The 51,156-nt window shown below is 64.3% G+C and carries 38 protein-coding genes and 2 tRNA genes (1 of these 40 running past the window's edge); 11 read left to right on the top strand and 29 right to left on the bottom strand.

Annotated features, from left to right (window positions below; genetic code table 11):
* The 3 genes from NX782_RS20065 to NX782_RS20075 form a co-directional block, all read right to left on the bottom strand.
* A protein-coding gene (locus NX782_RS20065) for a DUF4254 domain-containing protein (RefSeq protein WP_258847255.1) crosses the window boundary here: on the bottom strand, positions 1 to 551 show its 5' portion. The gene continues 91 nt to the left of window position 1, outside the view; the window shows 551 of its 642 coding nt (coding positions 1-551); it begins with the start codon at positions 549 to 551; the stop codon falls past the left edge of the window.
* Between the two features lie 145 nt (positions 552 to 696).
* On the bottom strand, positions 697 to 1,878 hold the full coding sequence (locus tag NX782_RS20070) for an MFS transporter (RefSeq protein WP_258847256.1): 1,182 nt from the start codon (positions 1,876 to 1,878) through the stop codon (positions 697 to 699).
* A gap of 483 nt (positions 1,879 to 2,361) precedes the next feature.
* Positions 2,362 to 6,117, bottom strand: a complete 3,756-nt coding sequence (locus tag NX782_RS20075) for an ATP-binding protein (protein WP_258847257.1) — start codon at positions 6,115 to 6,117, stop codon at positions 2,362 to 2,364.
* 469 nt (positions 6,118 to 6,586) lie between these two features.
* Between NX782_RS20075 and NX782_RS20080 the strand changes: the two genes are divergently transcribed.
* A complete protein-coding gene (locus NX782_RS20080) occupies positions 6,587 to 7,519 on the top strand; it encodes a family 1 glycosylhydrolase (protein ID WP_258847294.1) in 933 nt (310 codons plus the stop codon).
* A gap of 41 nt (positions 7,520 to 7,560) precedes the next feature.
* Here the strand turns inward: NX782_RS20080 and NX782_RS20085 are convergent, their stop codons facing one another.
* Entirely contained in the window at positions 7,561 to 8,379 is an 819-nt protein-coding gene (locus NX782_RS20085; RefSeq protein WP_258847258.1) for an alpha/beta fold hydrolase, read from the bottom strand.
* Positions 8,380 to 8,533: 154 nt separating this feature from the next.
* Positions 8,534 to 9,046: a single-stranded DNA-binding protein gene (gene ssb, locus NX782_RS20090; protein WP_258847259.1), complete on the bottom strand. Its 513-nt coding sequence runs from the start codon at positions 9,044 to 9,046 to the stop codon at positions 8,534 to 8,536.
* Positions 9,047 to 9,510: 464 nt separating this feature from the next.
* Between ssb and uvrA the strand changes: the two genes are divergently transcribed.
* Complete coding sequence (gene uvrA / locus NX782_RS20095; protein ID WP_258847260.1) at positions 9,511 to 12,360, top strand: excinuclease ABC subunit UvrA; 2,850 nt, start codon at positions 9,511 to 9,513, stop codon at positions 12,358 to 12,360.
* A 139-nt stretch (positions 12,361 to 12,499) separates the two neighbouring features.
* On the opposite strand, the gene NX782_RS20100 is transcribed toward uvrA, so the two are convergent.
* From NX782_RS20100 to NX782_RS20110, 3 genes are read right to left on the bottom strand one after another with little or no spacing between them, the layout of a single operon-like run.
* Complete coding sequence (locus NX782_RS20100; RefSeq protein WP_258847261.1) at positions 12,500 to 13,726, bottom strand: cyanophycinase; 1,227 nt, start codon at positions 13,724 to 13,726, stop codon at positions 12,500 to 12,502.
* Between the two features lie 10 nt (positions 13,727 to 13,736).
* Positions 13,737 to 16,457, bottom strand: coding sequence for a TonB-dependent receptor (locus tag NX782_RS20105; RefSeq protein ID WP_258847262.1), 2,721 nt, complete (start codon positions 16,455 to 16,457; stop codon positions 13,737 to 13,739).
* Positions 16,454 to 17,389, bottom strand: coding sequence for a MurR/RpiR family transcriptional regulator (locus NX782_RS20110; protein ID WP_258847263.1), 936 nt, complete (start codon positions 17,387 to 17,389; stop codon positions 16,454 to 16,456). Before NX782_RS20110 ends, NX782_RS20105 begins: the two co-directional genes overlap by 4 nt.
* 156 nt (positions 17,390 to 17,545) lie before the next feature.
* Between NX782_RS20110 and NX782_RS20115 the strand changes: the two genes are divergently transcribed.
* Entirely contained in the window at positions 17,546 to 18,664 is a 1,119-nt protein-coding gene (locus NX782_RS20115) for a M14 family metallopeptidase (RefSeq protein ID WP_258847264.1), read from the top strand.
* Positions 18,665 to 18,683: 19 nt separating this feature from the next.
* The gene (locus NX782_RS20120; RefSeq protein WP_258847265.1) at positions 18,684 to 20,066 is read left to right on the top strand and encodes a YfcC family protein; all 1,383 of its coding nucleotides are present in this window, start codon (positions 18,684 to 18,686) and stop codon (positions 20,064 to 20,066) included.
* A gap of 12 nt (positions 20,067 to 20,078) precedes the next feature.
* Here the strand turns inward: NX782_RS20120 and NX782_RS20125 are convergent, their stop codons facing one another.
* The 5 genes from NX782_RS20125 to NX782_RS20145 all read right to left on the bottom strand — a co-directional run bounded on the left by NX782_RS20125 (position 20,079) and on the right by NX782_RS20145 (position 24,995).
* Positions 20,079 to 20,249 (bottom strand): hypothetical protein, encoded by a 171-nt coding sequence (locus NX782_RS20125; RefSeq protein WP_258847266.1) that lies wholly within the window; start codon positions 20,247 to 20,249, stop codon positions 20,079 to 20,081.
* 48 nt (positions 20,250 to 20,297) lie between these two features.
* Positions 20,298 to 20,585, bottom strand: a complete 288-nt coding sequence (locus NX782_RS20130; RefSeq protein WP_258847267.1) for a hypothetical protein — start codon at positions 20,583 to 20,585, stop codon at positions 20,298 to 20,300.
* Positions 20,586 to 20,611: 26 nt separating this feature from the next.
* Entirely contained in the window at positions 20,612 to 22,657 is a 2,046-nt protein-coding gene (locus NX782_RS20135; RefSeq protein ID WP_258847268.1) for a CHAT domain-containing protein, read from the bottom strand.
* A gap of 75 nt (positions 22,658 to 22,732) precedes the next feature.
* Positions 22,733 to 23,053: a CU044_2847 family protein gene (locus tag NX782_RS20140; RefSeq protein ID WP_258847269.1), complete on the bottom strand. Its 321-nt coding sequence runs from the start codon at positions 23,051 to 23,053 to the stop codon at positions 22,733 to 22,735.
* A gap of 91 nt (positions 23,054 to 23,144) precedes the next feature.
* Entirely contained in the window at positions 23,145 to 24,995 is a 1,851-nt protein-coding gene (locus tag NX782_RS20145) for a phosphoenolpyruvate carboxykinase (GTP) (protein ID WP_258847270.1), read from the bottom strand.
* Between the two features lie 418 nt (positions 24,996 to 25,413).
* Between NX782_RS20145 and NX782_RS20150 the strand changes: the two genes are divergently transcribed.
* Entirely contained in the window at positions 25,414 to 26,403 is a 990-nt protein-coding gene (locus NX782_RS20150; protein ID WP_258847271.1) for a D-2-hydroxyacid dehydrogenase family protein, read from the top strand.
* Between the two features lie 25 nt (positions 26,404 to 26,428).
* Here NX782_RS20150 and NX782_RS20155 read toward each other — a convergent pair whose 3' ends face one another.
* Complete coding sequence (locus tag NX782_RS20155; protein WP_258847272.1) at positions 26,429 to 27,187, bottom strand: L-asparaginase; 759 nt, start codon at positions 27,185 to 27,187, stop codon at positions 26,429 to 26,431.
* Between the two features lie 113 nt (positions 27,188 to 27,300).
* Between NX782_RS20155 and NX782_RS20160 the strand changes: the two genes are divergently transcribed.
* Entirely contained in the window at positions 27,301 to 27,792 is a 492-nt protein-coding gene (locus NX782_RS20160; RefSeq protein WP_258847273.1) for an asparaginase domain-containing protein, read from the top strand.
* Between the two features lie 89 nt (positions 27,793 to 27,881).
* The gene (locus tag NX782_RS20165; protein ID WP_258847274.1) at positions 27,882 to 29,504 is read left to right on the top strand and encodes a catalase; all 1,623 of its coding nucleotides are present in this window, start codon (positions 27,882 to 27,884) and stop codon (positions 29,502 to 29,504) included.
* 173 nt (positions 29,505 to 29,677) lie between these two features.
* Here NX782_RS20165 and NX782_RS20170 read toward each other — a convergent pair whose 3' ends face one another.
* The 5 genes from NX782_RS20170 to NX782_RS20190 form a co-directional block, all read right to left on the bottom strand.
* Complete coding sequence (locus NX782_RS20170; protein WP_258847275.1) at positions 29,678 to 30,574, bottom strand: recombination-associated protein RdgC; 897 nt, start codon at positions 30,572 to 30,574, stop codon at positions 29,678 to 29,680.
* An 87-nt stretch (positions 30,575 to 30,661) separates the two neighbouring features.
* Positions 30,662 to 31,738, bottom strand: a complete 1,077-nt coding sequence (dinB, locus tag NX782_RS20175) for a DNA polymerase IV (protein WP_258847276.1) — start codon at positions 31,736 to 31,738, stop codon at positions 30,662 to 30,664.
* A gap of 84 nt (positions 31,739 to 31,822) precedes the next feature.
* Positions 31,823 to 33,610 carry a S8 family serine peptidase gene (locus NX782_RS20180; protein ID WP_258847277.1) on the bottom strand — a complete coding sequence of 596 codons (1,788 nt, stop codon included), beginning with the start codon at positions 33,608 to 33,610 and terminating at the stop codon, positions 31,823 to 31,825.
* A gap of 154 nt (positions 33,611 to 33,764) precedes the next feature.
* A complete protein-coding gene (locus NX782_RS20185; RefSeq protein WP_258847278.1) occupies positions 33,765 to 35,606 on the bottom strand; it encodes a S8 family peptidase in 1,842 nt (613 codons plus the stop codon).
* Positions 35,607 to 36,049: 443 nt separating this feature from the next.
* On the bottom strand, positions 36,050 to 38,266 hold the full coding sequence (locus NX782_RS20190) for a TonB-dependent receptor (RefSeq protein WP_258847279.1): 2,217 nt from the start codon (positions 38,264 to 38,266) through the stop codon (positions 36,050 to 36,052).
* 284 nt (positions 38,267 to 38,550) lie between these two features.
* Here NX782_RS20190 and NX782_RS20195 point away from each other — a divergent pair.
* Positions 38,551 to 38,626, top strand: a tRNA-Val gene (locus tag NX782_RS20195).
* Between the two features lie 46 nt (positions 38,627 to 38,672).
* Positions 38,673 to 38,749, top strand: a tRNA-Asp gene (locus NX782_RS20200).
* A 52-nt stretch (positions 38,750 to 38,801) separates the two neighbouring features.
* On the opposite strand, the gene NX782_RS20205 is transcribed toward NX782_RS20200, so the two are convergent.
* Positions 38,802 to 39,929, bottom strand: coding sequence for a GGDEF domain-containing protein (locus tag NX782_RS20205; protein ID WP_258847280.1), 1,128 nt, complete (start codon positions 39,927 to 39,929; stop codon positions 38,802 to 38,804).
* A 223-nt stretch (positions 39,930 to 40,152) separates the two neighbouring features.
* Between NX782_RS20205 and NX782_RS20210 the strand changes: the two genes are divergently transcribed.
* Both NX782_RS20210 and NX782_RS20215 read left to right on the top strand, forming a co-directional pair.
* On the top strand, positions 40,153 to 40,635 hold the full coding sequence (locus NX782_RS20210; protein ID WP_258847281.1) for a cyclic nucleotide-binding domain-containing protein: 483 nt from the start codon (positions 40,153 to 40,155) through the stop codon (positions 40,633 to 40,635).
* Positions 40,632 to 41,771: an AI-2E family transporter gene (locus NX782_RS20215; protein WP_258847282.1), complete on the top strand. Its 1,140-nt coding sequence runs from the start codon at positions 40,632 to 40,634 to the stop codon at positions 41,769 to 41,771. The genes NX782_RS20210 and NX782_RS20215 overlap by 4 nt, the downstream gene beginning before the upstream one ends.
* A gap of 68 nt (positions 41,772 to 41,839) precedes the next feature.
* On the opposite strand, the gene NX782_RS20220 is transcribed toward NX782_RS20215, so the two are convergent.
* The 9 genes from NX782_RS20220 to NX782_RS20255 form a co-directional block, all read right to left on the bottom strand.
* A complete protein-coding gene (locus NX782_RS20220; RefSeq protein WP_258847283.1) occupies positions 41,840 to 44,152 on the bottom strand; it encodes a YgiQ family radical SAM protein in 2,313 nt (770 codons plus the stop codon).
* Between the two features lie 102 nt (positions 44,153 to 44,254).
* Positions 44,255 to 44,536 (bottom strand): DUF4404 family protein, encoded by a 282-nt coding sequence (locus tag NX782_RS20225; RefSeq protein WP_258847284.1) that lies wholly within the window; start codon positions 44,534 to 44,536, stop codon positions 44,255 to 44,257.
* 8 nt (positions 44,537 to 44,544) lie between these two features.
* Positions 44,545 to 44,757, bottom strand: coding sequence for a VF530 family protein (locus tag NX782_RS20230; RefSeq protein WP_258847285.1), 213 nt, complete (start codon positions 44,755 to 44,757; stop codon positions 44,545 to 44,547).
* Positions 44,758 to 44,817: 60 nt separating this feature from the next.
* Entirely contained in the window at positions 44,818 to 46,941 is a 2,124-nt protein-coding gene (locus tag NX782_RS20235; RefSeq protein ID WP_258847286.1) for a M3 family metallopeptidase, read from the bottom strand.
* Positions 46,942 to 46,967: 26 nt separating this feature from the next.
* Positions 46,968 to 49,130: a M3 family metallopeptidase gene (locus NX782_RS20240; protein ID WP_258847287.1), complete on the bottom strand. Its 2,163-nt coding sequence runs from the start codon at positions 49,128 to 49,130 to the stop codon at positions 46,968 to 46,970.
* Between the two features lie 78 nt (positions 49,131 to 49,208).
* Positions 49,209 to 49,811, bottom strand: coding sequence for a TMEM175 family protein (locus NX782_RS20245; RefSeq protein ID WP_258847288.1), 603 nt, complete (start codon positions 49,809 to 49,811; stop codon positions 49,209 to 49,211).
* A 30-nt stretch (positions 49,812 to 49,841) separates the two neighbouring features.
* Positions 49,842 to 50,111 (bottom strand): CPCC family cysteine-rich protein, encoded by a 270-nt coding sequence (locus tag NX782_RS26550; RefSeq protein ID WP_370661817.1) that lies wholly within the window; start codon positions 50,109 to 50,111, stop codon positions 49,842 to 49,844.
* 66 nt (positions 50,112 to 50,177) lie between these two features.
* Positions 50,178 to 50,513 (bottom strand): hypothetical protein, encoded by a 336-nt coding sequence (locus NX782_RS20250; protein ID WP_258847289.1) that lies wholly within the window; start codon positions 50,511 to 50,513, stop codon positions 50,178 to 50,180.
* An 88-nt stretch (positions 50,514 to 50,601) separates the two neighbouring features.
* The coding region (locus tag NX782_RS20255) for a hypothetical protein (RefSeq protein ID WP_258847290.1) at positions 50,602 to 51,156 on the bottom strand (555 nt) is incomplete at its 5' end.

The raw sequence follows: 51,156 nt of genomic DNA on the forward strand, positions 1-51,156 counted from the left end.
TACATCTTGAACTGGCGGTAGATCTTGAAGAAGGCGCGTCCCTCCCGCGCATCCTGCAGCAGGGCGTCAAGGCAGGACATCAGGTCCTGGCGCTGGGCCGTCAGGCGCTCCAGCTTGCAGGCGCAGGCATGCATGTGCTCGGCACCGGCCTCGTGGCGCTGGGCCTGCGCGCGCATGTGGTGGATCTTGAGCGCCAGGATCGACAGGCGGTCGATCATCGCGCCCGCGGTTTCGCTGGACAGGCGCGCGCCGGGCTGGCGGCTGACGCGGGCGAGTTCGCCCAGCAGGCGTTCGTCAAGGGCTTCGACGGCGTCGTTGCGCTTCTGGTTGTAGCGGTCGATCAGGCGCTTGCTGGCGGCGATTTCGCTGGGCGGCACGTCGAGCCGGCGCGCGCGGTCTTCCTCGCGCCACAGCAGGCCGTTGTAGCGGTGGTTGGCGGCGATCCAGGTCCAGGTGCCGGCGCGGGCTTCGTCGAAGACCGGCCAGTCCGGATTGCGCAGGGCCTGGTCGTGGAAGGCCGTGACCGCCCTCGCGTCGATTGTGCTGTGCATGAACACTCCCCCGCCGTATGGTGACAGCGTTTGGAGTGCTCGGCCGTGCCGGAGTTCGATCGCTTGCAGCCGGCCTTGGCGCGGCGCAAAAAAAAGGGCGGCGCCTCACGGCAACCGCCCCCGACAAAGGAAAACGTAATCCCGATTACTTCAGCATGCGGGCGCGGCTGGCCACGTAGGCGATCAGCGCAGCCAGGCCGCCGACGTAGGCGATGGCGATCTGCATGCCGTAGCCCTGGGCGATGGCGCCGATCACCGGCGGACCCATCAGGCTGCCGCTGTAGGCCATGCTGGCCACGCCGGCCAGTGCTGCCGGGCCCTGGCCGCCGGCGGCGCTGAACACGAACGGGAACACCAGAGACAGGCCGAGACCGGCGATGGCGAAGCCGAACAGCGCAAAGTAGGCATCCGGCGACAGCACCGCGAAGAACAGGCCGGCGGCGCCCAGCATCGAACCGCTGGTGACCAGGGGACGCGCGCCGTAGCGTGCCTTCAGCTTGTCGCCGACCAGGCGCGACAGCAGCATCATGACCGAGAAGCAGGACAGGGCCAGCGGCGCCAGGCCGTCCGACGCACCGAAGTGCTCTTTCAGGAACACGCCGCTCCAGTCGGCGATGCTGCCTTCGGCCATCGAACCCAGGAAGCCCAGCGAGCCCAGCACCAGCAGCTGGCCGCGCGGCAGGGTGAATTTCTTCTTCTCGACCACCGCGCCTTCGCCGGCCACATCGGCGTCCAGCATGGTGTAGGCGTAGTACAGGACGAAGGCCAGCGGACCGGCCAGCATCAGGAAGTGGGTGACCGGCACGATGTGCAGGCTGGCCATCAGGCTGCCCAGGGTCGCACCCGCCAGGCCGCCGGCGCAGCCGAGACCATGCAGCTTCGACAGTTCCGACTTGCCGGTCGCCTTTTCACGGGCGGTCGCGGCCGAGTTGATGGCGACGTCGAAGGTGCTGGCGGTGATGCCCAGGCTCAGCACGGCCATCATCAGCAGCGGCACGGTCGGGGCGGCGCCGATGGCGATCAGCACGCCCAGCAGGGCCATGCCCGAGAACAGCAGGGTCTTGCGCGCGCCCAGCGAGGCCATCATGCGCGAGGAGATCGGGTAGGACAGGACGGCGCCCAGGCCGCCCATCAGCAGCACCATCGACAGCTGCGAGTGCGACACGTGCACGCGCTCGGCCATGGCCGGGATGCGGCCGGCCCACGAACCCATGATCACGCCGAATACGGTGAACAGGACGGGCAATGCATATTGCTGGGCCTGCGCGAGCGACAGGGTGCGCGCAATGGCTCGGGCAGTGCTGGTGGTGCGGGAACGATTTTGCATTTGGTGTGTTGTGTTCTTGGGTTCAAAGCAAAACGCCAACCAGAAGTAGTTGGCGTCGGGAAACTGATGGAATCGAATTCTACGCGCATCGCATCGACTTTGCTTTGCCACCCGGAAAAAAATTTCTTTCAGTTTGTAAGCATCCATCGAAGCGTTGCGCGATATAGACACAATGATCCGATTGATAAGGGAATTTTTTCGGAAAAACGAAAAATAAGGACGATTTCAAAGCGGATAGGGCTAAAAAGAGGCGTGATACCAGCCATACGCAAATCTCATAACGCCCCAGAATGCTGTCGGAACAGCTGGATTTATGACTGGAAATCAAAAATCCGACGGCGCCTCGTATGCCGTGCAACGAAATTGAACAAGGCTATGCGGCAGCCTGCCGGGCAGCATGGCAGCCCGGCAGATTTTGTAACTGAATGCAACGCAGAAGGATGTGCCGGCGTCACGAATGTGTCGCCGGGAGCGGTAGAAGGATCAGCGGCGGGCCGCGGCCTGGCGCAGCAGCTTGTCGACGCTGTCGAAGTCGGCCGGCTTGGTGAGATGGGCGTCGAAGCCGGCGTCGGTCGAGCGCTGCCGGTCCTGCTCCGCGCCCCAGCCGGTCAGGGCGACCAGCATGGCGTCTTCGACCCCGGCAATCCTGCGCATCGCCAGCGCGACGTCAAAGCCGCTCAGGTCGGGCAGGCCGATGTCGAGGAACACGACATGCGGCAGGAAGCTGCCGGCCTGCGCCAGCGCACCGGCTCCGTCGTGCGCCTGCGCCACCTCGTGGCCGCACATCTCGAGCAGGGCGCCCAGCGTCTCGGCCGCATCGACGTTGTCGTCGACCACCAGCACCCGCAGCGCGTCCGATGCCGACGGCGCGGCGGCCGCCGCTTCGTCTTCCTGCACCGCGTCCGGCTCGGCGCCGGTCTCGGGCTGCCGTAGCGGCAGGCGCACCGTGAAGCGGCTGCCCTGCCCCGGACCGCGGCTTTCCGCCACCACGGCACCGCCATGCAGCTCGACCAGGCGCTTGACCAGGTTCAGGCCGACGCCGAGGCCGCCCTGCCCCAGACCCTCGTGGACCTGGGTGTACATGTCGAAGATCGTGGGCAGCTTGGCCGGATCGATGCCGATGCCGTTGTCGCTCACGGCCAGGACGGCATCCTGCTGCTCGAACCTGAGCTCGACGGCAATCTGTCCGCCGCGCGGCGTGTACTTGGCCGCGTTGTTCAGCAGGTTGCTCAGCACCTGGGCGATACGGTGGCGGTCGATGCACATCGCGACGTCGGCATCCGGCAGTTGCACCGCCAGGTGGTGCTCGCCGCTGCGGACCAGCGGCATGCTCATCTCGACCGCGTCGTGGACGACCTTGCTCAGCATCACCTGCGAGCGCTTCAGCGCGACCTTGCCTTCGGACAGGCGCGCCATGTCGAGCAGGTCGTCGACCAGGTGCACCATGTGGTCGACCTGGCGCTGCATCATGTCCTGCACTTCATCGGCATTCCGGGCGCCGGGGCGCACCCGCATCAGTTCGAGACCGGTGCGGATCGGGGCCAGCGGATTGCGCAGTTCATGCGCCAGCGTAAACAGGAACTCGCTCTGCATGCGGTTCTTTTCCGTCAAGGCCTGCTGCAGCATGGTGCGCTCGTGGACGTCGACCACGGTGCCGACGTAGCCGTTCGGCTGGCCGTGCTGGTCGACCCGCGGCGTGCCGGTGTCGATGACCCAGCGGTAGGCGCCGTCGTGGCGGCGCGCGCGGTAGTCGAGCACGAAGGGCTGGCCTTGCCGGGAGGCGGCCTGGAAGATGTCGCGGGCCCGCTCCAGGTCGTCCGGGTGGATGTTCTCCATCCAGCCATGGCCGAGGTCCTGCTCCGGCGTGCGGCCCGTGTAGTCGTACCACTGCTGGCTCAGATAGGTGCAGCTGCCGTTGCCATCGGTGGTCCACAGCATGACGGGCGCAAGGTCGACCAGCGAGTGGAAATAGGATTCGCGCATTTCCGCTTCCTGCTGGCGCCCCTGGCGCTCGCGCGCCTGCGCGACCTGGCGCTGTACCCGCGCCAGCAGTTCGTTGGCGGCGAAGGGCTTGACCAGGTAATCGTCGGCGCCCGCCTGCAGGCCTTCGATCTTGGCTTCCTCGCCGGCGCGGGCCGACAGCAGGATCACGGCAAGATGGCGCAGCGATTCGGTGGCGCGGATGCGGGCGATCAGGCCGAAGCCGTCCAGCTTCGGCATCATCACGTCGCTCAGCAGCAGGTCGGGCGGATCGCGCAGCAGCTGCTCGAAGGCGGCCTCGCCGTCGCTGCAGACGCTGACCTCGGCGCGCGGCTCGAGCAGCGATTTCAGATAGGCGCGCATGTCGTTGTTATCGTCAGCGATCAGGATGCGCGGCGGCTGCACAGCCGGCTGCAACTGGCCGCCCGCTACTGTCCGGCCCGGTGCGGGCACCGTATCCTCGTCCGGCAGCCAGCGCAGCGCCTCCTCGACGAAGGCCGCGCCCATGCGCTGGCCGTCGTCGTCCGGCACCACGGCATCCGGCGCCACGATCCGGTCCTCGGGCAGGTGGGCCTGGCCGAAGGGGATGTCGACGTCGAAACGGGTGCCCTCGCCCTGCACGCTGTGCACGGCAATCGTGCCGCCATGCAGGCGCACCAGTTCCTGGATCAGCGCCAGGCCGATGCCGGTGCCCTCGTAGGTGCGGCCGGGCGTGCCCTCGATGCGGTGGAAACGTTCGAACAGGCGCGGCAGTTCCTCTGCCGGGATGCCGCTGCCGGTGTCGATCACCGACAGGCGCGCCATGCCGCCATGCCGCGCCAGCCGGACCGTGACGCCGCCATGCAGCGTGAACTTGAAGGCGTTCGACAGCAGGTTGAAGACGATCTTTTCCCACATGTCGCGGTCGGCGTAGACCGGCTCGCCCAGGTCCTGCAGCTCGACCGTGTAGGCCAGGCCGCCCTTTTCCATGGCCGATTCGAACACGCTGGCCAGATCGGCAGTCAGGCGCGCCAGGTCGAGCGGCATGTAGCTGGCGCGCACGCGTCCGGCCTCGATGCGCGAAAAATCCAGCAGCGAATTCACCAGCTTCAGCAGGCGCAAGGCGTTGCGGTGGGTCAGGTCGACGCGCCGGCGCTGCGCCGGGCTCAGGGGCTCGGCCTGGTCGGCCAGGGCATCGTCGAGGGGGCCCAGGATCAGGGTCAGCGGCGTGCGGAATTCGTGCGAGACGTTCGAAAAGAAGGCGGTCTTGGCGCGGTCGATCTGGGCCAGCTCTTCGGCCCGGCGCTGCTCCTTTTCGTAGGCGACCACGTTGCCGACCGCGGTGTTGACGGCCGTGGCCAGGCGCTCGTAGAAATTCAGGTAGGCCGCATCGAGCGCGCGCGCGGCGCTCACGCCCGCCACCACGAAGCCGAACAGCTCCTGCTGGCCCGGCACGGTGATCGGCAGCACCAGCGCCGAATCCGGCGCGGCCTCGTACGGACCGCAGGGCGTGTTGCCGAAGCGCGCGCGCAGGCCGTCGACCTGCTGCGGCTCGCGCGCCTGCGCGGTGCGTGCGAAGGGCCACAAGCTGTCGTCGAGTTCAGCCACCGCCGGCGCCAGGTGCGTGTGCGCGTCCAGGCCGGCCCCGCCGCGCAGCAGCAGGCGGTTGGCGGCGGCGTCCAGCTGGTACACCTCCACGAACGGCAGGTCGAGTGCGAACTGCTGGTATTGGGCGGCGATGTCGTGCGCGATGTCGCCGATCGTGCGGGCGTCGCCGATGGCGGCGCTCAGGTCGCGCAGGATCTGCGTGCGGCGTGCGTTCAGCACCGCTTCGGTCGCTTCCGTGATCGGGTGGAAGATGCCGCCGATCTCGCCGGACTCGTCGCGGATCGGCGAGAACGAGAAGGTCATGAAGATTTCTTCGAGGTAGCCATGGCGCTCGACGAACATGCGCTGGTCGCGGATGTAGGCGCCCTCTCCCTTGTGGGCACGGTCGAAGGCGTCGCCGACCACCGGCAGCGCGGCGGCCCAGATTTCCTTGAATGGCGCCCCCATCGAGCGCGGATGCAGGTCGCCGCAGATCGGACGGTAGGCATCGTTGTAGATCTGGATGTCGTCCGGCCCCCAGGCGATCAGGATCGGAAAGGTCGAGGACAGGCACAGGCTGACCGAAGTGCGCAGGCTCTGCGGCCACTGCCGGGGCGGCCCGAGCGGCGTTGCCGACCAGTCCATGCTGCGGATCAGGGCGCCCATCTCGCCGCCGCCGGCCAGCCAGCTCAAATCATCGTTTTTGACGGAATCATCGTCTGCCGCGGACGATGCAGGGGAAGGTGGCATGGAGGCAGACTTGAAATGATGAATGTCATGATATTGTACTTTAGCAAAGCCCGGAGCATGTTGCAGGCATGTAGCAGCTTATCGTGCGGAGCGCCCGCGAGCCCTCCGGCTAAGATGCTGGCTGGCTCGGCAAAAAGGATGGGCATGCAGAAGTTCTTATTTGCGACAGGGATCGAAAGCAGCTACCCGGTGATCGCCGGGCCGGACGGCAAGCCCATGCGCATCGACGAAATGGAGAAAACCGGCCATTACGATCGCTGGAAGGACGATCTCGCCCTCGTGCGCACGCTCGGCATCGACGCCCTGCGCTACGGTCCCCCCCTGGTACCGCACCCACCTCGGCCCCGGCCGCTACGATTGGGCATTCACCGACCAGGTCTTCGCCGAGATCCGCCGGCTCGGCATCCTCCCCATCGTCGACCTCTGCCATTTCGGCCTGCCGGACTGGCTCGGCGATTTCCAGAATCCCGAATTCCCCCATCATTTTGCCGAGTACGCGCGGGCCTTCGCGGAGCGCTTTCCCTGGGTCACGCTGTACACGCCGGTCAACGAAATGTACGTCACCGCCAAGCTGTCGGCCATCAAGGGCATGTGGAACGAGCGCCTGGCCTCGGACCAGGCCTTCGTTACCGCCGTCAAGCACCTGGCGAAGGCGAACATCCTGGCCACCCAGGCGATCCTGCAGGTGCAGCCGCAAGCCCATTTCATCCAGAGCGAATCTTCGGAGTATTACCACCCGGCCGGACCGGACGCGATGGAATGGGCCCGGCACCTCAACGAACTGCGCTTCCTGGCCCTCGACTTCACTTATGGCTACGATGTTTGCGGCCGGACCTACGAGTTCCTGATGGACAACGGGATGACGCGCGAGGAGTACCACTTCTTCCTCGATAACAGTGTCCGTACCCACTGCATCATGGGCAACGATTATTACGCGGTGAACGAGCACACCGCCTATGCCGACGGCCGGGTCGACGTCTGCGAAATGTTCGGCTATTACGTGATCACCAAGCAGTACTACGAGCGCTACCGCCTGCCGGTGATGCACACCGAGACCAACAACCGCGACGAAGGCAGCCAGGAAAAGAACGCCCGCGTCTGGCTGGAAAAGCAATGGTCGAACCTGATGCGCCTGAAAGCCGACGGCGTGCCCATCCTCGGCTTCACCTGGTACAGCCTGATCGACCAGGTCGACTGGGACAGTTCGCTGACCAAGGAGCTCGGCAAGGTCAACCGCCTGGGCCTGTGCGACCTGGAGCGCCGCATCCAGCCGGTCGGCGAAGCCTACCGCGACCTGATCCGCACCTGGCGCGGCCAGGTCGACGGCGGCTTCCTCTGCCTGTAAGGTAAGGTAGGGTGGGCACCCCGTGCCCACGCCGGCCGGTTTTATGCGTTGAGAAAATCCAGCATCAGCGCATTAAGCTGCTGAGCATGCGTCGCAGCAAAGCCATGCGGCGCCCCCTTCACCACCTCAAGCCGGCTGCCCTGAATCATCTGATGCGAGCGCTGGCCGGAAACTTCCAGCGGCACGATCTGGTCAGCATCCCCGTGCGCGACCAGGGTCGGCACATCGAACTTTTCCAGGTCGGCGCGGAAGTCGGTCATGCCGAAAGCGACGATGCATTGCTGGGTCGCCAGCGGCGAAGCCGCCCAGGCCTGCCACTTGCTGAAACCGAGCAGATCCTGGCCCTGCCCTGGCTGCAGGTTGTAGAAGTTCGGGAAGAAACTTTCGAGGAAGGCGATGCGGTCCTTCCTCACGCCGTCCAGCATGCCGTCGAACACCGATTTGTCCACGCCCTCGGGATTGTCGTCCGTCTTCAGCAGGAAAGGCGGGACCGCGCCCAACAGCATGGCCTTCGAGATCCGCTCGGTGCCGTAGCGGCCGATGTAGCGCGCGACTTCGCCGCCGCCCATCGAAAAGCCGGCAATGGCGGCGTCACGCAGGTCGAGCTGGGTCATCAGATCGTTGAGGTCGGCGGCGAAGGTGTCGTAATCGTAGCCGCCGGTCGGACGACCCGATTGCCCGAAGCCGCGGCGGTCGTAGGCGATGACGCGGTAGCCGGCCTCGGCCAGGGCGGTGATCTGCGACTCCCACATACGGTGGCTGAGCGGCCAGCCGTGGATCAGTACCACGGGCTTGCCTTGCCCTTGTTCGTAGTAGTACAGCTCGGTCGGATTGGCACCGGACGTCTGGATGGTAGGCATGCGTACTCCTTTCGTTAACAGACCTGTTTGGACGGAGACGGCAGTGTAAGGTTTTCCATCTGGACGATACGCACGCTTGCCCGGCAGTTCGGTAAAGAAAAAGCCCGCAGGCTGTTGCAGCCTGCGGGCTTGGGATTGTCGACTTCCGGACAGCTTAGAACGGGATGTCGTCATCCATATCCGAGAAGTTCGGTGCCGGTTTCGGCTGCGGACGTGCGGCCGGTGCCGGCGGCGCCTGGCGCGGTGCCGGACGGCTCGGCGGGGCATCGTAACCGCCGCCGCCACCGTAGCTGTCGTCACCACCACCGTAGCTGTCGCCGCCGCCCATACCCTGGCGGCCGCCCAGCATCTGCATGTTCTCGGCGATGATGTCGGTCGCGTAGCGCTCGATGCCGTCCTTGTCGGTGTACTTGCGGGTCTGCAGGCGGCCTTCGACGTAAACCGACGAGCCTTTCTTGAGGTACTGGCCGACGATTTCGGCAAGACGGCCGAAGAAGGAGATGCGGTGCCATTCGGTCAGCTCTTTCTGCTCACCGGTGTTGCGGTCCTTCGATTTGTACGAGGTCGCCACGGCGATGTTGGCGATGGCGTCGCCGCTCGGCATGTAGCGGATTTCCGGATCGCGGCCGAGGTTGCCGACGATGATGACCTTGTTAACTGATGCCATGGTAAAGCTCCTTCAGATGTTGTGAGCCCTGACTCTGCGCGTTGACTAAGCGCCAGGGAACAATAGGTACTGCGACCAGTATTATGCCTCGTCGGCTAGCTTCGGAGGCAATTTTTTAGAGGCCGCAGAGCCTGCCCGGGTGCTGCATTCTCCAGCACCGGTTCAGACAGCGAAGATGGGGTCGAAGTGCCTGATTTGGAAGAGATTTCCATCAATATTTGTTGGCCAATCCTGGCGTAGCGCCCCTGCCCCGTTCAAAAATTTTTGCGCTCTCTGGTGAGTCTGCCATTGAATTCGCCGGACTCCCGACCACATACCCAAAACACGCCTGGTGCGTTCCCATGCCAGGTAGATAACGCAGCCACACCAAATTCACAGCGCGTATACCACTGTGAATAAAAACAGGTAAACTAGTGAGTTCTCCTCGTCCGGCCCACCACTCTTCGAAAGCCAGCAAAAACCTGATGGAAGAAATCCGAATCCGCGGCGCCCGCACGCACAACCTCAAGAACATCAATCTCGACCTGCCGCGCAACAAGCTGATCGTGATCACCGGCCTGTCGGGCTCCGGCAAGTCCTCGCTCGCCTTCGACACCCTGTATGCCGAGGGCCAGCGCCGCTACGTCGAATCGCTGTCGGCCTATGCGCGCCAGTTCCTGCAGCTGATGGAAAAGCCGGACGTCGACCTGATCGAGGGCCTGTCGCCGGCCATCTCGATCGAGCAGAAAGCGACCTCGCACAACCCGCGTTCGACCGTCGGCACCGTCACCGAGATCCACGACTACCTGCGCCTGCTGTACGCGCGCGTCGGCACGCCCTACTGCCCGGACCACTCGCACGAGCCGCTGACCGCGCAGACCGTCTCGCAGATGGTCGACGCCGTGCTGGCGATGCCGGAAGGGACCAAGCTGATGATCCTGGCGCCGGTCGTCGCCAACCGCAAGGGCGAGCACGGCGACCTGTTCGCCTCGATGCAGGCCCAGGGTTTCGTGCGCTTCCGCGTCCAGAGCGGCACCGGCGATGCGAAGATCTATGACGTCGACGACCTGCCGAAGCTGAAGAAGACGGAAAAGCACACGATCGACGTGGTGATCGACCGTATCAAGGTCACGCCCGAGATCAAGCAGCGCCTGGCCGAGTCCTTCGAAACCGCGCTGCGCCTGGCCGACGGCCGCGCCGTGGCCTACGAGATGGACACCGCGAAGGAACACATCTTCTCGAACAAGTTCGCCTGCAATGTCTGCGGCTATTCGCTGCAGGAGCTGGAGCCGCGCCTGTTCTCCTTCAATAACCCGATGGGCGCCTGCCAGGAATGCGATGGCCTGGGCCACATCGAGTTCTTCGATCCGAAGCGCATCGTCGCCTTCCCGAACCTGTCGCTGGCGTCCGGCGCCGTGAAGGGCTGGGACCGCCGCAACCAGTTCTACTTCCAGATGCTGAGCAGCCTGGCGGACCACTACGAATTCGACCTCGACAAGCCTTTCGAGCAGTTGCCGAAGACGGCCCAGGACGTGGTCCTGTTCGGCTCCGGCAAGAACACCGTGCCTTTCGCCTACGTGAACGAGCGTGGCCGCACCGTGATCCGCGAGCACACCTTCGAAGGCGTGGTCAACAACTTGCAGCGCCGCTACCGCGAGACCGACTCGATGGCGGTGAAGGAGGAGCTGGCCAAGTTCATCAACGAGAAGGAATGCCCGACCTGCGGCGGCGCGCGCCTGCGTACCGAAGCGCGCTACGTCAAGATCGGCAACGGCGAGCAGCAGCGCGCGATCTATGAAGTGGCGAAAACTCCGCTGCGCGAGTGCCTGAGCTATTTCGACAGCCTGCAACTGAGCGGCGCCAAGAAGGACATCGCCGAGCGCGTGATCAAGGAGATCGTGGCGCGCCTGAAATTCCTGAACGACGTCGGCCTCGATTACCTGTCGCTGGACCGCAGCGCCGATACGCTGTCGGGCGGCGAAGCCCAGCGTATCCGCCTGGCTTCGCAGATCGGTTCCGGCCTGACCGGCGTGATGTACGTGCTGGACGAGCCTTCGATCGGCCTGCACCAGCGCGACAACGACCGCCTGATCGCGACCCTGAAGCACCTGCGCGACATCGGCAATTCGGTGCTGGTGGTCGAGCACGACGAGGATGCGATCCGCACCGCCGACTACATCGTCGACATGGGTCCGGGCGCCGGCGTGCATGGCGGCGCCGTGATCGCCGAAGGCTCGATCAAGGACATCATGAAGAACAAGGAGTCCTTGACCGCGGCTTACCTGAGCGGCCGCAAGAAGATCGAAGTGCCGAAGAAGCGCACCCAGGCCGACCCGGAGCGCATGCTGCACATCAGCGGCGCGACCGGCAACAACCTGAAGAACGTGACCCTGGAACTGCCGGTCGGCCTGATGACCTGCGTGACCGGCGTGTCCGGCTCCGGTAAATCGACGCTGATCAACGACACCCTGTTCCCGGCCCTGTCGCGCCACCTGTACGGTTCGCAGACCGAGCCGGCGCCGCACGCCGCGATCCACGGCCTGGAACACTTCGACAAGGTGATCTCGGTCGACCAGGCGCCGATCGGCCGCACCCCGCGCTCGAACCCGGCCACGTATACCGGCGTGTTCACCCCGATCCGCGACCTGTTCGCGACGGTGCCGACCGCGAAGGAACGTGGTTACTCGGCCGGCCGCTTCTCGTTCAACGTCAAGGGCGGCCGCTGCGAAGCCTGCCAGGGCGACGGCGTGATCAAGGTCGAGATGCACTTCCTGCCGGACGTGTACGTGCCCTGCGACGTCTGCCACGGCAAGCGCTACAACCGCGAGACGCTGGAAGTCGAGTACAAGGGCAAGAACATCACCGAAGTGCTGGACATGACGGTCGAGGATGCGCACGAGTTCTTCAAGGCGGTGCCGGTCATCGCCCGCAAACTCCATACGCTGCTGGACGTGGGCCTCGGCTACATCAAGCTGGGCCAGAGCGCGACCACGCTTTCGGGCGGCGAGGCGCAACGCGTGAAGCTGTCGCTGGAGCTGTCCAAGCGCGACACCGGACGCACGCTGTACATCCTCGACGAGCCGACCACCGGTCTGCACTTCGCCGATATCGACCTGCTGCTGAAGGTGATCCACCGCCTGCGCGACCAGGGCAACACCCTGGCCATCATCGAGCACAACCTGGACGTGATCAAGACCGCGGACTGGATCGTCGACCTGGGTCCGGAAGGCGGCGCGGGCGGCGGCACCATCGTCGCGACGGGCACGCCGGAACAGGTGGCTGCCAACAAGGCCAGCGTGACCGGCAAGTATCTGAAGCCGCTGCTGAAGCAGTAAGCTTTACCCGTCGTCCCCGCGCAGGCGGGGACCCAAGTACTGCATGCGTTACCGAAACGCGTACAAACTTGGGTCCCCGCCTTCGCGGGGACGACGTTTATATGCGCGGGACGACGTTTATGTGTGCGCGGGGACGACGTCATTCCGGCGAATAGAACGGCTGGTTGATCTTCACCGGCCGCACATCCATCCGGATTCGATAAATCGAATACGCATCCTCGCGGTTGGTCGCGTACTCGCGCGTATCCGGCACTTTCGTAAAAGTGAACTCGAAGCCGCGTTCCGGCGTACGGCTACCCGGGCCTTCGAAGGCGAGGCCGACGGCGCGCTGCTGGTCGCTGTCCACCAGCTTCTCGAGCAGGTTCACCACCGAGGTGTTGCCGAGGATGTCGGTGGTGAAGATGGCCTCGCGGTGCTCGCGGTCGATGTTCTTCAGCGGTTCCTTGTCCGGCCCCGGCGAATAGGCGCGGTTGACCAGGTTGAAACGGTCGCCGCTGTCCAGGTAGCTGATGCGCGCATCCGACACATTGAAGGCCTGCTGCGCCTTGTTGGTGGTGGCGCCGGCCAGGTCGAGCACCAGCGCGCCGCGATAGCCGATGATGGTCACGTCGCGCGACGGGCCCACCACGGCGGCGGTGTTCTCGTCGATGCCCAGGCCCAGCGTATAGCCCTTGGCCAGCATCACCGGCAGCATGCGCGCGAAGCGGCCGCGGATCAGGAAGTGCTGGTCGATGAAGACGTCGTCGCCGACGAAGCCGAGGCCAGGCGCCACATCCTTGCCGTCATTGACGCCGTTCTTCAGCATCGGCAGCACCTCGGCCGGCGGATCGTAGAACATGGTTTTGCTCATGATCGCGGCGCCGGCGCTGGTACCGGCGATCACGCCGCCGCGCCGATACAGCGTCCACAGCGCGTCCAGTACCGCGGTGTTGCTGCCGTCCGCATGCCGGAGCGCGCCGGTGATGCGGGCCTGGTCGCCGCCGGTGAAGAAGGCGCCGCCGGCGCTGCGCACCTTGTCCGCCAGCGCGGCATCGTCGGCCGCCTTGCGCGCGTCGGTGCCGGCCAGGCGCGGCGCGATCGGCACCACGAAGGCTTGTGCGCCGTGGCGATTCAGGGCCGCCACCGTGAGCTGCCCTTCGCGCTCGGGCGTGCCGGCGGCGGTCGGGAACACGGCGATGCGCGCGCCCTTGCCGCCGGCCAGCGCGACGATCCTGTCGTAGACCTCGGCGTTGTTGGCACGCAGGCCGCCGCCGATGATGACCAGCGAACCCTTGGGACTATCCGGCGCGGCGGCCGGCGCCGCAGACGCCACAGCTGCGGCCGCAAGCCCCGCCAGCGCCAGCGCGAAGCACAGTCTCTTCAACATACGCACCCCATCACTTGAACGAGTAGTTCGCGCTCAGGAAGGCGCTGCGGCCGCGCGGATCGGTATAGCTCGGATCGTAGCCGGACAGGAAGAACCAGGACTGGTTCGAGAACGGCGGATCCTTGTCCAGCAGGTTCAGCACGCCGGCGCGCAATTTGAGGTTCTTGCCGATCGCCCAGCTGCCGGTCAGGTCCCACAGCGAATAATGCTTCACGTGGTTGGGCGGCAGCAGCGTGTCGCTGGCCGGGTCGTAGGTCGTGTTCTGGTCGGTGTAGCTGGACGAGTACTGGTTCGCCAGCGTCAGGCTGTAGGGGCCGCTGTCCCATTCGAAGTTGATGCGGTGGCGCCACTTCTGGATCACCTGGTCGTTCAGGAACACGCCGAGGTTGGTGCGGTAGGGTTCCTGCGGGCCGAACTGGCGGTCGTACTTCAGCACCAGGGTGCCGGACAGGTTGACGCCAACGCGGCCCCAGGCTCCGCGCTCGCTGTACCACTCGCCGCCCAGGTCCAGGCCCGAGGTCTTCAGGCGGCCCTGGTTTTCCTTCATCAGCAGGATGCTCGAGATGTAGCCGTCTTCGTCGCGCTGGATGTAGGTGCCGTTGTAGGTGGCGGGGTTGTTGATGATGACCTGTTCGCCCAGGGTGCTGATCACGTCCTTCTTCTCGATGTTCCAGTAGTCGATCGAGAAGTTGGTGCGCTTGCCCAGGTCGATCACGGTGCCCAGCGTGAACTGGCGCGATTTCTCGGGTTTCAGGTTCGGGTTCGAGCGGCGTTCGACGTCCCACTGGTCGGTACAGGCGTCGATGCTGCCGTCCTGGGCAACGCACTGCGGGTCGGTCAGGATGCCGGCGGTGGTGCCGAAGATGGTCGGGCGCTTCAGGTCCGACAGCGAAGGCGCGCGGAAGCCGGTGCCGGCCGAGGCGCGCAGCAGCACGGCGGGTGCCGGCTGCCAGCGGATGCCGACCTTCGGATTGGTGGTGTTGCCGACTTCGCTGTAGTGGTCGTAGCGCAGCGCGAACTGCATCTCGAGCTCTTTGGTGAACGGCGCCACCAGCTCGGTGAACACCGATGCGACCTTGCGGCTGTTGTCCGCAGCCTCGCTCTCGAGCAGCTCGCCGGCCGGGATCGTGCTGTCGCGGTCGCCGGCGATATTGTTCGACAGGAGCAGATCCGAGGGCGTGAACTTCTGGCGCTCGCGGCGCAGTTCGCCGCCCACGGCGATCGCCAGGTCGCCGCCCGCCAGCGCGGTCAGGGCGCGCGACATCTTGCCATCCAGCGAAGTGCTCACGCCCTTGGCCTTGCGCGCCTCGTCGTTGATCTTGATGCCGTTGATGAGATCGATCGCGGCCGGGGACGAAGGCGCGAACGGGTTGACGGTGCCGTTGCGCACGGCGGCGTCGAACTTGTCGAACAGGACGTAGCCGTTCACGTACTTGTCGACCGCGCGGTTCTCGGCGCGCGCCACGGCCACGTCGTAGTCCCAGCCGGCCAGGGTGCCGCTGGCGCCGAGCACCAGGCGCTGGCCGGTACTGGTCACTTCGTTGCTGCGGTTGCCGGCTTCAGCCATGCGGTAGCGGATCCCGCTGAAGGTGTCGGGCAGGCCGGCGCCGGTCAAGGCGTTGCGGTAGGCCGTCGGCAGGATGCTGACCGGCAGGTTGCGGATACGGACCGGATTCGGCGACAGCACATATTTGGTCTTCGCCTGGGTCTGCACCAGTTCCGCGAACAGCTGGTTTTCCGGGTTCAGCTGGAAGGTCGCGCGGCCGATGAAGCCGATCTTGCGCGAATCCGGATAGATCTCGGTGTCTTCCATGAAGTCGTAGCTGCAGCCGTACCTGCCGCCCGGGCCCAGCGGGGCGTACACGGTGGCGGGCGGGTTGCAGCCCGGCGCGCTCGGGTTGACCCGGCTGACGGTGCTGCCGGCCGGCAGCAGGCCGGCCGCGATCAGGGCGTTGCGCTGCGCGCCGGAGATGTCGATATTCGCCGGGAAGGTATTGCTCGACATCTGGGCCGGCAGCAGGGTCGCCAGCGGGTGGTTCTGGATGAAGTCGCGCTGGCCCGAACGCAGGGCGTCGAGCTGCTGCACGTCCAGCACGCCGAACACGTTGAAGCGGTCGGTATTCAGGTCGCCGGCGCCGGCGCTGATGCTGGCGGTCTTCTTGCCGGCGCCGCCGTGCTGGGTGCCGGCGAGCGAGCCGGCCAGGTCGATGCCGGTGTAATCCTTGCGCGTGATGAAGTTGATCACGCCGCCGATCGCGTCGGTGCCGTAGATCGCCGAGGCGCCGTCCTTCAGCACCTCGACGCGCTGGATCGCGCCGGCCGGAATGTTGTTCAGGTCGACGCCGGTGTTGTCGCCGGGCGAGGCGAAGTTGGCCAGGCGGCGGCCGTTCAGCAGCACCAGCGTGGACGAGGCGCCGATGCCGCGCATGTTGGCGGCGTTCAGGCCGCGCTGGCCCGAGGTGCCGTCGGTGATGCTGGGACCGTCCGTGATCGGCGCGGTGTTGGCGCTGATGTTCCTGACCAGTTCCGCGGCGGTGGTGGCGCCCATCTTCTCGATGTCTTCGCGGGTGATCATCTGCACCGGCAAGGCCGTCTCGCTGTCGATGCGCTTGATCGACGAGCCGGTGATCTCGACGCGGTGCACCTTCTGTCCGTCTTCCTGCGCCTGCGCCTGCTGCGCCATCAGACCCAATGCCGCGGCGATGCTCGACGCCAGAATATGTTTTCTCATGCTCTGCTCCTTTTGGGGTGGTGGTCGCCGTAGAGGTAGGCGGCAATCGCTTCGGTATGGCGGGCCGCCTTGGCCACATTGGCTTTATTGGAAGTCATCAGCGACACGGCCAGCGCTTCGATCAGCGCCAGCGCGGCGCTCGAACTGCTGGGCAGTACCGGATGCGCGCTGTGCGCGTACAGCACGTGGTGTCCCAGCTCGGCGAGCGGGGACGCGGGCGAATCGGTGATGGAGACGACGGTCGCGCCGCTGTCGCGCGCGAAGCGGGTCAGCGGCACGACGGCCAGCGTATAGCGCGGCAGCGAAATCACGACCAGCACGTCGCGGCTGCCGATGTTCGCCAGGTGGCTGGCCGCGACTTCGGTGCCGCCGCTCGCGGCCACTTCGACCACCTGACGGCAGAAGGGCTGCAGGTGCATGGCGAGCGCGCCGGCCAGGAACGAGGACAGGCCGAAGCCCATCACGTAGACGGTACGGGCCTTGGTGAACACCGCGCCGATGCGGTCGAGCTGGGCGCCATCGAGAGCCCGGCTGGTGGAGGTGATGGCGGCTTCGGCGTAATGCAGGCTTTCGAGCGCGGGCGTGCTGGCCGGCGAGCCGGCCGCCGCCTTGCGGGCGATGGTGCTGCGCAGCTTCTCGACCGGCTGCAGCACCGACTGCAGGGTCTCGGCCACCGCGCCGCGCATCGCCGCGTAGTTCTTGAAGCCGAGGTCGCGCGCAAAACGGCTGATGGTCGCCGTCGACACCTCGCAGGCCTCGGCCAGTTCTTCGATCCCGAGCGCGGTGACGCGCATCTGGTTGCGCAGCAGGTAGTCGGCGATGGTGCGGTTCGACGCCGAGCCTTCCGCCAGCACCCGCAACAGGTTCTGGCCGAGCGAAGACTCGGCGAAACCGATGTCGGGCGAAGCGCTGGACGGGGCGGCGGGCGTCATGGTGACCTGATGTCAACGAATAAACATTTCCAAATGTAATCCACTTGTGTTTTCAAACTCAACAAGTTTTTGAAAAAAATCTTTCACGGATTTACCTTGTGTAAAAATTCATACATAATCGGCCGGGCACGCCGGAACCGGCCAGGAGACCTGCCCATGCACGCCTACAAACACGCGATCGCGACCGAAGCCGGGGTCGCCGGCTATGAACTGCGCTCCTTCCATTACGGCAGCCCGGGCAGCGGCAGGAAGGCTTATATTCAGGCTGCATTGCATGCGGACGAGGTGCCGGCCATGCTGGTGGCGCACTGTCTCAGGCGCGAACTCGACCGGCTCCATCAGGAAGGCCGCATCCTCGGCGAAATCATCCTGGTCCCGGCCGCCAATCCGATCGGCCTGTCGCAGGTCATGCAGGGGATCCCCTTCGGGCGTTTCGATTTCGGCAGCGGCGTGAATTTCAACCGCGCCTTCCTGCACGTGGCCGATGCGCTCAAGGTTTCGCTCGCCGGCCGCCTGGGTGCGGATGCGGCGGCGAACGTCGCCGCGATCCGCGCCGCAGCGCGCGCCGTCATCGCCGGCTGGGAAGCGCCGGATCCGACCACCCTGCTGAAGAAGACCTTGCTGGGCATGGCGATCGACGCCGACATCGTGCTCGACCTGCACAGCGATAACGAAGCCATGCTGCACCTGTACGCCGGCACCGCGCTGGCGCAGAAAGCGGCGCCGCTGGCCGCGCTGCTCGGCGCGCACGCCCTGCTGCTGTCCGATGCCTCGGGCGGCGATCCCTTCGACGAAGCCTGCAGCCGCCTGTGGTGGGACCTGGGCGCGCACTTCGGCCCGCGCTTTCCGATCCCGCCAGCCTGCGCCGCCATCACCGTGGAGCTGCGCGGCGAGATGGACGTGCGCTACGATCTGGCCGAACAGGATGCGCGCGCGCTGCTGCAGTACCTGGCGCGCGAGGGCCTGCTCGACATCCCGCTGGATGCGCTGCCCACGCCGCTGTGCGAAGCGACACCGCTGAGCGGCGTCGAGCGCCTGGACGCGCCGCAGTCGGGCGTGCTGGTGTTCCGCAAGGCGCTCGGCGAACAGGTCGCGGCCGGCGAGGCGGTGGCCGACATCGTCAACCCGGTGAGCGGCAAGACCGCCACCGTGCACGCCAGCCGCGAGGGACAGCTGTTCGCCAGCACCGCGCACCGCTTCCTGCTGCGCGGCGCGCACATCTGCAAGATCGCGGGCGCGACGCCCTTCCGTTCCGGTTCCCTGCTGAGTCAATAACGATAAGGAAGCAAAGCGCATGCGCCTGCGAATGCCCAATACCTTCGTGCTGCTGTTCGCGATCCTCGCATTGATCGCGCTGGCGACCTGGTTCGTCCCCGGCGGGAAGTACGAAACCCACCTCGTCAACGGCAAGCAGCTGGTCGACCCGAACACCTTCCATTACGTGGCCAGCAGCCCGCAGGGACTGGTGGCCTTGATGAAGGCGCCGATCAAAGGTTTTGTAGAAGCGGCGCAGATCATCGGCTTCGTGCTGATCGTCGGCGGCGCCTTCGCGGTGGTGCAGAAGACCGAAGCGATCGACACCGCGATCCGCTCGATCGCCCGCGCGCACGCACATTCGAAGCTGGTGCGCGCCACCATCATCCCGGTCTTCGTGACCCTGTTCTCGCTGGGCGGCGCCACCTTCGGCATGAACGAGGAGGTGATTCCGTTCATCCTCATCTTCGTGCCGCTGGCGCTGGCGCTCGGCTACGACACCATCACCGGCGTGTCCATCCCCTTCCTCGGCTCGCAGGTCGGCTTCGGCGCGGCCTTCCTGAACCCCTTCAACGTCGGCATCGCCCAGGGCATCGCCGGCGTGCCGGTGTTCTCGGGGATGGGGTATCGCCTGATCGTGTGGGCCGCCGCGACCTTCGTGACGATCGCCTTCCTGATGTGGTACGCGGCGCGCGTAAAACGCAATCCGGCGCTGTCCCCGACCTATGTGCTGGACCAGTCCCGGCGCCAGGAACATCCGGTGGTGCTGGCCGACGAACGGATGACCGGCCGTCATGCGGCGGTGCTGGCGATCTTCGCGCTCACGCTGGGCGCGATGGTGATCGGGGTGGTCAAGTACGACTGGTTCATCGACGAGATCGCGGCGCTGTTCCTGGCGATGGCGATCGTGGTCGGCATGGTCGGCCGCCTGGGCCCGGACAGCTGGGTCGCCTCCTTCATGCAGGGCGTGAAGGACCTGGCGCCGACCGCGCTGGTGATCGCGATCGCGCGCGCCACGATGGTGATCGCGCGCGACGCCCACATCATCGACACCATGCTGCACGCGCTGATGCCGCTGGTAGCTTCGAGCCACCCGGTGTTCGCGGCGCAGAAGATGTACCTGATCCAGTCGGTGATCAACTTCTTCATCCACTCGGGCAGCGGCCAGGCCGCGCTGACGATGCCGATCATGGCGCCGCTGGCCGACCTGGTGGGCGTCACGCGCCAGACCGCGATCCTCGCCTTCCAGCTCGGCGAACTCTCCACGCCGATGATCCCGACCTCGGGCATCACGGTGGGCGTGCTGGCGCTGGCGCGCGTGCCCTGGCTGACCTGGGCCAAGTGGATGATTCCGCTGCAGCTGATCTACCTGGTGCTGGCCCTGCTGCTGCTGGTGCCGCCCTGCCTGATGGGGTGGAGCTGAGGAAGCGCCGGCTCATTCCCTGGCCGGCGTGTCGGCAGCCTGCTCCTTGCGGTGGACCTTGACCCAGACGCAGGTTGCCGTGCAGACGAAACCGGCACCGGCGATGTCGCTGGCGTTGTAGGACCAGCGGTCGAGGTTGCCCTGGTAGGTGATCTGGCACAGGCCCTGCGGCGGCAGTCGCACCGAGGACAGGAAGCAGGCATTCGCCTTGTCGGAATCCGGGATCTTCTTCTAGGCGCCGTTGGTCGCCTCTTTGAGGGACATGTGCTTGACGTTGGTGCTCTCGATGTCGAGATTGTCGATCTGCTGCAGCATCTCCTTCTTGTCGCTTTCCGACTGCCTCTTGTTGCGCGCCGCCTCGTTGGCGATGTGGCCTTCCACGCAGTTCAGTGCCGCCTGGACGTCGCCGATGATTTTGATTGCGGCTATTTTAGCGAGGCAGTCTTCCTGTGCCGCCGCGCCGGACGCCCATCCTGCCAATATGCAGGCCAGTACGCAGGTCTTCACAAGGGATTTCATGGACAACCTCCATTCTTATCGGTCGCTCACCGGAACAGGCAGCTGGCATCTCTCTGGCTGACGTCGGGATTCTTGCAATTGTCGGCACGCGCCGGCGCTTTGGCTTTCTGCTGGGGCTTGCGCGGCAGCGGGGCGGGCGGCCTGGAACTGGGCACTGGCCGCTCGATGTGTGTTGCCGGGGCTGCGCTGTCCGCGGTCTTGGTATCCGGTAGCGCCGGCGATGACTGGACCGGCGCTGCCTGCACCGCGGTCGGTGCCGGTGGGGCCGCTGCCGGCGCAGCTGGCGCCGGCAGCGCGGCGCTTGCCGTGTCTTTCCGCGCCGGCGGGGTTTTCTCGATGCCGATCACAAAGGCCAGGACTGCGGCCAGCAGCGCCCCGCCCACGGCATAGACCAGCAGCCACCTGGCGTAGGCCGTCCTGGCCTTTGCCGGCGCTGCGGGCTTGACCGCCGCCGGTGCCGGCGACGGGCGGCGTTGCGCTTGCGGCTCGGATGCCAGCTTGCCGACCGGGACCGTTTCGGCGGACTGGACCTTCGCGGCCAGTTCCGGCTCGTCCAGTTTCGGTTCGAGCCTGGGCTCGAGCTTCGGTTCGAGCTTCGGCTCCAGCTTCGGCGCTGGCGCCGGCTTACGTACCGGATGCTTCGCTGGCGGTGGCTGCTCAGCCAGCCGGGACTCGGGTTCGGCTTTGGGCGGCGATGGCGTCGGCATCAAGGGTGGGCTGGATGGTGCGGCCGGCTCCCGTGGCGGGACCGCCGGCATCGTGGCGTGCTGCAGGTTTTGTCCCGCTTCGACCGCTGGCTGGCTTTCGCGGGTCCGGGCGGTGCGCGGCTTTCTTTTTTCGGTCGGATTGGGTGCGGGCTGAACCGTCGGCGCGCTGGCTTTCGCCGGGCTCTCTTTCGACTTCTTCCGCTCGCCCAGGCTGGGTTCGATCCTGGGCGGCGACGCGTTCGCCAGGCTGGGCATCTCGAACGGCTTCTTCTCTTCGACCCGATGGGCTGCCGGCTGGAACAGCTGGCCGCTGAGCGCGCGCATGTACAGCACCGGCGTGCCCCATTCGATGGGATGGCCATTGCCCTGCATGCGCAGCCTTGCTTCGGTCAGGGCCGCATCGACTGCGCCGGTTTCGATCAGGTCGCGATAGAAATAGCGGGTGAAGATCAGCGCGGCATCGTCCGTGATCGAAGCCTGCATCGCCACCACGGCAGGCACGCCCTGCTTCAGGAATCCCTGCGCCAGGCCGGAGAAAGGCGCATCTTCGGAGATCGCGCCGGAGCAGGCGTTCAGGACGATCAGCCGCGGCAGCGCCCCGCTGGGAAAGGCGGCGCGCAAATGGGTCGCTTCCATTTCATGGCCCCTGCCCGATTCCTGCTCGAGCACCAGCGCGCCCGGCATGCCATGGCCGACGAAGTGAAATATGTGGGTGCTGAAATGGCGCAGCGAGTCGCGCAGGTTGTCGAAGGTGCAGTTGCCCGGCACCCGCCGCAGTTCCAGGCGGCCGGCCGTGATCGAGGGCTCGAGCGCCTGGCACAGGATCTCCCACTCGCGCGCGATATCGAGCCGCGGGTGATCCGTCGGCGAAGACAGGGCCACCAGTACCCGCAAGGGCCCTTCGACGCTGATCGGCGGAATCGGTTGCGCGACCGGCAGGTAGCGGATCAGGGGCGTGTTCTCCCTGACGGCGAGAAACTCGCCGCATTCGGTATCGAACAGGAACTCCCAGGGACGCGCGTGCAGTTCGCTGTCTTCCGGCAGCCGCAGGCGGATGCGCAATCCTTTGCCGGCGCGGGCCGCCGTGTCCAGCGAGGCGCGGAACAGGTGCTCGATGTCGCCGGAAAATACGGCGTCGAACAGCTTGCCGCCGAAGTCCTGGATCGTACCGCCTTTGCCCGCGCGGGCGCGGCGTTGCCGCAGTCCACCGTAGATGTCGTCGAGCAGCGCGCTTTCTTCTGCGGCATCGAAGGGCCAGTGCACGCTCATGAAGGGGCAATCGCCTTGCGGCGACTCCAGGACGCGCGCGCACAGCTGGCCGCCCTGCGGGCTGATGATTTCCAGATCGAAGTTCTGATAAATCATTGCAATCCCAGTGTGATCCGCAAATACACACTTAGACAGCGACCCGCAGCGAACGTGCGCTACCGCTGGCAATCCTTATGCCGGTTTCCAGGCGACCTTGACCCGCAGACTCCCTTCCGTGCTCGCCCGCGCAATCACCGCCCCGGCGCCAGCCTCGAATTTCAGGCTGAACTCGACTTCGACCTGGGCCGGCGCAGCGGCCAGCTCCCTGCATGCGGCAAGGGCCGCATCGGCAACCGGACGAATGACGGAGAGTGTGTCCTCCAGCGACTTGCCGGCTGTCTCGGCGACGCGAGCAAGGCTGGCGCCACGGACCGGGCTCCCCATCGGGGCGGCCTCCTCGGACTCAACGACAACTGTGCCGCCGGGTACATTGAACTCAATAAGCTTGTTCATGGAAATTCCTCTCTCCAAATGCAAAAGGGACAGGCATTTGCCTGTCCCTTCCTGCTCATATGCTGCTTATGTGCGCATGGGCCTGGTTTGTTTATGCCCCCAGGCGCTGCTCCAGCTGCTGCTTGGTCTCGACCAGTTCCTGCGGCAGGCGGTAAGCCAGCTTGTCGAACAGTTCGCTGTGCAGTTTCAGCTCTTCGCGCCAGGCGTCCTTGTCGATCGAGGTGATCTGCTGGAACTGCGCTTCGGTGAAGTCGATGCCGGTCCAGTTCAGGTCCTGGTAGGACGGCGAGGTGCCGAACATGTGCTCGACGCCGCCTTGCTGGCCTTCGGTGCGGTCGAGGATCCATTTCAGGACGCGCATGTTGTCGCCATAACCCGGCCACACGAAGTTGCCGGCGTCATCGGTACGGAACCAGTTGACGCAGAAGATCTTCGGCTGCGCACTGATTTTCTTGCCCAGGTCCAGCCAGTGCTGGAAGTAGTCGCTCATGTTGTAGCCGATGAAGGGCAGCATCGCGTACGGGTCGCGGCGCACCACGCCCATCTGGCCGGCGGCCGCGGCGGTGGTTTCCGAGCCCATGGTGGCGGCCATGTAGACGCCTTCGGTCCAGTTGCGCGCTTCGGTGACGAGCGGCACCGTGGTCGAGCGGCGGCCGCCGAAGATGAAGGCCGAGATCGGCACGCCGGCCGGATCGTCCCAGGCCGGATCGATGACCGGGTTCTGGGTCGCGGCGACGGTGAAGCGCGCGTTCGGGTGCGCGGCCTTGGTGCCCGAGGCCGGGGTCCAGTCCTTGCCTTGCCAGTCGATCAGGTGGCTTGGGGCTTCCTTGGTCATGCCTTCCCACCAGACGTCGCCGTCGTCGGTCAGCGCGACGTTGGTGAAGATGACGTTCTCGCGCAGCGAGGCCATGCAGTTGGGGTTGGTCTTGTCGTTGGTGCCAGGGGCCACGCCGAAGTAGCCGGCTTCCGGGTTGATTGCGACCAGCTTGCCGTCCGCGCCCGGCTTGATCCAGGCGATGTCGTCGCCGATGGTGGTGACCTTCCAGCCTTCGAAGCCGCCAGGCGGAATCAGCATCGCGAAATTGGTCTTGCCGCAGGCCGATGGGAAGGCGGCGGCCACGTATTTCTTGTCGCCCTGTGGCGATTCGACGCCCAGGATCAGCATGTGCTCGGCCAGCCAGCCGGTGCCGCCCAGTTGCGCTTCCTGGTAGCCCATGTTGGAAGCGATGCGCAGCGCGAAGCATTTCTTGCCCAGCAGCGCGTTGCCGCCGTAGCCGGAGCCGAAGGACCAGATCTCGCGGGTTTCCGGGTAATGGACGATGTACTTGGTGGCGTTGCACGGCCAGCGCACGTCCTGCTGCCCGGCGGCAAGCGGCATGCCGACGCTGTGCACGCAGGGCACGAAGGCACCGGCTTCGCCCAGCACGTCGTACACGGCGCGGCCCATGCGGGTCATGATGCGCATGTTGACGGCCACGTAAGGCGAGTCGGACAGCTCGACGCCGATGTGGGCGATCGGCGAACCCAGCGGGCCCATCGAGAACGGCACCACGTACATGGTGCGGCCGGCCATGCAGCCGTCGAACAGGCCGTTCAGGGTCTGGCGCATTTCGTTCGGATCGGTCCAATTGTTGGTCGGACCGGCCTGCTCCTTGGTGGCGGAGCAGATGAAGGTACGGTCTTCCACGCGCGCGACGTCGCTCGGGTCCGAGCAGGCCAGGTAGGAGTTCGGCCGCTTTTCCGGATTCAGGCGCTTCATCGTGCCGGCTTCGACCATCAAAGCGCACAGGCGGTCATACTCTTCCTGGGAGCCGTCGCACCAGTAGATGGCGTCGGGCTTGGTCAGGGCCGCGATCTCGGCCACCCAATTGATGAGTTTGTTGTGCTTGATGTAAGCTGGAACGTTCAAAGCGGCGACGCCGCCCATCACGGGCTGATTCATGAATACCTCCAATGCCAATTAAGAATTCGTGGGGCCTCGACAAGCCGGCTTCGCGTCGCAGGGCCGCGGCTGGCAACGGTTCATCGAGGGTCCGTCTTGGTCATTTCCGCCTGGCAGATCGTCATCGTCAGAAGTCCCGGAACCGGGCCCGCGCTCTGGAATCCATTTGGCAATGGTTCGGCGCCGGGTAACGTGATGCGGCGGTCGTGTCGGCTGGCCTCGACTCATGTCTCAAAAGATGCTATTCAGACATCGCGGGCCTTTATCTCTGGACGATTCTACACCCGCATAAATGCGTTTCAAATGCTTTCACAACAAAAATGTAGGAAATTTGGTTGAGTAATGTAGTAGGACATTTATGATCTTTTGATTACTCGTTATTTCATTACTTACCCGTACGAAATTTACAAAAAAGCTTATGAAAATAGCTATCCTCGACGATTACCAGGACGCGGTGCGTCAGCTGGAATGCTTCCGATTGTTGGACGGCCATGAGGTCAAAGTGTTCACCAGCTCGAGCCGTGGACTCGGCCAGCTGGCGATCCGCCTGGCGCCTTTCGACGCGCTGGTGCTGATCCGCGAGCGCACCGCCTTCCCGCGCGCCCTCTTGGCCAAACTGCCGAACCTGAAACTCATTTCGCAGACCGGCAAGGTATCGGGTCACGTCGACGTTGCAGCCGCCACCGAACGCGGGATCGCGATTGCGGAAGGCGTCGGCTCGCCAGTCGCGCCCGCCGAGCTGACCTGGGCGCTGATCATGGCGGCGAGCCGCAGGATCGTTCCCTACGCCAACAACCTCAAGCAGGGTCTGTGGCAGACCGCCTCGATCAATCCGGAATTGAATCTGCTGGGACGGACGCTCAAGGGGCGGACGCTGGCAATCTGGGGCTACGGCAAGATCGGCCGCATGGTGGCCGGCTACGGCAAGGCTTTCGGGATGCAGATCCTGGTGTGGGGCAGCGAGAACAGCCGCGCGGCAGCGGTGGCCGACGGCTTCCAGGCGGCGTCCTCGCGCGAGGCTTTCTTCGAAGCGGCCGACGTGCTGAGCCTGCACCTGCGGCTGAACGAGGCGACACGCGGCATCGTCACCGCGGATGACCTGGCGCGGATGCGGCGCGACGCGCTGTTCGTGAATACCAGCCGGGCCGAGCTGGTGGCGGAGAATGCGCTGGAAGAAGCCCTGCACCGCGGCCGGCCGGGCCAGGCGGCGCTGGATGTGTTCACCAGCGAGCCGCTGCCGCCCGATGCGCCGCTATTGAAGATCCCGACCGTGCTGGCGACGCCGCACCTAGGCTATGTGGAGAAGGACAGTTACGAGCTGTATTTCCGGACCGCGTTCGAGAACGTGGTCCATTTTGCGAACGGCAAGCCGAGCAATATCCTGAATCCCGATGCGTTGACATCGTAGGGTGGGCACCCCGTGCCCACGGCATTCAACGAAGCTCGGGCTCGCCCGTGAAATTCGGCTTACGCATCGGCATCTCATGCCGGCGCGTCCACAAGCCGGCCCAGCCCGGCGGCCAGTCGATGGCCGGGCCTGCATAGGCCGGCAGGCCGGCGCGCACCGGCACCACCGGCACTGGCGGCATCTCGACCAGGCCGCCGCCTTTCGGTTGCGGCGCCATGTCGAAGCTGTACATGTAGCCCGGCAGCAAAGCATCGCACACGCCGGCGAACCAGGCCGTGTGGTCTTCGTCGCGGCCGAGCGCGCGCGCCAGGCCTTCGGGGTCGAATTTGGCCAGCGCGTGGACCAGCTCGTCCGTGGTGGCGCCGGGCGCATCGCCCCAGCCCATCACCGGATTGCCGTTATAGTCGGCGCCCGAGCCATACCAGCCTTCGCGCCACGGCCGCTGCATCCAGTCGCGCTGGCCGGCGAACAGGTGCCAGCGCCAGTGCAGGCCGGACGGCTTGGGCCAGGAGTGCAGGTAGAGTTTTTCGTAGCCGGCCTTGTGCAGCTCGCGCACCATCGCCATCAGGCGCGCATGCGGCATGCGGTCCGGCGGCGAACGGCGGAACAGGATGGCCTCGCCATCGGCGTGCTGTACTTCGTCGGTGGAAAGGTTGAGGTCGAGCGTGCGCGATTCGTTGCCGAAGCGCGCGGAGATCCAGCCGGTCAGCAGATTGACGTGGACAATCACGCCATAGCCGCGATGGCGGTGGAAGATGACAGTGCCTGGAGCGACGGGTTTCATGTGATCAGTGTACTCATCCGATCCGGAAGATTCTAGCGCAGTCACACACGGATACACCACGGTTTGCGGCTATCATTACCCACCTTATTTTTCTGCGTTTCCAAACCATCATCATGACTTTGCGGATCATCGCCACCGGCGGCACCTTCGACAAACACTACAACGAACTCAACGGTGTTCTGGGCTTTGCGGACAGCCACTTGCCTGAGGTTATCAAGCGTTCGCGCATCACCATCCCGGCCGCGCTCGAGGTCGTTTCCCTGCTCGATTCGCTCGACATGCAGGATGCCGACCGCCAGAAAGTCCTGGCCGCCTGCCAGGCCGCCACCGAGAAGGCCATCGTGATCGTGCACGGCACCGATACCATGCGCGAAACCGCCGAGGTGCTGGGCGCGGCAGCGGGCACCAGCGACAAGACCATCGTCTTCACCGGCGCCATGATTCCTTACGAGATCGCCAACTCGGACGCGCTGTTCAATTTCGGCTTCGCCTGCGGCGTGGCCCAGACCCTGCCGCCGGGCGTGTACGTGGCCATGAACGGCACGATCTTTACCTGGGATAACGTGACCAAGAACCGCGCCGCCGGCGTGTTCCAGGCGCGCTGAGCCGGTAACGTTGCTGGCCGGCTAGCGCGCGCTGCTTATTTTCGTCAATTTTTACAATGCTCCTTCCATGAATGCAGGAGGAGCAAGCAATGAACGAGCAGCGCCCGACCTTGACCACCCGCCAGGGCCATCCCGTCCGCGACAACCAGTCCCTGCGCTCGGTTGGCGAGCGCGGTCCGGCCACACTGGAAAATTACCAGTTCATCGAGAAGATCACCCACTTCGACCGCGAGCGCATCCCCGAGCGCGTGGTGCACGCGCGCGGTACCGGTGCCCACGGCTACTTCGAAGCCTACGGCAAGATCGGTGACGAGCCGGCCAGCAAATACACCCGTGCCCGCGTGCTGAACGAAGTCGGCGTGCAGACGCCGGTGTTCGTGCGCTTCTCGACCGTGATCGGCGCCAAGGAATCCCCGGAAACGGCACGCGACCCGCGCGGCTTCGCCGTCAAGCTGAAGACCCTGGACGGCAACTGGGATCTGGTCGGCAACAATCTGAAAGTCTTCTTCATCCGCGACGCGATCAAGTTCCCGGACATGATCCACGCGTTCAAGCCGGACCCGGTCACCAACCAGCAGGAGCCGTGGCGCTTCTACGATTTCATCTGCAGCCATCCGGAAGCGCTGCACATGGTTACCTGGGTCAAGAGCCCATGGGGCATCCCGGCCAATTACCGCGAAATGGAAGGCTCGGGCGTCAACACCTATAAACTGGTGAACGACCAGGGCATTGCCCACCTGGTGAAATTCCATTGGCAGCCCAAGCAGGGCGTGCGCAACCTGACCAGCCAGCAGGCCGCCGAGATCCAGGGCCAGGACACCAGCCACGCCACCCGCGACCTGTACGAGGCGATCGAGCGCGGCGATTTCCCGGAGTGGGAATTCTGCGTGCAGATCATGGCCGACGGCGAGCATCCCGAACTCGATTTCGACCCGCTGGACGACACCAAGCGCTGGCCGGAAGACCAGTTCCCGCTGCTGCCGGTGGGCCGCATGGTGCTCAACAAGAACCCGGACAATGTGTTCGCCGAAACCGAGCAGTCGGCTTTCGGCACCGGCGTGCTGGTCGACGGCATCGATTTTTCGGACGACAAGATGCTGCAAGGACGCACCCTGTCCTACTCCGATACCCAGCGCTACCGCGTCGGCCCCAACTACCTGCAACTGCCGATCAACGCGCCGCAGGAAGGGGCACGCGCCCGCACCAACCAGCGCGACGGCCAGATGACCTTCTACGTCGACGACGGCGGCGAGGACAAGCACCTCAACTACGAGCCGAGCCTGATGGGCGGCCTGCAGGAAGCGCCGCAGCCGCAGAAGGACTACCACCAGTACGTGCAGGGCCACCTGGGCCGCTACCAGACCACCTCGACGGCCGCCGACTACAAGCAGGCCGGCGACCGTTACCGTACTTTCGAAGACTGGGAGCGCGACGACCTGGTGAACAACGTCGGTGGCGACCTCAAGAAATGCCCGGAAGTCATCCAGCTGCGCATGGTCTGGCACCTGTGGCACTGCGACGAAGACTACGGCCGCCGCGTGGCCGAAGTGGCCGGCATCGACCTTGAGAAGGCCAAGGCTTTGCAGCCGCTGCCGGGCAAGCCGGCACCGCATGCGAACCGCCAGGGTTCGACTTACACGAGCGGACAGGCCGAGCAAGGCGGCGCCGAGCAGAAGGAGCCGGCGACCACGGAGGAAGTGGCGGCAAAATAAGCTGTCGTGTAAATAAAACGGCCCGGACGCGATGTCCGGACCGTTTTGTTATCACGTCGTCCCCGCGAAGGCGGGGACCCAAGTTTGCATGCGCTATGTCAGCGCATATAACTTGGGTTCCCTCCTGCGCGGGAAGTCATTTCCGGCAATGCCGGGAATGACACAATGCGTGGTTACGCCTTGGCTTCCCCACCCAGCGCCTCAACCAGATCCGTCAGCATCTTCGCCAACTCGCCAGTCATCAGCATGATGTCGTTATCGAAACGCTCGTCGTCGCTGTAGGTGATGGTTTCGTTTTCCTTGATCACGTCCAGCGGCTTGATGCCCTTGACTGCCAGCGACTCGGTCAGCACGAAGGACACGCGGCTGTTCCAGGTCATGGCCAGGCGGGTGCACTGCTTGCCGGCGGCGATGTGGCGGCGGATGTCTTCCGGGTCCAGCGAGTGCTTCACGTAGCGCACCGCGGCCTTGCTTTCGCCGGTGGCGCGCAGCTCGGTGTCCTGGTCGATCGTGAAGTTGTACGGTGCCTCGTCCGATTCCAGCCAGCCGGTCATCACGGCCACCGGCGAGCTTTGCACGCGCAGCGATTCCAGCGGCATCTTGTCGACGGCCTTCAGCAGCAGCTTGATGACGTCGTCCGCCTTGGACGGGCTGGCGGCGTCGATCACCAGCCAGCCGTTGACCGGGTCGATCCAGGTCCAGACGTTGCTGCGGATCGAGAAGGCGCGCGGCAGCAGCTCGTCGGCCACGCGTTCCTTCAGTTCCTTCATGGCCTTCTTGCCCGGCGGGAAGCCCTGCTGCTCTTCCAGCTCGGCGGCACGGGCCTTGGCGACCTGGTTGATGACCGAGCCCGGCAGCAGTTTCTTTTCCGTGCCCAGCATCATCAGCATTTGCTTGTTCACTTCGTGGACCAGCTTGCCGTTGCCGCGCGGCGAATCCCAGCCCTGACGCAGCAGTTCATTGCTGCTGGCCGGCGTGAACGCCTGCGACTGCAGCGCCTCTTCCATTTGTTCGGCGGTAAAAGCCCATGGGGCGGGCAGACGGTAAATCTGAAGATTCTTGAACCACATAGTTACTTTCAGTTATCTCTTTCTTCCAGGGGAACGACATTCTACACGCTGCCAGGCAGCAATTTTCACCTGGCACAGTAGGCTTTTTTAATGTGTTGCGCGTTCGTCAAACAAGCTGAGCTGCTCAACCTGTTCGGTTTCGCCCAGGCGCACGCCCACGCCCAGCAGGCGTACCGGACGGCTGGCGCGCAGCCAGCCGGTTTCCATCAGATGGGTGTAAATGGCCAGGTTGGGCGCGTAGCCCACGCACTCGACCGTGGTCTGCTGGAAGTCGTTGAATTTCAGTTTGACGAACAATTTATTGATGAATTTTTCGGCATTGCTGCGCTTGATACGGCCCTGCAAGTGTTCCATCAGCTCCGGCAGCAGGGCCAGGCAGGCGGGCAGGTCCGGCACATCGGGCGTATAGGTTTCCTCGGTACTGATCGATTTTCGTTCGCGTACCGGGTTGACCTCGCGATAGTCGATGCCGCGGCACAGGTCGTACAAGCGGGCACCGAAGGAGCCGAAATGCTCCTGCAGCTTCGCCATGCTCCAGCTGCGCAGATCGGCGCAGGTATCGACGCCCAGGCCGTTCATCTTGGCCGCCGTGACCTTGCCGACGCCGTGCAGCTTTTTCACCGGCAGCGCCGCCACGAAGGCGTCGACCTCGTCCGGCCGCACCAGGAACAGCCCGTCCGGCTTGTTCCAGTCGCTGGCGATCTTGGCCACGAACTTGTTCGGCGCCACCCCGGCCGACGCCGTGATGCCGACGGTTTCAAAAATGCGGCGCCGGATCTCCTGCGCGATCAGGGTCGCGCTGCCCTTGCAATGCGGCGAATCGGTGACGTCCAGGTAGGCCTCGTCCAGCGACAGCGGCTCGACCAGCTCCGTGTAGTCGCGGTAGATGTCCATGATCTGGCGCGAGGCGGTGCGGTACTTCTCCATGTTGGTCGGGATCAGGATCAGCTCCGGGCACAGTTTCAGCGCCTGGGCGGTGGCCATCGCCGAATGGATGCCGAAGCGGCGCGCCTCGTAGTTGCAGGTCGCGACCACGCCGCGCTGGTCGGCCCGCCCTCCCACCGCCAGTGGCCGGCCGCGCAGGGACGGGTCATCCCGCATCTCGACGGAAGCGTAGAAACAGTCGCAGTCGCAGTGGATGATCTTGCGGAGGGGATTATTCATACTGTAATTGCATACAGTATAAAGGCTAACAAAAAGGGCGCGCAACCTGCGTTGCACGCCCTTCTCATATTCACTACAGCCCGCTTACCAGGTGAACTTCAGGGTGTACTTGCCGGCGCCGCCCGCATGGTAGCGCACGCGGATGTAACGCGGCTGGGTCGTGGTCGCGGTGTTGGCCGTCGACACCGCATCGCTCACGCCGGCGCCATTGGTGCTCAGCGCCAGTTGCGTACCGCCGGCGTTATAGGCGTACAGGTCGTAGTCGAGCGCGCTCGAACCCTGGGTCAGCGTTGCGGTCAGGGTCTTGCCGGCCGGGACCTGGACCACGAAATAATCGTTGTCGGTCGTGCTCGACAGGCTGCCGTTGACCACGGTGCCGGACACGCCGACCGCGTTGGCGCTCGAGATGTAGTTGTTCGACTCCACCTCGTTCTGGGTCGGCGCAGCCACCGTGACGGTGGCCGACACCGCGTTCACCGCTGCCGCCGCGTCGACGATACCGGCGCCGCAGCCCGAGCACGCGGCCGGGAAGGCGCGCGCGGTGGCTTTCAGCTTGGCTTCGACTTCGTCCGGCGTCAGGTTCGGGTTCTTGGCCAGCATCAGGGCCGCCACGCCGGCCACGTGCGGGGTCGCCATCGAGGTGCCCATCATGTAGCCGTAGTTGTCGCCGGCCGGGGTGCTGGTACCGGCATTCCAGGTCGACAGGATGCCGGCGCCGCTGTCGCCGCCCGGCGCCGCCACGTCGACGTTGGCGCCGTAGTTCGAATACGAAGCCTTGCCGCCGCTGCGGCCCACTGCCGCCACCGCGATCACGCCGGCGCAGTTGGCCGGGTTCGAATTGGCCGCGTTGATGTTCGAGTTGCCGGCCGCGACCACGACCACGGCGCCGCGCGAACGGGCGCTGTTGATCGCGTTCTGGGTCGTGGTGTCGCAGGTGCCGCTGCCGCCCAGCGACAGGTTCAGCACGCGCGCCTTGTTCGGGTTGGCCGGGGCGCCGGTGACGGTGCCGCCGGAAGCCCAGACCATGGCATCGGCGATGTCCGAGGTGTAGCCGCCGCACTTGCCCAGCACGCGCACCGGCACGATCTTCGCGCCGTAGGCAACGCCGGCCACGCCGACGCCGTTATTGGTTTTCGCGGCGATGGTGCCGGCGACGTGGGTGCCGTGCCAGCTCGAGGCTTCGTCCTGCGCCGGCATGCCGCCGCCGCACTGGCCGGCCGTGGTGTTGTCGCCGACGTCGCTGGCATCGCTGTCGCGGCCGTTGCCGTCGCCGGCGATGGCGGCGCTGGTGATGAAGTCATAGCCCGGCAGGATCTGGCCCGCCAGGTCGGCGTGAGGACGGTAGCCGGTGTCGATCACGGCCACGTTGATGCCGGCACCGGTCGACTTGTCCCAGGCCGCCGGCAGGTTCAGGCCGCCCTTGGCGTCGAAGTAGTGCCACTGCTGGCTGTACATCGGGTCGTTCGGGGTGAACAGCGGCACCATGATGCGGTCCGGCTCGGCGTATTCGACGTCGGGGTCGCGTGCCTTCAGCTCGGCGGCGAGGGCGCGGGCTTCATCCAGCGACATGCTGCGGCTCAGTTGCAGCACGTTGGCGCCGGTGGCGGTGGCGCGCAGCGCGCGCATGGTCGCGCCGAGCTGCTGGCCGGCGCGTGCCAGCAGGGCTTCGCGCGCGGCCGACATGGCGCGCGCGGGTACGGCGCCCTTGGAATTGTCGACCGCGTCCTTGTACTTGACGATCAGGCGGTCGGTTTGGGTAATGACCTTGGTTGGTGCCGCATCCGACGGGGCAGCGTGGGCAGCCAGCGAGCCGAAGGCAACGAGGGCTGCGGCGCAGATTTTCAACACGGGGAACATCTTGTGGTGCGTCATGCTTGCTTCCTCTTACGATTGAACCGAACAGAGGAGCCTAACGAAAAGCGACCCACTTGGGGCCGCTTTGGGGGTTTTCACCACAGAAGAATTTTTGATAAGTAATTGATTGATAAAGGAAATACGTGCTTTAAAGCATTTCCTTTGCGAACAATTACCAGCTCAGTTTCAGGGTGTACTTGCCGCTGGTCGAACCGGTGCCGCCGCTGTAGTACACCACGCGCACGTAACGGGCCGCGGTGCTGCTGCCGGTATTGGCCGAGCTTGCCGTATCCGCCGAACCTGCACCGTTCTCGCTCTTCGCCAGCTGGGTACCGGCGCTGTTGTAGATGTACAGGTCATAGTCGGACGACGAATTCGGCGTCATGGTCGCGCTCAGGGTCTTGCCGGCCGGGACCTGGACCACGAAGTAATCCGTGTCGGTGCTGCTGGACATGGTGCCGTTGACCGTGGTGCCGGTGGTCGAGACAGCGTTCGCGGTGCTGATCGTGTTGTTCGACTCGGTTTCCGAGATGGTCGGGCCGGTGCTGGTGCCGCCACCCGCCGCCGCATCGATGGCCGCCGAGGCGTCGACGATACCGGCGCCGCAGCCCGAGCACGAAGCCGGGAAGGCACGCGCGCTCGACTTCAGTGCGGCTTCGACCTGGTCCGGGGTCAGGTTCGGATTCTTCGACAGCATCAGCGCGACCACGCCGGCCACGTGCGGCGTGGCCATCGAGGTGCCCATGTAGCCGGCGTAGCTGTCGGCGCCCGGTCCCTTGGTGCCGGCGTTCAGGGTCGACATGATTGCCGCGCCGCTGTCGCCGCCCGGTGCCGCCACGTCCACCAGGGTGCCGTAGTTCGAGTACGAGGCACGGCCGCCCGACTTGTTGGTGGCTGCCACCGCGATCACGCCCGAGCAGTTGGCCGGGCTGCTGTTGCTGACGTTTTGCGACTCGTTACCGGCCGCGACCACGACCACGGTGCCGCGCGAGCGGGCGCCGTTGATGGCGGTCTGGGTGGTGGTGTCGCAGGCGCCGCCGCCGCCCAGCGACATGTTGATCACTTGTGCGCGGGCTGCGATGTTGGTCACGCCCGAGACGGTGCCGCCGGATGCCCAGACGATGCCGTCGGCGATGTCGGAGGTGTAGCCGCCGCACTGGCCCAGCACGCGCACCGGCACCACCTTGGCATTGTAGGCAACGCCGGCCACGCCAATGCCGTTGTTGGTCAGCGCGGCGATGGTGCCTGCCACGTGGGTGCCGTGCCAGCTCGAGTTGCTGGCCGCCGAGCCGGTACCGCACTGGCCGGCGGCGGTCCAGTCGCCCGGATCGCTGGCGTCGCTGTCGCGGCCGTTGCCGTCGTTCGAAATCGTGGTATCGGCGATGAAGTCATAGCCGGCCAGGATCTGGCCCTGCAGGTCGACGTGCGGACGGTAGCCGGTGTCGATCACGGCCACGCGGATGCCGGTACCGGTTGCCTTGTCCCAGGCCGCCGGCAGGCGCATGCCGCCGGTGACATCGGTGTAATCCCACTGCTGGCTGAAGTACGGGTCGTTCGGCGTGAACATCGGCTTCATGATGCGGTCCGGCTCGGCGTACTCGACCGTAGCGTCGCTTGCCATCAGGTCGGCAGCCACCTTGGCGGCATCGGCCACCGACACCTTGCGGTTCAGTTGCAGGACGCGGGCGCCGGTACCGATGGTGTGCAGTTCCTTCATCGTCAGGCCGAGCTTGCGGCCGACCTGGTCGACCGTGGCCTTGCGCGAGGCGGCCATCGGCGACGAGGCGGCGGCGCGGGTCAGGCCCCGCGCCGTGCTCTTGGCATCCGGTGCGGCTTCGTCCTTGTACTTGACGATCAGGCGGTCGGTCTGGTCGCTGATGCCCGCACCCTGCGCGGCGGATGCGTTTGCCACCCCGACCGGCGTACCGGCGTGGACGACACTGGCGCCGAGGCCGATGACGGCTGCTGCACACAATTTCAAGACTGCCGGGTACATCGATTTCTGAGACTTCATGTTTCTTCCTTCATAGAAAAAACCACTAAAGTTTGATTTTCCGCAAGCACATTAAGACGACTCAGTGCCTGAGATCTAGTTTTGTCGGCGCCGTTTCTGCACACCGATTTCCCGTCTGAAAGCGGGACACGGAAGAGTAGCGCGAAGGAAGAAGTTGCGTAGAAATTTCACAATTGAATTCGTCATATTTACAACGAAAAACCACACTCCTTAGTAAAAACCTACTTTATTTGGCGGAAAATCAGCTCAGCAAAATAAGATCTTGCTAAAAAGCGGCCAAAAATCACAAAAAAGCCATTCTCGGTCAACTACGATATTTAACACATCGTTTTGACTTATATCAGATATAAGCAATGAAATTTCATAGACGTGCATATCCGACTAAATGAAAAAAGGCCGCGATCGCTCGCGGCCTTTCATGTTCTACAGAACGAAGCTAAAGCTTAGAAATTGCCCTTGAACTGAACACCCCAGGTACGCGGCTCGTTGGTGAAGCCGGTCAGGTTGTTGAAGTCGATCGCACCGGTGATGCGGCGCTGGTCGAGGATGTTGCGGCCGAAGGCTGCCACCTCATACTTGCCGCCCGCCCAGTTGTAGCCCACGCGCAGGCCGCCTTCGGTCAGCGGCTTGCCGCTGAACTCGGCTGCTTCGTACAGGAAGAAGTTGATCTTCGTGCGGTAGGACCAGTCGGTGTAGACGAAGAATTCGCCGTCCGCCACCGGGATGCCGTAGCGCGCGGTGGCATTGAAGGTCCACTTCGGCGCCTGCGGCAGCGGGTTGCCGTTGATCGAGACGAAGCCGGCCGCGTTGATCGGGTCGGTGATGGTGCACTGGGCGCACTTGGCCACCGACAGGCTCGGGTCGCGGATCTCGGTGAAGTTGTAGCTGGCGCCGCCGGTCACGCGCAGCGACGGGCTGACGATGCCTTCGAAGTCGAGCTCGGCGCCCTGGGCCTTGGTCTTGGCGGCGTTGATCAGCTTGGTAATGTTGGAATTACCGCCGACCACGGTCAGCTGCTGGTTCTTGACTTCGAAGTCGTACAGCGAGAAGTTCAGGCGCGCGCGGCGCTCGAACAGGTCGGCCTTGATGCCGGCTTCGACCGAGGTGACGGTCTCGGCATCGGCCACGGTGACCGGCACCGATGCCGAGGCGGCAGCGATACTCGGGGCGCGGAAGCCGGTGGCCACGCGCGCGTACAGGTTGACGTCGCGGTTCAGCTTGTAGGTACCCGACAGATCCCAGTTGACCTTGCTCTTGCTTTCGCTGATGCCGGCCGGGCCGATCAGGGTCACGTTGGTATGCTCCAGCGTGGCGAAGTCTTTCTTGTCGTCGGTGTAGCGCAGTCCGCCGCGCAGGGTGAAGGCGTCGTTGACGGCATAGGTCACGGAACCGAAGGCGGCCCAGGCCTTGTTCTTCTGGTTCGAGATGACGCGCGAGGTCTGCGCCTGGGTCACGCTGTCGAAGTTGTCGCTGCCGCCGGTGGCGTCTTCGTCGAAGTAGTACAGGCCGGCCTGCCAGTTCAGCGGGCCGGCGTTCTTCGACTCGACACGGAATTCCTGCGAATACTGGGTCAGGTCGGTCAGGCGGCTGGCGGTCTGCACCTGGAACGGCACCACGCCCGGGCCGCCGATGATGCCACCGTCGATGTCGCCGCGGCTGTTGTAGTGGTCGACGCCTTCGTAGCCGGTGATCGAGTACAGCTTGACCGCGCCGAGGTCCCAGGACAGGCGGACGTTGGCGCCGTTGGTCTTGAGATCCTGGAAGTTCTGGGCGTTGGTGACGATGCTGTTCAGATCGTAGCCGTCGACGATGTCGGCGCTGCCCTTCTTGATCAGGTTGGCACGGAACAGGCGCGCGCTGCCGGAGGTGGTGCGCTGGTGCACGTTGAACAGGGCGCTGAAGGTGGCGTCCGGGGTGTACAGGAACTGCACGCGCTCGGCGTGTTCGTTGTAGCCGTCCAGTTCGCCGGTCTTGTTGGTCTTGGCCAGGTCGCTGTAGTTGTTGACGAAGTCGTCGCGGTGCTGGCGCAGGGTCGAGACGCGCATCGCCCACTTATCCGACAGCGGCACGTTGACGGCGCCTTCCAGGTTGACGGTGTTGTGGGTGCCCCAGGAGGCGTTGTAGTAACCCTCGACCTTCTTGAGGTTCGGCTTTTCGGATTCGAACTTGACCACGCCGGCCGGGGTATTGCGGCCGAACAGCGTGCCCTGCGGGCCGCGCAGCACTTCGACGCCGGCGACGTCGAAGATCGGGAAGCCTTTCAGGATCGGGTTTTCCTGCACGATCTCGTCGACGATCAGCGACACCGGCTGCGAGGCGAACAGCGAGAAGTCGGTGTTGCCGTAGCCGCGGATGTAGAAGCGCGGGAAGGTGCGGCCGTTCGAGGATTCGATGTTCAGGCTCGGCACTTTACCGGCCAGCACGCGGATGTCTTCGCCACCCGAGACGATGACGTCGAGTTTTTCACCTTTGACGGCGCTGACCGAAACCGGCACCTCCTTGATATTTTCGGTGCGGCGCTGCGCCGTCACGGTAACGGTCTGCAGTTCGTTGGTCGATGTAGCTTGGGCCAGTGCCGGGGCGGCCGACATGGCGGACAGCGCCAGCATCGCGCCGTGGGCGGCGATGACGCGCTTGTGCATCTTGGACATCTTGGTCATTACGGTTTCCTAGGAAGGTGAAAAAAAACATCAGCGTGTCTCCGCTATTCCCCCTTCCCTCCTGAACAGTGCGCATCGTTATCGATGTCTTCATCTTGCCAGACTGGTAAGGCCGCAATTGTCGAGCATGTGTATAAACTTATGCAAGAAATAAGCGAGGCCATGGGCGGCCGTACAACATTTTTTTTTGTTAAAGCCTTGCGTGCTCCGGAATGGATAGGCTATGATGCGGGCCTCTTCGGACGTGATGACAAACGTCGGAAGACATCGCAGCAGCGGTTTGCGGGCGCTTAGCTCAGTTGGTAGAGCGGATCCCTTACAAGGATTAGGTCGGGAGTTCGAGCCTCTCAGCGCCCACCAGATAACCGCGCGATGTCGTTATAGTGAAGAGCCGATCAGTAGAAACGGAGCGGTAGTTCAGTTGGTTAGAATACCGGCCTGTCACGCCGGGGGTCGCGGGTTCGAGCCCCGTCCGCTCCGCCAGCATCAAGAAAAAAGGGTCCGATTCGTCGGACCCTTTTTTCGTTGTGCGGCTTCAGGCTTGCTTGAGCATGGGCTGGCCCACTTCAACCCGGTTGCGCCCACCGGTCTTGGCCGCGTACAGCGCATGGTCGGCACGGGCCAGCGCCGCGGTCAGCTCTTCTTCTATCCCAATCGTCACCACGCCGATGCTGACCGTCATCCGGTAGCCCTGCGCGCAGCCGAGCACCGGCGCTTCAAGCACGGCAAGACGCAGGCGCTCGGCCGCATCCAGCGCGCCCTCCAGGTGGGTACCCGGCAGCACCAGCGCGAATTCTTCGCCGCCCAGCCGGCCGACGATGTCGTGCTCGCGCAGCACGCCGCGCGCCGTGTCTGCGAAGACCTTCAGCGCTTCGTCGCCGCAGGCATGGCCAAAACCATCGTTGAGCTGCTTGAAATGGTCGATGTCGAGCATCAGCAGCGCGATCGGCTTGCCCAGGCGTAGCGCCAGCTGGCGGGCGCTGTCGGCGCGCTCGAAGAAGGCGCGGCGGTTCAGCATGCCGGTCAAGCCATCGATGGTCGCCAGGCTGCGCATCAGCGCATCGTCCTTCTGCTTGCACAGCAACAGGAAACCGAAGCCGTTCACGATCATCAACAGGTAGCTGGCCAGGTAGGCCAGGCCGATCACCGGCGTCATGCTCGTGTCGGGATTGCCGCCTTCGAAACCCAGCCAGGCCCAGATCGCCAGGGCGAACAGCATGTTGTTGGCGCCGATGAGTCGTTGCAGCAGCGGCGCCTTGCGCGGACGCAGCAGCACCACGGCCGCACCGAACACGGACACGGCGATGATGAAGGAAATCAGTTCCATCAGCTGCAGCCGCGGCGTGCCGGTCGCCACCGCATAGCTGACCGCCGCCCAACCAGGCAGCACGCCCAGCCACAACTGCTTGCGCCAGCGCGTATAACCGAAGAACAGGCAGTTGGCCGCCACTTCCAGCGCCACACCGCCCAGCCAGGCAAAGGCGGACAAGGCCTCGAGCGGGCGCAGCCCGAACTGCGGCGCCAGCCACCAGCAGATCTGGGCCAGGCCGATCGACAGCCGGCCCCACATCCAGTAGCCGAGCGCCGGGCTGTTCTCCGCACCGCGCATATAGCCCGCCATCAGCAGTGCAAACGCGATATTGCCGACGCCAAGCGCCAACATGAAAGTTTGGACGTCAATCACCGTGTTTATTATTATTGCAATTTTTGTTTCCCAAGGGAATTATCTTACACCTTTTCATTATGGATGCGCGCACCAATCGTGCGCGGCCAGATTTGCTGTTCAATAAATACACGATTGCTGTGCCATTGCTGCGTAGCACAAGTGAATCGTGCATAATTGACAATAATTTATTCCTTCAATGGCCGCCGTGCATGGAGTCGCCGTGATCTTTGGTTTCCTCAAGTCCCAGACCTTGTCCCCGCGCCAGCGGCGGCTGCAGAACACCACCCTGTTCCGCACGCTCAAGCCGCTGGAGGTCAAGTTCGTGGACGGCCTGATGCACGAGCGGCGCTACCTGCCCGAGGAAATCATCTTCGACGAGAACGAGGAAGGCCAGGCGCTCTACCTGGTCATGGCGGGCCGGGTCGAGATCAGCCGCATTCACGACGGCAGGCGTCAGCTGGTAAGCGAACCCGGTCCGGGCAGCTTCTTCGGCGACCTCGCCCTGCTCGACGACTCGCCGCGCAGCGCCCGCGCGCGCGCCATCGACCACTGCGAGCTGGCGGTGTTCTTTCGCGAAGACTTCCTGGCGCTGATGGATACCGATGCCGTGATCGGCTACAAGATCTCGCTGGCGCTGGCACGCCACATCGGCCAACGCCTGCGCGACGGCTTCGGCGGCCGCCCGCAACTGGAAGCCTTGTGATCGCCGCGCCCCTGGTTCGCGACGAACGCGCCGGACCGGTGGTCTGGTGCGCGATCGTCGGCGTCACCTGCCTGCTGCTGGTGCTGCTCGAGCACATGCTGTGGCTGGTCCTGCCCTTCATCTTCGGCACCGTCATGTACTACACGCTGCTCGGGCCGATGCGGCGCCTGCTGCGCCTGGGCTTTTCGCGCAGCGTCTCGTCGATGCTGGTATGCGCCATCTTCTTCGGCGCCGTGACCCTGACCGTGGCGGCGGCGCTGTCGTGGAGCAGCGGACCGGAAGACGGTGGCTCCTGGCACGACAGCCTGGCGCTGTACGCCAACGGCGGGGTGGCTTTTGTCCGCAACACGATGGCGCTGCTGGAAGCGAAATTCCCGATCCTGGCCGAGATGCACCTGAGCTCCCTGGTCAATAAGCGCTTCAAGGTGTTTACCGATACTTTTGCTCAGCGCTATCTGACCACCATCCTGGTCACCGCGGCCGGCTGGCTGCCTTCGCTGCTGCTGGCGCCCTTCCTCGCCTTCTTCTTCCTGCGCGACGGCCTGCGCTTCAAGAAATTCCTGGCGCGCGCGGTGCCGAACGCCTATTTCGAACGCACGCTGTTCCTGCTGCACCAGGTCGACCAGACCGCGCGCCGCTACTTCGAAGGCCTGCTCAAGCTGACCGTGCTCGACACCATCGTGCTGGGCTTCGGCCTGTGGGTGATCGGCGTCTCCTCGCCGCTGCTGCTGGGTTTCATCTCCGCGCTGCTGGCCTGGGTGCCCTTCATCGGTTCGGTGGTCGGCTGCATGATGGTGGTGATCGTGGCCGCCACCGACGCACCAAGCAACCCGCTGGTGGCCTATGGCGCGATCATCGTCTTCATCCTGGCGCGCCTGCTGGACGATTTCGTGTTCATGCCGATCACGCTCGGGCGCAGCCTCAAGATCCACCCTTTGATCACGGTGCTGATGATCTTCATCGGCGGCGCGCTGTCCGGCGTGGCCGGCCTGATGCTGGTGCTGCCCCTGCTGGGCGTGGTGATGGTGATCGGCGAGACCCTGGGCCGCCTGATGACCAATCCGCGCCTGCGGGCACGGCATCGCTATGCGCGGGCTTTGCGGGAGAAGCAGGCGAGCGGGGATCTGAAAGTCTGAGCACATAAAAAAACGGATTCATGTTGGCGCATGAATCCGTTTTATGACGCGGCCGTTGCGGCCCTGCTTTACTTGCGCCCCGCCGCCTTCGGCTTGGCCTTGATGGTCGACAGGATGCCGGGCTTGGCCTTCGACGGCGGCGGCGTGAAGCCTGCCGGCGCGCGATCGCCGCGGCGCTCGTTACCCGCCGCGCTGGCGCGGCCACCACGCTCGTTGTTCCGGCGGGTCGCCACTTCGATCACGCGGCCCTTGGGCGCTGCGCTGCGGGCCTCGGCCACCAGCGGCATGTTCTTGCGCTCGCTGCGCGGCGTCATTTCCAGCTCGCTGCCCGGCGGCGGCACCAGGTGGCGCTCGCCGTTGCCGATCAAATCGCCACGGCCCATGCGCTTCAGGCCTTCGCGCAGCACCGGCCAGTTTTCCGGGTCGTAGTAGCGCAGGAAGGCTTTGTGCAGCTTCCTGGTCTTGCCGCTCTTCGCGGTTTCGACGACTTCCGAATCCTCGGTCACCTTGGCCAGCGGGTTCTTCCCGCTGTGGTACATGGTGGTCGCCATCGCCATCGGGGTCGGCGTGAAGGTCTGCACCTGGTCGAGGTGGAAGTTGTTCTTCTTCAGCCACAGCGCCAGGTTCAGCATGTCCTCGTCGGTCGAACCCGGGTGGGCCGCGATGAAGTAGGGGATCAGGTACTGCTTCTTGCCCGCCTCCTTCGAGTACTTGTCGAACAGCGCCTTGAACTCGTCGTAGCTGCCGATACCCGGCTTCATCATCTTCGACAGCGTGCCCTCTTCCGTGTGCTCGGGCGCGATCTTCAGCAGGCCGCCGACGTGGTGCGTGACCAGCTCCTTCACGTACTCCGGCGAACGTACCGCCAGGTCGTAGCGCAGGCCCGAACCGATCAGGATCTTCTTGATGCCCGGGATGGCGCGCGCCTTGCGGTACAGCGAAATCAGCTTGCTGTGGTCAGTGCCCAGATTGCTGCAGATGGTCGGGTACACGCAGGACAGGCGGCGGCAGGTTTCCTCGATCTTCTTTTCCTTGCAGGCCAGGCGGTACATGTTGGCGGTCGGGCCGCCCAGGTCCGTGATGGTGCCGGCGAAGTTCTTGGTGGTGTCGCGAATCAGCTCGATCTCGCGCAGGATCGACGGCTCCGAGCGGCTCTGGATAATGCGGCCTTCGTGCTCGGTGATCGAGCAGAAGGTGCAGCCGCCGAAACAGCCGCGCATGATGTTCACCGAGTAGCGGATCATCTCCCAGGCCGGGATGTGGGCCTTGCCATAGCTCGGGTGCGGCGCGCGCGCGTAAGACAGGTCGTAGACGCCATCCATCTCGTCCATGGCCAGCGGCAGCGGCGGCGGATTCAGCCAGACGTCGCGGTCGCCGTGCTGCTGCACCAGCGCGCGCGCATTGCCCGGATTCGACTCGAGGTGGAACACGCGCGAAGCGTGCGCATACATCACCGGATTCTCGCTGACAGTCTCGAACGACGGCAGGCGCACCACGGTCTTCGCGGCTTTGGCGCGCGCGGCGGCCTGGCGCTCTTCGCGCGTCATGATGACGATCGGCTTGACCTCGGGTGCCGGCTGCGCATTCTCGGTCGCGCAGGCCTTGGTGTCTTCCTGCGCCATTGCATACGGGTTCGGATGCGGATCGACACGGCCAGGCACGTCGACACGGGTCGAGTTGTGCACGCTCCACTCCTCGTCCGGCAGCCAACCGTGCGGCACCAGGAAAGCGGTACCGCGCAAGTCGCGGATGCTCTTGATGTTTTCGCCGGCGGCGATGCGGCGCGTGACGTCGACCAGCGCGCGCTCGGCGTTGCCGAAAATGACCAGGTCGGCCTTCGATTCGAACAGCACCGAGCGGCGCACCTTGTCCGACCAGTAATCGTAGTGGGCGATGCGGCGCAGCGAGGCCTCGATCGAGCCGGCGATGACCGGTACGCCCGGGAAGGCTTCGCGGGCGCGCTGGCAGTACACGGTCACGGCGCGGTCCGGACGTTTATTCGGCTCGCCGTTCGGCGTGTAGGCGTCATCCGAGCGGATCTTGCGGTCGGCCGTGTAGCGGTTGACCATCGAGTCCATGTTGCCGGCGGTGATGCCCCAGTACAGATTGGGTTTACCCAGCGCGCGGAATGGTTCCACGGAGGTCCAGTCGGGCTGGCTGATGATGCCGACACGGTAACCCTGGGCTTCCAGCAGACGGCCGACCAGCGCCATCCCGAAGCTCGGGTGGTCGATGTAGGCGTCGCCGGTGATCAGGATGATGTCGCACGAATCCCAGCCCAACTTGTCCATCTCGGCACGGGACATGGGCAGGAAAGGCGCGGCGGGAGCACGGCTGGAACGTTTGGCAACGTTCGCGAAAAGATTGGCGGGGGAGTTCATTGGCCGATATTTTACAGGAAAAGCCTGCGGCCAGCTCCCTCCCCTTCCAAAATTGGCTTAATTTTCAACAACTTGGCTCATCCGTTGCGGACGAACGTTGCGTTAAATACCCATATTGTTCAGGATATTGCCCAGCTGGCGCAGCGCTGGCTCCAGGGTTGGATGGCGGGCGGCGAAGCGGGCCGTGATTTCCTGGCTGCGCGAAGCCAGGCCATAGGTGTTGGCGTCCGGATTGTCGGCACGGCGCTCGAGCACGTGCTTGATGTCGCCGTCGAGCTGGCGCAGCAGCATCTCCAGTTCGTCGTCGACCTCGCCCGTCTCTTCGAGGTGGCGGTGCAGGGTTTTCAGGTGCGCTTTCAGGGTGTCTTCGTTGTCGTTCAACATGTCTTGCCTCATGTGGTGAACCTGGTCTCCAGGTACAGCTTCTCGACCTGTTCGCGGGCCCAGGGCGTCTTGCGCAGGAACTTCAAGCTCGACTTGATGCTCGGGTCCTTGATGAAACAATTGATCGCGATGCGGCGGCCGAGCCCGTCCCAGCCGTAATGCTCGACCAGGCGGGTCAGCAACGATTCTAAGGTAATACCGTGTAATGCCTGAACACTCATAGTTGCAAGTTTATATCTGATAGGGGAAGGATGGGCGCGCGCCCATCCTTCGCTGACCGTTTATTCGCCGGTCAGGCCACGGCGCTCCAGCAGCGGCTGTACCTGCGCATCACGGCCGCTGAAGCCGCGGTACATCTCCATCGCGTCCATGGTGCCGCCGCGCGACAGCAGCATCTTGCGGAAGTGGTCGCCGTTCTTGCGGGTCAGGCCGCCGTGCTCCTTGAACCAGTTCACGGTATCGGCATCCAGCTTCTCGGCCCACAGGTAGCCATAGTAGCCGGCCGAATAGCCGCCCGAGAACACGTGCGAGAAGTAGGTGGTGCGGTAGCGCGGCGGGACCAGCGGGAAGTCGGCGCCGGCGTCATGCAAGGCCTTGGCTTCGAAGGCCAGCACGTCGCCCGGGATCTGGTCCGGGCCCAGCTGGTGCCAGCTCTGGTCCAGGATCGCGGCCGCCAGGTACTCGGTGGTGCGGTAGCCTTCGTTGAACTTGCTCGATGCCTGCACCTTGTCCAGCAGTTCTTTCGGCATCGCCGCGCCGGTCTGGTAATGCTTCGCGTAGTTGGCCAGCACTTCCGGCCAGTCCATCCACATCTCGTTGACCTGCGACGGGAACTCGACATAGTCGCGCGGCACGCGGGTACCCGAGAAGCGCGGGTACTTCACGTTCGAGAACATGCCGTGCAGCGCATGGCCGAACTCGTGGAACATGGTGCGCACTTCGTCATAGGTCAGCAGGGTCGGCTCGCCGGCCGACGGCTTCGGAATGTTCAGGTGGTTGGCGATCACCGGGTGCGTGCCCAGCAGGGTGTTCTGGCCGACGTAGGCGTTCATCCAGGCGCCGCCGCGCTTGTTGGCGCGCGCATACGGGTCGTGCAGGAAGATCGCCAGCTGCTTGCCGTCGCTGTCGAAGACGTCGAACACGCGCACGTCCGGATCGTACACCGGCAGGTCCTTGCGCTCCTTGAAGGTGATGCCGAATTCCTTGGTGGCGGCGAAGAACACGCCGTCGACCAGCACGCGGTTGTATTCGAAGTACGGCCGCAGCTGGCTCTGGTCGAAGGCGTAGCGCTGGGCGCGCACCTTGTCGGTGTAATAGTTCCAGTCGTAGGCCGCGACCTGGAACTTGCCGCCTTCGGCATCGACCACCTTCTGCAGGTCGGCCGCTTCCTTCCTGGCGTTGTTCACGGCCGGCTTGGCGAATTCCGCCAGCAGCTTGTTGACGGCGCCCGTGTCCTTGGCGGTCTGGTCTTCCAGCATGTAGGCCGCGTGGCTCGGGTAGCCCAGCAGCTTGGCGCGCTCGGCGCGGGTTTTGGCCAGCTCCAGCACCAGGCTGCGGTTGTCGAAATCGCCGCCATGGCTGCCGCGCGCCATCGAGGTCGCCAGCAGCTTTTCGCGGGTCGCGCGATTGGTCAGCACGGACAGCGGCGCCTGCTGGGTGGTGTTCACGACCGGGATCACGAACTTGCCGTCCAGGCCGCGCTTCTTGGCCTCCGCCGCGGCGACGTCGATCGCCTTATCGGACATGCCGGCCAGCTCTTCGCGGCTGCCGACCACCAGCGCCGAGGCGTTCGCTTCCTTCAGCACGTTCTGGCTGAACTGGGTCTGCAGGGCGGCGATCCTGGCGTTGTAGGCCTTCAGCTTGATCTTGTCGTTGCTCGAGAGCTGGGCGCCGGCGCGCACGAAATCGGTGTGGTAGCGCTGCAGCAGGTAGGCCGACTCGGCATCCAGGTGCAGCTTGGCGCGCTTGTCGTACAGGGTCTTGATGCGCTTGTAGAGCTTTTCGTTCAGGCGGATCTTGTCGCTGTGCGCGGCCAGCTTCGGCGCCAGCTCCTTGTCCAGCGCATTCAGGGTGTCGTTGGTGTTGGCGCCGACCAGGCTGGAGAAGACGGTCGAGACGCGGTTCAGCAGCTGGCCCGAACGCTCCATCGCGACGATGGTGTTCTCGAAGGTCGGCGCGGCGCGGCTATCGGCGATGGCGTCGATCTCGGCCGACTGCTGGCGCATGCCTTCCTCGAACGCCGGCGCGAAGTCCTCGTTCTTGATCTTGTCGAAGGCCGGGTACTGGAACGGCAGGGTGCTCGGCTTGGCGAAGGGGTTCGATGCCGGCAGTTGCGATGGCGCGGCCTGGGCGAAACCGGCGACGGCGGCGGCCACTGCGAAGGCCAGGATGTGGGAACGGTGCATTTTTCTCTCCAGTGAAAATCGTTTTTTTAATTGCCGGTCAGGCCGCGGCGCTCCAGCAGCGGCTGAATCTGCGCATCGCGGCCGCGGAAGTTGCGGAACAGGTCCATCGCATCGGCCGAGCCGCCGCGCGACAGCAAGGTCTGACGGAAGTGGTCGCCGTTCTTGCGGTTCAAACCGCCGTTTTCCTTGAACCACTCGACCGTGTCCGCATCCAGCTTTTCGCTCCACAGGTAGGCGTAGTAGCCGGCCGAATAGCCGAGCGAGAAGCTGTGCGAGAAATAGGTCGTGCGGTAGCGCGGCGGCACCGGTGCGAAGTCGACGCCGGCGTCACGCAGCGCAGCCGCCTCGAAGCCCAGCACGTCGCTCGGGATCTGCTTGGGCGTCAGCTGATGCCAGCGCTGGTCGAGCAGCGAGGCGGCCAGGTACTCGGTCGTGATGTAGCCCATGTTGAACTTCTTCGAGGCCTGCACCTTGTCCAGCAGCTCCTGCGGCATCGGCGCACCGGTCTGGTAGTGCTTGGCGTAGTTGGCCAGCACCTCGGGCCAGGTCGCCCACATCTCGTTGACCTGCGACGGATACTCGACGAAGTCGCGCGGCGTGTTGGCGCCCCCGAAAGTCGGGTACTTCACGTTCGAGAACATGCCGTGCAGCGCGTGGCCGAACTCGTGGAAGGCGGTGCGCACTTCGTCGTAGGTCAGCAGGGTCGGCTGGCCGGCGGGCGGCTTCGGGATGTTCAGGTGGTTTGCCACCACCGGGTGGTTGCCCAGCAGCGTGGACTGCGTGACGTACTCGTTCATCCAGGCGCCGCCCTGCTTGTTCGGGCGCGCGTAGTAATCCATGATGAAGATTGCCAGCTGCTTGCCGTCGGCGTCGAAGACGTCGAACACGCGCACATCCGGGTCGTACACCGGCAGGTCCTTGCGCTCTTTAAAGGTGATGCCGAATTCCTTGGTCGCGGCGAAGAACACGCCGTTCAGCACCACGTTGTTCAGCTCGAAGTAGGGCTTCAGCTGGCTCTCGTCGAAGGCGTATTTCGCCTGGCGCACCTTATCGGTGTAGAAGGCCCAGTCGTGCGCGGCGACCTGGAAGCCGCCTTTCTCCGCATCGATGACGCTCTGGATCTCCGCGGCTTCACGCTTCGCGTTGTTCACCGCCGGCAGCGCCAGCTCGCCCAGCAGCTTATTGACGGCTTCCGGCGTCTTCGCGGTTTCGACTTCCAGCGAATAGGCGGCGTAGTTCGGGTAGCCCAGCAGGGTCGCCTTCTCGGCGCGCAGCTTGGCCAGGCGCTGCACCAGTTCGCGGCTGTCGAATTCGCCGCCGCGGCTGCCGCGCGCCATCGAGGCGGCCATCAGGCGCTCGCGCGTGCTGCGATTGGTCAGCGCGGACAGCTGCGGCTGGCCGGTGGTGTTGGCCAGCGCGATCACGAACTTGCCGTCCAGGCCGCGCTTCTTCGCTTCGGCAGCGGCAGCGTCGATTTCGGCGTCCGACAGACCGGCCAGTTCGGCGCGGGTCTCGACCACCAGGCTCGATGCATTCGCTTCCTTCAGCACGTTCTGGGCGAAGGTCGACTGCAGGCTGGCGATCTCGCCGTTATAGGCCTTCAGCTTGTCCTTGTTGGCGGACGAGAGCCTGGCGCCGGCACGCACGAAGTCGCGGTAGTAACGCTCCAGCAGGTGCTTCGACTCGGCGTCGAGCTTGAGATTGTCGCGCTTGTCGTACAGGGTCTTCACGCGCTGCCACAGCTTGTCGTTCAGGTAGATCGCATCGGCATGGGCCGCCAGCTTCGGCGACATCTCGCGGTCGATCGCATCCAGGTTGTCGTTGGTGTTCGCGCCCTGCAGATTCGCGAAGGTGGTCGACACGCGCGCCAGCAGCTGGCCCGCGCGCTCCATCGCGACGATGGTGTTCTCGAAGGTCGGCGCGTTGCGGTTGTTGGCGATCGCCTCGACCTCCAGCAGATGCACGCGCATGCCGACTTCGAAGGCCGGCTTGAAGTGCTCGTCCTTGATCTTGTCGAAGGCCGGATAGTGGAAAGGCAGCGTGCTGGCCCTGGCGAATGGGTTCGAGGCCTCGAGGACGGTGGCGGAAGCGGCAGAAGTTGCGGGAGCGGCGGCGAGGACGGGGGTGGCGGTCGCTGCGTAGGCAAGCGCGATGCTTGCCGCAACGATGAAGCGGTGTGGCTGTTTCATGCGATCTTTCACGGACACTGTATGGACACTGCCGGAGCAAGCCCGGCAGCAGGTGCGCGGAAGATCATAGCAGGCTTATCAGTGAGCCGCCTCTTCCTGTTCGCTTTCCTCGACCACTTTTTCTTCGATGCGGCGGTCCGGAATCAGCCACATCACGGCCACGCCCACGTAGATCGCAAAGCCCAGCCAGGCGGCAAACCAGGCCGCCGCCATGCCGACCAGGTAGAGAACGATCGAGATCTTGCCCTTGCGGTCATCGCCGACGGCTTCCGCCAGCGTCGTGTTCTTGTCGTGCTTGCGCACGAGGACGCGCACCAGCAGCGAGTAAGCCACCGCGCACATGAACAGCACGAAGCCATAGGTGGCGGTGGGTCCGGTCTCGAAATGGTTCTCGCCCGTCCAGGCCGTTACAAAGGGGATCAGCGACAGCCAGAACAGCAGGTGCAGGTTGGCCCAAAGGACGCCGCCGCTGACTTCTTCCACGGCGTGCATCATGTGGTGGTGGTTGTTCCAGTAGATGCCGACGTAGATGAAGCTGAGCACATAGCTCATGAACACGGGCCATAGCGGCAGCAGGGCGTGGAAATGCGCGCTGTGCGGGACTTTGAGTTCCAGCACCATGATGGTGATGATGATGGCGATGACGCCGTCGCTGAAGGCTTCTAATCGGTTTTTGCCCATGGTTCTGGTTTCTCAGGTAGCTAGCCGTTGCTATACGTTTCTCGCAGCATACCGGTAGTTTTTTCTTTCCGACGCAGGCAGAACATTCGATACGAACCGCTCGGCACAGGCACCCCATCGAACAAAGTTACAGCGGCCTTCACGTAGAGTAAGTCCGTGGTTCGCACCGGATTCGTCATCAGGAGATTCGATACCGTACGCATCCTGTTCCCAAAAACAGATGGGGCAAATCTCGTAGTCCTGACCGTGCGGAATCGTGTAGTAATCGCAGCAGTCGCACTGATCCAATAGATTGGACATCGGCTCTTCAATGATCTTTTCGTTGATGGGAGATCACTACTTTAGCACCTGAGTCAGGACGGCAGGTCAATCCGTACGTTCGAGCAGCTTGTTGAATACCTTGATGATCTTGGCATGCCCTACTAGCCGGCTGCCTTCGTGTACACGCACCTCTCGACCGATCCACAAGCACCCCGGATATGCCTCCGGGGTGATGAACCAGATCTTTGCCACTATCGTCTCTCCCGGCCACACCTCATCTTTGTCGATATATTCATGGTGCCCCGAAGTCAGGTAGTTCTCCAGCAGCTGATGACCGGGGCGATAGCCCGACCTGACAGCATTGGCCTTCCCACCATCTTCTGGCAAGAAGAAGGTGACTTCTGCTTCGGCATCAGCTTGCCTTCGGTTGGACATACTCATAGTTTGAATGACGTAAGCCCCATGGTGAATGGGCAATTCCCATACTGGAGCTTGTTCCCGTAGATGCCGATGAAGCTGAGCACATAGCTCATGAACACGGGCCATAGCGGCAGCGGCGATAAATGCGCGATCCTCGGTAGATGGCAAGCATAAACGGAACAGCAATAAACAGAATCCCCGGCAGCAGATCTTTTAACCACATCATGAACGATTCGAGCCGATGAGTACGGTGCCACGCATTGTCGAGAGCGACCCAGCCCAGACTGGTCAGCGCTAGCCAGAGAACCAGCGTACCAAGCACAATATTTTTTGGCGTTAAAAGCGCACGCTTGAGAGAAGCCGCCATCACTGGCACCCCAACCAGAACCAGGAAGGGTAGTACGACAACAAGCAGGAGTATCGTCGCGTAGATAGTCCACCCCGGTACAATGGACCAGCGCTGGTGCTCGGACAAAAGACCGTCTGCGACCCTGTTGCTGAAGTCCATATAGCATCCAACAAAATTGGTGCCGACCAGGCCGATCCCGGCATACAGGTAGGCAAGCGCGAGCGGTTTGAAACCAATGACAGGAAAATCCGCACCCAGCATGGCCCGCCAGATCATGAAAGCCAAGCCGATCGCCGCGCCGATGAGAATCAGTCC

The organism is Massilia norwichensis (assembly GCF_024753245.1).
GTDB classification, from domain to species: domain Bacteria; phylum Pseudomonadota; class Gammaproteobacteria; order Burkholderiales; family Burkholderiaceae_D; genus Telluria; species Telluria norwichensis.

Excerpts from the sequence above, each read along its gene's own strand:
- NX782_RS20070 (WP_258847256.1), bottom strand. The coding sequence starts at position 1,878 with ATGCAAAATCGTTCCCGCACCACCAGCACTGCCCGAGCCATTGCGCGC.
- NX782_RS20085 (WP_258847258.1), bottom strand. The coding sequence starts at position 8,379 with ATGCCTACCATCCAGACGTCCGGTGCCAATCCGACCGAGCTGTACTAC.
- ssb (WP_258847259.1), bottom strand. The coding sequence starts at position 9,046 with ATGGCATCAGTTAACAAGGTCATCATCGTCGGCAACCTCGGCCGCGAT.
- uvrA (WP_258847260.1), top strand. The coding sequence starts at position 9,511 with ATGGAAGAAATCCGAATCCGCGGCGCCCGCACGCACAACCTCAAGAAC.
- NX782_RS20100 (WP_258847261.1), bottom strand. The coding sequence starts at position 13,726 with ATGTTGAAGAGACTGTGCTTCGCGCTGGCGCTGGCGGGGCTTGCGGCC.
- NX782_RS20105 (WP_258847262.1), bottom strand. The coding sequence starts at position 16,457 with ATGAGAAAACATATTCTGGCGTCGAGCATCGCCGCGGCATTGGGTCTG.
- NX782_RS20110 (WP_258847263.1), bottom strand. The coding sequence starts at position 17,389 with ATGACGCCCGCCGCCCCGTCCAGCGCTTCGCCCGACATCGGTTTCGCC.
- NX782_RS20115 (WP_258847264.1), top strand. The coding sequence starts at position 17,546 with ATGCACGCCTACAAACACGCGATCGCGACCGAAGCCGGGGTCGCCGGC.
- NX782_RS20120 (WP_258847265.1), top strand. The coding sequence starts at position 18,684 with ATGCGCCTGCGAATGCCCAATACCTTCGTGCTGCTGTTCGCGATCCTC.
- NX782_RS20130 (WP_258847267.1), bottom strand. The coding sequence starts at position 20,585 with ATGAAATCCCTTGTGAAGACCTGCGTACTGGCCTGCATATTGGCAGGA.
- NX782_RS20135 (WP_258847268.1), bottom strand. The coding sequence starts at position 22,657 with ATGATTTATCAGAACTTCGATCTGGAAATCATCAGCCCGCAGGGCGGC.
- NX782_RS20140 (WP_258847269.1), bottom strand. The coding sequence starts at position 23,053 with ATGAACAAGCTTATTGAGTTCAATGTACCCGGCGGCACAGTTGTCGTT.
- NX782_RS20145 (WP_258847270.1), bottom strand. The coding sequence starts at position 24,995 with ATGAATCAGCCCGTGATGGGCGGCGTCGCCGCTTTGAACGTTCCAGCT.
- NX782_RS20150 (WP_258847271.1), top strand. The coding sequence starts at position 25,414 with ATGAAAATAGCTATCCTCGACGATTACCAGGACGCGGTGCGTCAGCTG.
- NX782_RS20155 (WP_258847272.1), bottom strand. The coding sequence starts at position 27,187 with ATGAAACCCGTCGCTCCAGGCACTGTCATCTTCCACCGCCATCGCGGC.
- NX782_RS20160 (WP_258847273.1), top strand. The coding sequence starts at position 27,301 with ATGACTTTGCGGATCATCGCCACCGGCGGCACCTTCGACAAACACTAC.
- NX782_RS20165 (WP_258847274.1), top strand. The coding sequence starts at position 27,882 with ATGAACGAGCAGCGCCCGACCTTGACCACCCGCCAGGGCCATCCCGTC.
- NX782_RS20170 (WP_258847275.1), bottom strand. The coding sequence starts at position 30,574 with ATGTGGTTCAAGAATCTTCAGATTTACCGTCTGCCCGCCCCATGGGCT.
- dinB (WP_258847276.1), bottom strand. The coding sequence starts at position 31,738 with ATGAATAATCCCCTCCGCAAGATCATCCACTGCGACTGCGACTGTTTC.
- NX782_RS20180 (WP_258847277.1), bottom strand. The coding sequence starts at position 33,610 with ATGACGCACCACAAGATGTTCCCCGTGTTGAAAATCTGCGCCGCAGCC.
- NX782_RS20185 (WP_258847278.1), bottom strand. The coding sequence starts at position 35,606 with ATGAAGTCTCAGAAATCGATGTACCCGGCAGTCTTGAAATTGTGTGCA.
- NX782_RS20190 (WP_258847279.1), bottom strand. The coding sequence starts at position 38,266 with ATGACCAAGATGTCCAAGATGCACAAGCGCGTCATCGCCGCCCACGGC.
- NX782_RS20205 (WP_258847280.1), bottom strand. The coding sequence starts at position 39,929 with ATGTTGGCGCTTGGCGTCGGCAATATCGCGTTTGCACTGCTGATGGCG.
- NX782_RS20220 (WP_258847283.1), bottom strand. The coding sequence starts at position 44,152 with ATGAACTCCCCCGCCAATCTTTTCGCGAACGTTGCCAAACGTTCCAGC.
- NX782_RS20225 (WP_258847284.1), bottom strand. The coding sequence starts at position 44,536 with ATGTTGAACGACAACGAAGACACCCTGAAAGCGCACCTGAAAACCCTG.
- NX782_RS20230 (WP_258847285.1), bottom strand. The coding sequence starts at position 44,757 with ATGAGTGTTCAGGCATTACACGGTATTACCTTAGAATCGTTGCTGACC.
- NX782_RS20235 (WP_258847286.1), bottom strand. The coding sequence starts at position 46,941 with ATGCACCGTTCCCACATCCTGGCCTTCGCAGTGGCCGCCGCCGTCGCC.
- NX782_RS20240 (WP_258847287.1), bottom strand. The coding sequence starts at position 49,130 with ATGAAACAGCCACACCGCTTCATCGTTGCGGCAAGCATCGCGCTTGCC.
- NX782_RS20245 (WP_258847288.1), bottom strand. The coding sequence starts at position 49,811 with ATGGGCAAAAACCGATTAGAAGCCTTCAGCGACGGCGTCATCGCCATC.
- NX782_RS26550 (WP_370661817.1), bottom strand. The coding sequence starts at position 50,111 with ATGTCCAATCTATTGGATCAGTGCGACTGCTGCGATTACTACACGATT.
- NX782_RS20250 (WP_258847289.1), bottom strand. The coding sequence starts at position 50,513 with ATGAGTATGTCCAACCGAAGGCAAGCTGATGCCGAAGCAGAAGTCACC.